This window comes from Polyangiaceae bacterium (assembly GCA_016715885.1).
GTDB lineage: Bacteria > Myxococcota_A > Polyangia > Polyangiales > Polyangiaceae > Polyangium.
Map to the genome: position 1 here is coordinate 865072 of JADJXL010000020.1, position 57671 is coordinate 922742.

Here is a 57671-nt window from a genome sequence, read left to right on the forward strand (position 1 = left end):
CGAGATCAATGCGGCGTTGCGCGCAGGCGAGCGAAGCTGGAGTCGCTATCCGTACTACAAATGGCGTTATGGTTCGCGTGGAGCAAGGTTTACGCGAAGCGACAGCGCGTGGCTCGTGACATTGGCAGGACACGCTCCCGCGGTGATGGCAAAACAAATCACATGGCTTGGTCAGGTTTTGTCTGCGCGCGGTATGCCTCAATGGTTGCTCGAACGTCACCTTGTCGTATTGCACGAGGAATTGGTGGCAGCGGTGCCAGACAATGCGAGCAATTACGATGGTTTACTACGAGCAGCGGAAATCCTTGGGACTGCGCGACGAACGCACGTGAACGACGAAGTCATGGCCGCGTGCGCGTCGACATTCGAGCAGCACGTGGGCGATGAATGGAGTCGAAAGATGCCGGAAGCAGGCAGTTTGCTCGCTGCGGCCGTAGCGGACGAAAAACTGGGTATCACGCTCGCCGTACCGAGCGTGGAGGCGTGGATGGTCGACAAAAACCGCTTTCCCGATCGCTGGATCGAGGCGGTTCACGCGACGATTCGTATGGCGCGGGAACGTGCGAGGTAGCCGCGTTACTTCCGCCGGTGCGTCGATTCCCTTGCGCCTCGCCCCTCACCTCTTGTACCGTCCCATCCATGCTTCACTCGAATCCAAAAGCTTCATTGCGTCGTCATACGCGCTTCGTGCTGCTCGGCACCCTCGGGCTTTTTTCAGCATGCGTGCCCGTGCTGGGAATCGACGAGCCCGAGCTCGCCTCCGACACGGCGTGTCGAAAATTCATCTGCGAAAATGAAAAGTGCGAATACCGAGCTGCTGCAGCAGGCACGTCGTGCGGAACCATGAATGTATGTGATGGCGCAGGCGAATGCAAAGTGAATACCGGTTTTCCATGCTCGAATGCGACGGATTGCATGTCGGGGATATGCGACACCACGTGCAAAGTGCCCACGCTCGGCGCTTGCCAGAACGATCAAGACTGCGCATCGGGCTTCTGCTTCGAACAATTCTGCAAGTTGATTACCGGTGACGCATGCATGGACGACGCCGAATGCTGGACGGATATCTGTCACGACATGACCTGTCGAGTATCGGATGGAAGCCCATGTGACGAATCGAATGAGTGCAAATCGGGCAAATGTGACATCGTCTGCCTGACGAGCGACGGGGCAACCTGCACAGACGACACGAAATGCGCGTCGGGCGTCTGCAACAATGGCACATGCAAGGTATCGCATGGGAACACCTGCGCTGCGGATATGGAGTGCGCTTCGGGGTTGTGTGCGGGTATGGCCTGCGTCGCCCAGAGCTGCATTGGACTCACATCCACATGCGGTCCCGGCGGTGACGAGTATTGCTGCGCATCGCCGGTCGTGACAGGAGGACAATACAATCGCAGCAATAACCCCGACGCACCCGCCACAGTAGATGATTTCCGGCTCGATCGATTCGAGGTGACCGTCGGGCGATTCCGCAAATTCGTCGACGCATATCCAGGCAGCCGGCCCGACCTGGACGCCGGGCAACATCCAACCATCGCTGGGAGCGCGTGGAACGCAGCTTGGGACACGTATTTGCCCGCAACGCAGGCCGCTCTGACGGATGCGCTGGCGAATTGCTCGTACCCCACTTGGTCGGCCAATGCAGGCGCCAATGACGAGCTCCCCATCAATTGCGTCGATTGGTATGTGGCATTCGCCTTCTGCGCGTGGGACGGGGGACGCCTACCGACCGAAGCCGAATGGAATTACGCGGCGGCGGGCGGCAATGAACAGCGCATCTATCCTTGGTCGGATCCGCCCTCGTCGAGCATGATCGACGCGTCTTATACCGTGTACGACTGCGCCGCCGACGGCAATCAAGCGGCCTGCGAAATCGGCGACATCGCATTCGTCGGCTGGACGTCCCCCAAAGGCGACGGGCGCTTTGGCCACGCAGATCTTGCAGGCAGCGTCATGGAATGGACACTCGATTGGTACAACACCCCTTATTCACCAAGCTGCTCGAACTGCGCGAACCTCAGTCCAAGCATGGATCGCGTCCTCCGGGGCGGCAGTTGGTTCAGGGGGCCCATCGAGCTACAAACGTTCGCTCGAGCCTACAGCACGCCGGACCTGAAGGATCCGAACGATTATCCCTCCGACGAAATTGGCTTTCGCTGCGCAAGGAACGTTCCTTGACCCAGCCACCATTACCAAGTCATTCGAACGCCCATCCCCGAAGGATTCACCCACAAGCTCGTGCTTTTCGATTTCGAGCTCGGCGAAAGCACCACGAGCGTCACGCCCGCGGCCGCAAAGATCCCGCCCGCAATCAATCCCACGGTCGCTCCATGACCGAGCGTTATCGCTTCGCGCCGATCATTGAATCCAATATCGTCACAAATATTGTCCGGCGTGCAATGACCATTGGCGCTCGAATTCCGAGAAATCGCCAACCCACCGAGCACGCCCCATGCCCCGAGCCCCAAGGCGCCAAGTCCCAATCCCACGAACCCTGCCGTACGCAGCCCCGTTGACGGTGGTGGCGGCGGGGGCGGTGCATCCGTTTTGGGAATTTCCCAACCCGGCGTAATCTCTACGGTTTTTGCGTTGCCCGTTTCGAGCTTGACCATCGTTTTCCACGAAGGTTTGTCCACGGCCGACGCTTCGACCTCGTATTCGCCAGGATCCAGTGGAACCTCGGTTCCCCAAGAAGCTGCGGGGAGCGGCGTGCCATTTCGAGTGATCGCGAACCCGGGAAGCTTCGACAACGCATCCGGTACACGAATGGTCAATTTTGGAACACGCTTGTTCAAATCGGCAATCAATCCGTCGATTTCGGCCATTTTGTCGTTGTCTCCGCGCGCTTTGGCCAAAGGCGCTACGCGTTCGAGCACCCCGAGCGCCGTCGCGGGACGACCGAATTTGTCCCAGCATTCGGCAAGCGTCAGCCCGGTACGAATGTGATCGGGCAGGATTTTGAATGCAGCCTCGAATTTTGGACAAGCCCGCGCATACGCGTCGACCTCCATGTCTTTCGCGCCGTCCTCGTACAGCTTCTGCGCTTCTGCTTTCGCCTGCGCGTCCGGCTGCTGAGCAAACGCCGATACGGGCAATAGCGTGGCGAAGAGCAAAACGAACGAATGAAACGGGCGCTTCATGGATCGGCCTGGTTCTCGCGGCGACGTGAATCGATTCAATCGTTGAACCCTTTGACTTTCTTGGTCTTGGTCGTCGACGACGCAGGCGCCGCACTCACCGTCGCTTTGACGACCGGCGTTTGCACCGCAGGCGTCGCCGTCGTCTTCGCGGGTATCGTCGGTGGTGCCGCGTCCGCCGATGCACTCGCCGCCGGCGGTGCAGACGCGACGGCGGACGGAATGGCCGAATCCGCCATGGCGGCGCTATTCAGCGTCGGCACTGGCGGCGTCGTCAATTCATTCGCCGCTGGTCGAGTCGCGACGAAGGCAATGCCGCCAAGCAGCACAGCGGCAGCCAGCGCCGATGCCGCTATCCACGTTCGATTGGAAAAACGCCCCGTTCTATTTCCGACGACATGCGAACCAGCCGCAAGCGTCTCTTGTCCCCACCCAACGGCACTCTGCGCCATGCTCGACGATCCGTCGCGAGCAGCCCCCGCACCTGCAACGTCCTTTTCGTTCACGAATGGCCGCAAGGCCGCCATGAATTCCTGCACCGTCTGAAATCGCGTATCGCGGTTCTTGTCCAGGCATCGACCCACGAGCACGTCGAACGCGGGAGACATTCCAGGACAAACCTGGCTCGGCGGCAGCGGCTGCGTCGAAAGCACCTTCGCGACGATTTCCGTCATGTTTTCCGCAATGAAAGGCAACTTGCCGGTCGCGAGCTCGTACAATATGACGCCGAGCGACCAGATATCGCTGCGCGTATCCGCGTCCTTGGCATCGAGCATTTGCTCGGGCGACATGTACAGCGGCGAGCCCATGATCGTGCCGGTTTTCGTGAGCTTCGGATTGATGGCGTCCCCGCCGAGCTCCTTGGAAATACCAAAATCGAGCACTTTGATACATGGCGTGCCATTCGGACGTCGAATCATAAACAAATTGGGCGGCTTCAAGTCACGGTGTACGATTCCCAGCGCATGCGCCTCCAATAGCGCCTCGCAAGCTTGGTACACATACGATGCTGCCTCACCGATTCCGAGCGCTCCGCGTGAGCTGATAACGTTATCTAGATCGGTTCCCTCCAGGTATTCCAAAACCATGTAGGGCGCGCCGGATTCGAGGGTTCCGACGTCGTGCACGCGGGCCACGTGTTCGCCTCGAAGACGCGCAGATGCCCGTGCTTCGCGTAAAAACCGCTCGAGCGCCTCGGGATGCTCGAGAACTTCGGGGAGCATTACTTTGATGGCAAACAGTTCGCCCAGTTGCTGGTGTCGAGCGGCGACGACCATGCCCATTCCGCCCTGTCCGAGCACTCGTTCGACGCGGTACTTGCCCAGCAGGACATCACCAGGCTGAAGTGTGGAATTCGTCGAGTCGCTCATCCGGATTTCGGGGCAAAGTGGGGCCAGGCGTGACATTGTACACGCGAATCGGGCAGCAGGACAAGATTCTTGTCATCGTGGCGCGAAAGGCATTTTCACGGGCGGCGAGTTCGAGTATCGCTTACGTATGTTGGGAATTTGCTCGCAGGTGCGGCCGTGAACACGCCGCAAACGCCTCATCCGGGCGATTGGCGTGGAGGATATCGCGCGGCTTTCGATCGAGTTCCTCCGGCGCCGCGTACCCCGACGCCGCTCGCGCGTGATCTGATTTTCGGCTACCAGGGCGGTCAAAACGCGTTACGCATCATCGGGGCCGTGTTTCTGGCGCTTGGGATTCCTTTCATTTTCATCTTCGGCGGCGGCATCCTGACCGACCTTACCATTACGGCTACCGGCCAAGCAGCGACGGGCACGGTCGTCGCTACGCGCGTCGTCACGAGCGTCGAAGTGAATGGCGCGCACCCTGTCGGGATCCAATATCGTTACGACGTATCTGGCGACAAGTATGAGGCCGAATCGTACACGCTCGATGCCAGCATCCTTTCGGTCGCGACGGCTGGAGCGACTGTACCAGTTGAAATCGTACCAATGGCACCATCGTGGTCACGCATGAAGGGCACGAAGAGCTCGAAGATGGGCTATGCCGCCCTATTTGCCTTTATCTTCCCCATCATTGGCGCCGCCATGCTCTTTTATGTCATTCGCGCGAATCGACGAGAAATTCGCGCATTCCGTGAAGGCGTCGCCATCAAGGGGCTCGTCGTCAAGCGAGGCGAGGACACGACGACCCAGATCAATGGCAAGCACCCCTATGAAATCATTTGGGAATTCTATGTCGACGGCAAAGCCTACAAGGGCAAACTGTCGAACATGAATCCCATGATCCTCCAGCGAGCATTGCCCGACGACGAAGTGACGGTGCTTTACGATCCGAAAAGTCCGGTCGTCAATACGGTGTGGATCGAATAGGTCGTTCGGTGAATCGTCGATTCCGACTACAAGTCGCTGCGCTCGTTGCGCTGGTCCTGTGTTACGTCGCGCATTTTCGGCTGCTCGATGCGCGTATTCAAGACGATGCCTACATTTCATTTCGATATGCGCGCCACCTGGCCCAAGGCAAGGGCCTCGTGTGGAACGTGGGCGAACGAGTCGAGGGGTATACGAATTTCTTGTGGACATTGCTGATGTCCGTGCCTCTCGCGATATCGGAACAACTCAATCCCATTGCATTCGCTCGTGCCGTTTCGAGTTTTGCGGGCTACGGGTCGATCGTCGTCACGTTTCTCCTCGTGCGTCATCTATCCCCAAAGTCACGCCTTTTGCCGCTCGCCGCGCCGGCGATGCTTGCGGGGAGCTTTCCCTTCGCAATCAACACGATGACCGGCCTCGAAACCATATTTTTCGCGTCACTCTTGACCATTGCCACGTTTTTGCTCGTGCTCGAACAAGATGATCGACGCTACCGTGGATCTTCCGTCGTCTACGCGCTCGCGGCTCTCACGCGGCCCGAAGCCATTGGTTTATTTCTCTTCACCTTCGGTATCGTCGCATGGAGTCAACGGCGCGAAGGAAAGTCGGCCAAGGATTATCTCCAACGGCTCGGACTGCCCTTTGCCGGAATCGTTGCGAGCCACGTGCTCTTTCGTCTTGCTTATTACGGCGAGATCGTGCCGAATACGTATTTTGCCAAGTTTGGCGTCGAGCTTCCGCAGGGAATGCCCACGCGCACGAGCTACCTTTGGGATTTCCTCGCCAAAGGGCTGGATCCCATTGGTCTCACGACCCTCTTCGTCGTGATTTTTGCGTTCATCAAATGGCGTGACGTGCGGGCTCGTATCGTCCTCGCCGGGGCATTGTATGGATTCTTCAACGTGGCCGTGAGTGGCGCGGACTTCATGATTGGGTTTCGCTACTTCGTCCCCTACCTGCCGCTCTTGTACGTCGCCGCGACGCTGGGTGCTGCTGCACTTTCCGAATGCGACAAAAAGGCCAAAGCTCAACGAACCATTGAAATGGGCACCCTTGCCCTGGCACTCGTCGCAGGTTTTTTCGGGTACAACTATTCATACGATAAACTGCGCCCATTCGAACAATTGCGGCACCGCGTCAACGCGGACTCGAATACGGCGCTCGGACACTGGCTGGCCGAATCGCTCCCGAAAGATGCCGTCGTCGTCGCCCGTGACATTGGCGAAATTGGGTATCTTTCGGATTTGCACATGATCGACATGACGGGATTGACGGATCGCGAAATAGCAAGAAAGCCAGGAAATTTATTGGATCGGCAATTGAATGTGGACGATATTTTTGGGCGAAATCCGACCGCATTCGTCTTCGTGTCGCGTGTCCCCGGACCCGTGCAGGGCCCGCGCAGATTCGCTGCGTATTCGTCGACTCATTCGACGGCTGCCATTCTCGATGATCCGCGCATGAAGGATCAATACACATTCGTCGCGCGATATCCATCGTATGAGCGACTGCGGAAAGCGGACGACGGAAGCTGGCAACCCGTCGCACGTGGAGCGGGTATTCCTACCGATACGATGAATACGTACTTCCTCGAAGTCTACGTGCGCAAAGACGTTGCCAGCCAATTGCGAAATTGACACGTGCACGGTGCTGCCGTGCTACACCGCGGCGCATGTTTTCCCCCGACGCCATCGTCATCGGTGCCGGTCCCAATGGGCTCGTCGCGGCCAATGTGCTCGCCGATGCCGGTTTTTCCGTGCTGGTTTTGGAAACCAATCGCCGGCCCGGTGGCGCGGTTTGGACAGAACCCCTGACAAACCCAGGATTCTTGCACGACGTCGGGGCCGCATTTTTTCCGTTTGGACAAACCAGCCCCGCTTTGCGGGCACTCGACCTGCAGGCGCACGGGCTGGTCTGGAAACACGCGCCCTTTGACAGCGCGCATCCCTCGATCGATGGCACGTGCTCTGCCATAGGCCGGGACCTCGAAGCGTCCAAACGCTGCCTCGGAGTTGACGGCGCGGCCTGGGAAAAATGGGCGACGTGGCATGCGCGCACGCGCGACGAGCTGCTCGGTGCACTGCTGTCCACGCTGCCCGCGGTAAAACCCATGCTCCGGTTTGGCATACCAAACCTCCTGCGCCTCGCAGCCGTCGCAGCTTCCTCGGGAAGGTCATTCTCCGCACGGCACTTCAAGACGGACGCGGCGCAACGCATCATGCCTGCTCTCGCTTTGCACACGGACGTTGGTCCGGACGATCCGTGTGGAGCCATCGTTGGCTTCATGCTCACGATGCTCGCTTCGAGCGGAGGGTTTGCCGTTCCGGAGGGAGGCGCCGCATCCATCACGAGAGCGCTGCTTGCGCGCCTCGAGTCGCGCGGTGGCCACGTGACGCTTGGTGCACGCGTTCGCCGCGTGATCGTGCGCGAGGGGCGCGCGAGCGCCGTCATCACGGAGGATGGCCAAGAGATCGCAGCGCAACGCGCCATCGTCGCAGATACATCGGCGCCCGCGCTCTACCTGAAGCTGCTCGACAGGGCCGTCGTGCCCGCTCCCATCGTCGACGCGATGCGCCGATTTTCTTACGGATTCGGAACATTCAAAATGGACTGGGCGCTCGATGGCCCCGTGCCTTGGCTCGCTGAAGAAGCGTCGAAGGCCGCTGTCGTGCACACGGGCGACAGCGTCGATGACCTTGCGAGGTTCACGGCGCAGGTTCGTCGGGGCGAACTGCCGGACGATCCGTACTTGGTCATCGGCCAACAATCGATTGCGGATCCGTCTCGCGCACCCGCAGGAAAGCACACGCTCTGGGCGTATTCGCGCGTGCCGTCGCGCATCGATGGAGGTTGGAAAGCGTGCGCGGAAAAGTTTGCCGATCGCGTCGACGATCGCATCGAACGGCTTGCGCCAGGCTTCAAGCAACGCGTGCTCGGGCGCTTCATCGTGACGCCTCCGGACCTCGAAGCGATGGATGAAAACCTGGTGGGTGGTGACTTGGGAGGAGGCTCGGCGCAGATCCAACACCAGCTCTTCTTTCGGCCGGTATTCCCGTATTTTCGCTATCGAACGCCGATTCGTGGCTTGTACTTGGGTTCGTCGTACACGCACCCGGGGGCAGGCGTGCACGGCGCATGCGGGTACAACGCAGCGCATGCGGTGATTGAAGATGCTTCTTGAGAGCGGGCCTGGGAGCCAAGCCTTACTTCCAATACGTCACCAAGTCGGCGAGCACCGTGGACGACGACTGTGCCAAGTGAGCGATGTGGTCGTCCTCCCGGTAGCCTCGGTAGCCGCGCACGTGAAAGTGACCCTTGTGAGCTTCGCTGCGCTGCTCGAGCCACCTTTCGGCGCTCATCACTGATCGTGCAAGCGGAAACGACGGACGTTCCGGCCAGTCGGTCGTGCGTGTTCGGTACGCACCTACGGCAGCCACGAGCGCGTTGGATGTCTCGGTCGTCGTCGCATAACGAAACTCGTTCACCTCCGAGTGCGTCATGACAAACAGTTTGCCTCCGGCCGCAGCGTCCCGAGCAAATCGAACGATCGGCGCGATGCGCTGCATGTCGACCGTGCGCGTATGTTCGTCGGAAAAGTTCGAGTGCAAAGCATCGGCCAAAAGAACGGCGGAAGCCCGATCGTAAACGTCGTCGCTGGCCAAGATGCGCAGCAGCGCTCCATATCCTGCGCTCCAAGCACCGAGCGCCAAGCGTCCCAAACGCGGGTTGACGAGCCCGCGAGACTTCGCGGCGAGAGCGACGCGGGCAAGCTCGTGTTGGAAGACGGCTGCTGTCACATAATGCGAATCATAGGCCGCGGAACCGATGCCGATGTTGACGACGAGCACGAGGGCATTGAGCTTCGCGGCGGCGACACTCTGGGCAACGAGCTCGGCGTTGCCATGAAAAAACACGAGCAAGTCGAAGACGCCGTCCTCGGAATGAAACGATGCTGGGACAAACAAGGCTCCAGCACCGACCAGCGTGTAGCCTGCGCGATCGAGCTTCGCGTCGGCACGGATCAATGTGGGTTTGGGCGGAGCTGCGGACGGCGATGCGACGACGCGAGGTGTGCCGAAACGCGGCAAGTGCGCGGCGTAAGGTGGCGCGGATGCGGGTGGGTTCGAGAAGGAAAAACCTGCGAGCGCGACAGCAGCCGTTGCGACGAGGAACGCGGCGCCCCGTGCGCACAAGCTCTGAAGGTCAGTTCGCGGCCTTCTTTTCACTGAGCGATCGAATGTACTCGGTCGCGGCGCGGACGCAGACGAGAACTGCGGTGATGTTGTCATGCCCGCCCTTGTCGTTGGCGAGCTTGATCATCGAGTCGATGGTGGCTTGAGGATCCTTCATGTCCACGAGGAGCTGCTGGAGCTCTTCGTCGTTCACCATTTTCGACAAGCCATCGGTGCAGAGCAGGTACACGTCGTTCGGGCGCGGGCGGCCCATGATGAGGTCGATTTCGACGCCGGGCGTCGTGCCGACTGCACGATGCAAGCGATGCGCGAAAGCGGCTCCTTTGAAGCCGAGCGCGGCCATCGTGTGGTCGGTGGTGATCTGTTCGAGCTTGCCGTCGCGCAAACGATAGCAGCGGCTGTCGCCGACATGGCCGAGGTACAGGCGCTGCTTGTTGAGCATGAAACGCGCTGCGATGACCGTCGTGCCCATGCCCTTCAAGAGCGGATCGGTTTGCGCTTTCTCGTAGATCGCCTTGTTCGCCGTTTGAATGGACCGAGCGACTTCGGCACCTCGACGCGGAACGTTGTTGTAGGTGGGCCCATCGAACTTCTGCGTCGTAAACGCTTGCTCGATGAGCTCGACCGTGAGCGCGCTGGCAACCTCGCCGCCGGCATAACCACCCATGCCATCGGCGACGATGTAGAGCCCCTGTTCGTCGAGCACGAGGAAGCTGTCTTCGTTGAACTTGCGTCGCTTGCCGCGATCGGTTTGTCCCGCCGCACTCACGAGGAAGTACGGGCTCGTGCGCGTAGGCTCGTCGTCGGCCGCGTTCTCGTCGACGACGATCGGCGTGGCGGCGATGGTCGATGCGACGACGTTGTCATCGTCGTCGTCATCGTCGCTTCCGATCTTGCCCAGGCTTGGCAGCGGCTTGTTTTTGTCCGCAGCGGGGCTGAGCGTGATCGTCGTGATGTCGTTTTCTTCTTCGGCAGCTTCTTCCGCGGTGCGAAGGCTCGGCAAGCCGCTCAAGTCCGCACGTGCCTTCTTGGCTGCTCCGCTCGATGCGGGTTTGCTCGAAGCACCCGACGCATTCGCGTCGCTTGCATCCGAGGTCGCGTCGTCGACAGCGGGCTTCGAGCCGCCCTTGCCGCGCAGGAGAATGAATCCAACGACGACGAGAACGACTCCAACGATGACGGCAATGACGATCGTATCCATGTACGAAATCCCCGGCCGAACGGTCGACGTCGAGCCCGTTCCTGCATGGCTTGTACTACGACCGCGCCACGACCCGTGAGAAAAAACCAGCAAGCCATTCGTCTTGGCTACGGCACCGACGCCGCGTCGACGGGTTCACTCGTCGAACCGATGCATCCATGACGCATCACGTCTCGTCGTTCGTCAGAGTGGCGAGGCGACGGAGAATGCGCTCTCGAAGGACATTGGGAATCTGGCCCGCAAGCGCAGCGGCTCGCTCGAAGTGGCGCCGAGCCGCGACCGTCCTGCCGCGTCGAGCTTCCGCCATGCCTCGCGCTTCGATCACTTCGATGCGCTCCTGCCCCACCGAATACCGCGCGCTCCTCGCCTCGAGCGCATCCCACGCAGCATCGTCGGCATCGCACGTTGCAAGCTCCACCATCGAGCACAAGACGTCGTCCGAGGGAGCCGTGAGCTGCGCGGCCCCTTCACCGCGTACGCGCTGAACGAGCGCCCGCGCATGGTCGATGTCGCCTCGATAAAGCGCAATGCGCGCTTCGAGGAGAATCGTCTCGGGGCGAAAGCCACCCGCAGCCCAGCGCTCGTTGATGCTGCGCGCACGCGCAACGTGTGGCGCTGCGTCATCGATACGATCCATCCAAAAAAGGAATTCGCCGAGGTTGTTGTGTCCAGAAAACTCGAGGAAGTACTGACCAAGCTCGCGCCCGAGCGCGATGACACGCTCGAAGTCGGCCGTCATGCCCATGGTGTCGCCTTGAAAGGCACGAAGAACTGCACGGCTGTTGATGGAGCTTCCCAGATGAAGCGCATCGCCGTGCGACTCGCATAGCGACACGGCTCGGTCGAGCACCCGTTCGGCGTTGGATAAGTTGGCGAGTCCCTGTTCGAGCCAGCCAAGCAGAAGCAGCGCGATCACCTGCGTCTCATACCCCTCCTCGCCCAATGCTGCGGCCTCGGCCGCAGCGCGCTCGAGCGCCACGACGGCTTCGTCGATGTTCGAGAACCGACAGCTCGAACGCCCGATCGCCAAATGCAAACGAGCCGAGAGCGCCGGCGTCGATCGTCCTTCTGCAAGTGCCTTGGCGGCGAGGACTTTGTCGCGGGAACGCACATGGTCGCCCATCCAATCGAGCGCCGTGGCTTCATCCAGCAAAATCTCCGCATGTTCGACGAAATCGTCCGAATCCGTTTGCTTGCGCGCCTCGGCGAAATCGAGCAGCGCGTCGTGATGACGACCGACGCGATACCGCATGAGCGCGCGACCGCGGTACGCGCTGCGTCGATGACCACGGTGAACGACTCCCGCCCCGGCCTGTTCGTCATCACGCGAGGCCATCGCGGAGCCGGGCGGCGCCGAACCCGGTTCGTCGCGTTGTGACGCGAGCGCCAACCGCGCGTCGGACTGTTCGACTGCAAGCGTGTAAAACCGTTCGGCATCGACGTACGCGTGACGAGCTCGAGCGGCTTCTGCGAGCCGAAAGTACGCATTCTCGGCGACGTCGAAGTGGCCCGCACGTGCGGCGTGATATGCGAGCTGCGGGAGGCGCAGTTCTTCGAAAGCGCCGTCCATGGTGTTGCGCACATCGCGATAATATTCGACGGCCGCGAGATGAATCTTGCGCCGCAGTTGTTCGGGAACACCGCGCACGATCGCTTCGCGCACCAACCCGTGGCGGAAACCCACGCGACCATGCCGCTGCTTTCGCAAAACGCCCGCCGCAAGCAGCCGATCGATGCCAATGCGCGCATCGAGAGGAAATTCGCCGGCATCACCCGAATTGTCCAACCTACGCAGAATCCCACGCAAAATGCCGGACACCTCTTCGGTGGTCACGTCTACACCCACGGTTGCAACGAGCCTCGCGTGCGCTCGTTCTGCGGGGGACAACGCGTCGATTTCACGGTGAGCGAGCCATTCGATGAGCGGAAGATCCGGCACTCGATCGATTTCGTCGGTTGCGAGGTAAAACCCTCGCGCGCCTTCGTAACGGCTGCGCACGATGTTCGCCTTCTTTAATCCGCGCACGAGCTCGACCATCAGGAGCGGAATGCCTTGCGTGCGTTCGACCAGCCGGCGCACGGCCGATTCCGGAACGTTTTCGGCAGGATGAAGCAGCGCTCGACACAGCGCCGCGGCGCTCGCAGCATCGAGCGGGTCGAGCTCTACGACCCCGCAATGTGCAGCGCGATCACCCCACGAAGGCCGCATTTCCCGAAAAGCCGGCCGCGCCATCGTGCACACGAACACCGGCGCTCGCGCCTCGGCAAGCGTTGCGTATTCGAGGATCGATAGGGTCGCGTCGTCGGCGTATTGCGCATCATCGAGAACCACGCAAAGCGGCGTGCGCTCGGCACGGCGCCGAAGCGCTTCACCACCAGCAACGGTTAGCGTCGCTCGGAGCGCGAACGGAGCGGCCTCGAGAGCCCTGAGCCCTGGAAACTCCGTCGTGTCTTCGGCGCGCGGCTCGATCCATCCAAGCGCCAATGCCAGCGCCGCTTCCGCTTCCGGACTGCTCGAAGCTCCCAGGCGATCACGCAACGTCGCACGACGCTGATCGAGTGGCACCATCGTCGGCAGCCCGAGCGCTCCGATCAGCAAATCTCGAACACAGTCACCACCACCCACGAGCGGCTCGCGCGCACGCAAATCGAGCACGACGACAGCAGGCACCAGCGAACGAAGGCGTTCGACGAGCAACCTGCGCAGGTGGCTCTTGCCATGGCCCGCTTCCCCGAACACGGCCATGATCGAGGGCGTCTGTTCACGCGTGGCACGAAACGCGCTCGCAGCGAGCGTTTCGAGCACGTCATCGCGCCCAACGAGCGGCGGACCGGCATACCCGAGCCGCGTCGTCGGGTCTTCCGTCATGGGAAAATCCTGTTCGGCAACGACCGGCGCGCCGTGCGGTTCCGACACGATGCGCAAGTCCGCTTCGCTGAGAACCGCCCGTGCCGCCGGCGAAAGAACGATCGGCGCATTTCCTGCAGGCAGCGGCGCACGATCCCCACGCACAAGTTGCGGGCTGAGCAAACGCTTGGACCCGTCTTGGCGCGTGGCGACCGACACCGTCGCCAAATCGACCCACACACGCTCGCAAATGCCCCGTTCAACCAAGTCTTGCGCTGCCCGCAACGAAAGCCGCGCTGGGTTTTCTGCGCCATCATGCCCAAAGGCGACGACATTCACGACGTTGCGCCCTCCAGCAGCACGCATCACGTAGCCCCCAATCGCCTCGATGCGCGAACGCAGCGCAATCGGATCGAGCGGCGAGGTGAAGTGCAAAAGGCTCACCGTGCGACGTTCGCTCGCAGCCGAAACGCCCGGTTTCGCAGCGCCAAGCGCGAGATCCGGCGATGGGTCCCGTGATTCCGCAGGCGGCTCGACAATCGCTGCACGCTCCGCATCGCCGCGTGCCGCCGTCACGACGTCGCGAGGTTCCTTCGCAGCCGACGCGGCAATCGCCGTGCCGATCGCCGCACGAAGAGCGTCCGCGGTCGCAAAGCGAGCCGGCGGGTCCTTTTCGAGGCACCGCAACACGACTTCTTCGAGCTCTACCGGGATCGGGAAAGTCGGACTTTTCGCCCCACCATCGACGCTCGACGCGCTCGCCCCGTAGCTCGCGTCGGCACTGGTCGACATACGCGCCGGCCGACGACTCAGATGCCCTTCCCGCACTGCAGCGGCAGGCCCCCAAAACGGCACGTGCCCCGTGAGCATCTCATATAGCATCACGCCGACGGCATAGATGTCGGCTCGAACATCGATGCCGCTTCGCCCTTCGCATTGCTCCGGAGACATGTATTCCAACGTGCCAGCCATCGTGGTTGGCGGGGTCGAACCGTAGTCTCGAATCGAGCTTGCGGACTGTCGCCGAGCGAGTCCCAAGTCGAGCACCGTCGCGTGGGCAAAGTTGTCCGAAAGCAGTACGTTTTCCGGCTTCATGTCACCGTGAACGTAACCCTTGGCGTGCACGGCCCCGAGAGATTCGAGCAGGACCGCAGCAATTCGGCACACGTTCGCCACGGAAAGCCGCGGTTTACGCGCCCCGAGGAGCTCGGCGAGAGGCGTGCCTTCGACGAGCTCCATCACGATGTACGGCGCCGACTGCGCCGATTCGCCAAATTCGATGACGGCTGGAACATGGGGCGGCCCAATGACCTCCAGGGTCCGCTGCTCGCGAACGAGCCGCCGCTGTGCGTCTAAGCTCGTCGCGTGAGCCACCTTGATGGCAACGCGCCGCTGCACCTTTCCGATGCTCGACGCCGCGTACACCGTTCCAAAACCACCACATCCGAGGACGCGATCGGTTCGGTAGCCTGAAAACTGCGGAAGAACATGACCATCGGGCTCGGGTGCCGCCGGAAATCCGGTCGATTCATCCAATGGCAGCTTGTGCGTGGGACACCCCTCCGAATCGATTCGCTGCCCGCATTGCGAACAGCGCGACACTTTCCGTCCCAAACGGTCTTCAGACATCGAGCAAGATTCCAGGCATCGTCAAGTTCATGTTAGTCGTGGAGATAGGTCGCCATGACGTACGTGGATTGTCCATTGGGCGAAAAGTTGTCGCCGGTCAAGCAGGCGGGGTAGATGCCGGCCGCAGACGAAGGGCTGCAGGCTTGGTTGCATGGGCCGACAATTTCGATCATCCCGCACCCGGACACTGTACCGTCATCTTCGAGATGCCCTGCTGCGCAATCGCGGAGCTGAGATCGGGAGTACACCACATTTTCAGGAACGTAGCAAGCGCGCAAATAGGGGTTCGGGCCGAATAGGTTGCCCCAGTAGGCGCCTTCTCGAACCTTGTAAACAGTGCCTTGACCGCTATTTGTCAACGACTGCGCGGAGCTTCCGCGCAAAGAGACATTCACGTGCTCGGCATACCAATTCGTCCGTGCTGCCAAACAAGCACTCACCATTTGCTGCTCGCGTACACTCAGCGCCGCTTCGCGCCAGTTCGGCGCAAATCCACCAATTCCTTTGTATTTTTCATTGCGCTCGACGCCGTGTGCGTCAATCCAGGTAAATTCGAATTGGTCCGCTTTGCCAAGCGCGCAACCGACGGCGTAGTACAAGAATTTGCGGAGCTGCGAGCCGTCGGGTCCAGTGAGCGTTTCCGCCGTCTTGGGCGACATGCCGACGATCGACAATGGGTACAGCCCGAGGTCGTTCGGCACGAGCGCCGCGGGGTCGAGTGAGTTCGGTATAACAACGGAGCCCGAGGAAGCGTCTGCCGTACCCCGGAATGAGGAATCGGGTGCCCGCACGGCCGACACGGATCCCGCTGAATGACCACCACCACATCCGACGATAGACAGGGCCGAAACCAACACGAACGGAAACGAAACGAGTTTGGACTTCTTGAACATGTTGCCCCCCCAGGCCGAAACTACGCAGATACGATAGCGCGAAATCAGGAGTAAGCACACGATCAGTCGTTCTTGGAGTACGGGCGTTGCACTTTCCACTCGTGATACATAACCGACGATAGAACGTGTCCAAGCCATCGTGACATCGGGGATTACCCGATCGTGCAATTCGGAACGGCCCCGACGCACAACCAGGAAGAAACCGAACGATTTTGAGAGCCTTGCCGTGAAAGTCTGGGGGTTCCATCCGCTTCTGAAGAAGATGAAAAATAGGTTGCTTTCTTAGCCAGTCTCGGACCATACCCACATGTGGGGATCGACATCGATCATCCCGCAGTGGTATCGACGGGTCATGGCCTTTCACGATGGGGGTAGTCAAGAAATGGAACGATTGGAGGAATCGAGCGGCAGTGGAGGACGCGACGAACACCTCGATGAGCCACGCGAGGACAAACCCTTGCCTCCAGACACCGTGATTGGTGGCTACGTCGTCGAGCGCCGCATCGCCCGCGGCGGCTGCGGGTCCGTCTATCTTGCTCGCCATGCCGAGAGCAACGAGCAGGTGGCGGTCAAAATTCTGCATCCGACGCTCGCCCCAATGCCAAAGATGATCAGCCGCTTCATACGCGAAGTGGAGCTCTTGCGACGCCTTCGTCATCCGCACATCGTCGAGATTCGCGAAGTGGGATCGCTCGAGGACGGCACGCCATTTTTTGCAATGGACTACCTCCCCGGCGTGACGCTCGATGCGCTGCTCGCCGCTCGAGGACGTTTGTCGCCAGAAGAAGCGCTCGCGATCATGGAGCCCATATGCGCAGCCCTCGGCGCTGCCCATGCCGCCGGCATCGTGCACCGCGACGTGAAAGCCAGCAATGTGATGGTCATGGACGGCCCGAGCGGTGACGTCAAGCTTCTCGATTTCGGAATCGCCAAGCTCGTCGAACCATCGTCGTCCGGCACGGGCCTCACGTCCGTCAATCGTCAAATCGGTACCCTCACGATCATGGCCCCCGAGCAGCTTTTGTGCGCACCGGTGGACGCTCGCACGGACGTGTATGCACTCGGCGCCCTTCTTTATCGCTTGCTGACTGGACGATTGCCATTCGAATCGTCCTGGCCGGGGGAGCTCGTGCGAAAACACTTGGAAGAACCCGCGCCGCGCCCGAGCGAAAGAGCGCCATTGTCCCGCGAGCTCGATGCGGTGGTATTGAAATGCCTCGAAAAACGCCCCGAACGTCGTTACGAGTCGGTGCATGCGCTCATGCGCGCCTTGCGCCACGCCATTTCCGCAGGAACGGGACGATCGCTCTTCGCTGAAACGCCTCGATTTGCCATTGGACTTTATGTGGAATTGCGCCTGCGGGCCGACGCCGAAGACGACGCCGACAATCTAGCCGCCGAAATCGAGCGAGTTCTCTCCATGGCCGAAGAACGGCTTCGCGACAATTCGTTTCTGCTTTGCACGAGCACGAGTGCCGAGGTGCTGGGAATTCGGCTACTATCGCGCGATCCATCGACATGGCCGGCCGGACGAAATGCTGCATTACGATTTGCACTGGATTTTCACGACGAGCTCGTGCACCGCCCGAATGGCGATCCGCGCGTGCACGTGAACGTTTCGATTCATGCTGGTGAAATTATGGTGCGCGATAGAATGGATGGCGAAGCAGAAATTTCCGGGGGACAATTGTCCCGCACCGGTGATTGGGCGGCAGCAGAAGAGGCGCCGGCATTATGCGCTACATGGGAAATCCTCGACGGTCTCGACGATTTCGAAGCTGCACCGGGACCCGACCCGCTCGTATTGGTCAGCCGACAGCATTGATGACCCGCATTTGACGCCGCACCTCCTGACCCCTCGAGCGCCAACTCGGGCGCAAATCAATACAAAGAATTCAACGCGAATCCGGTCGAGGCGACGCCTTCGGGCTCGTGAATGCGCGATACAATTCGATTTACACGACGCACCATTTTATGCTTTACAATGGTTTTTCATGCCAATAACATAATAATGGATTGTCGTGCCAACCTAATATGATGACGCGCCACAGGCCGGCTACGCGACGCGTCAAAAATCCGCCGAAATTTCGCCAAAATTCACGAAAATTCACCCCAAGACCCGAGGAGCACGATAACATCCGCGCCGGAGCTCCCAAACATGTCCGGATTCGGCTGGCTGCACCTCACCGACCTCCACGTCCGCTTCCACGGCACCCTGTGGCAACGCCCACGATTCCGCGAAGAACTCGAACGCGACATCACCCAAGTCATCGAAAAGACTGGTAGCATCGATGTCATCGTGATCACGGGCGACCTGGCCCTCCTCGGCCTCGAAGCCGAGTTTGAAATGGTCACCGAAGGACTCGGCTCGTTCTGCGACTTCATCGAAAAACTAGGGCAACGCCCCACCGTGCTCGCCGTCCCAGGAAACCACGACCTCGTCCGGACATCTCCAGCCGCAGCCGCGGACCCCGCATTGTGGGAAACCGACTCGAATGCCCGAAATGCGTTCTTTTCCGATGCCGCGCATCCCCTGCGCGCCACCGTCGCCACCGCATTCACTCCGTTTTCTCGCTGGCTCGCGAGATTCCGCGAAAGATACCCGCGCGGACCCAACGTGACCGTACATCCGGGCCTGCTTCCCGGTGATTTCGTTGCCACGCTGCAAAAAAACGATAGGCGCTATGCCATCGCTGGACTCAATACAGCGTTTCTCGAGCTTGCGGGACACCACGCTTTTGGGGCGCTCGACATCGACCCACGACAACTGGTCACATCCGCCGGAACGCTCGACGAATTCATAGGTGACCACGACGCGGCGCTGCTTCTGACGCATCATCCACCCAATGCGCTCTCGGCGGCAGCGCGCGAACGCTTGACGAAAACCATTGCGCCTCGAGGACGCTTTGCATTGCATTTGGCAGGAAGCCTGCGCGGGTCACCGCCGCCACTCGATGCCGCGCACGGAGCGCTTTTCGTGGGGCACCCCTTCTCGGGATCCATCGATGGCGACGCAAAGCGCGGATATGCCGCGGGACGCATTGAAATCAATGAAAGCGGAGAAGCCGTCCTCGTATCCATATGGCCTCGCGTTTTGTCATTCGCGCGGCGTGAACCTTGTTTCGGACCCGATATGTCGTGGCCCCTCGGCCCATTCGAATCCATGACGCGCACGATGCCGCTCGGTCACGCACGCAAAATCGTGGAAGGAGTCGGGCATTTTCCCGCCGCAGTCACTCCCAAAAGCCAATACCTGAGCTTGCTCGAAACCGTAGCCGCTGAAACGATACCGCCTCCACCTTCGATTCCCGACGAAGCAATTGGTGGTCCTCCAGGCGGCTTTTATCCATTCGAAAGTCCCGCCGAAAAAAAGGCCGAAGCTCGAAAACGTGCGGATGATTCGGACGATCCACCGACGGCGCCGGTCCCCACCGGATCCATCGATCCTCATTCGATTCATCGGCATCCGCTCCGCGTCCGAGTGGACGTTCGGGATGCCAAACCTCATGCATCTGCTACCCGAGCTGCAGCGGCGCCTGCGCCCGCCCCTTCGCCGCCGCAGCGCGCTGCCGCTCCCTCGGACGAACCCGTCATTGCGAAAACGCTTCCTTCGGGCGGCATGTCGCAACCTCCAGCGCAAGCGTCCGAGCCCGCGACGCTCCGATTTGCGCCCGGAATGTCGTTTGCCGGCGTGGTCCATACCGGCGTATTTCCAGCCAGGCGCGCCGTTTTTTCGCCTTCCGGCAACGTCCTCGTTTTCATGTACGCCGACGGTTTCCTCAATACGTGGAACGTCGATTCCAAGTCGCGCGAATGGTCGGCGAGCCTCGATCAACGAGATTGTTTCGATATCTGCTTTTCGCCCGATGGTGCCTTCATCGCCCTTCGCTCCCCGGACAAACTCTTTGTCGTCGATGCAAATGCGGGCACGCTTCTCCGCCAAACGTCGCTCGGAGGCCGAGATTCCGGGGGGCTCGCGTGGTCGCCCGGGGGAATCATCGCGACAGGTGAACCCGACGGCAAAATCCTATTTTTCGACGCTGACGACCTGGCGCCTGTCGGGCATCTCGATCACGGCTTTTGCCCCGATGGAATCTTCGCGCTCGAATTTTCGCCCGATGGCAATTGGCTCGTTTCCGGCGGTGGCGGCGAAGGATTCGTCGCAATCTCGACGGTGCCAGCCGGCGCATTGCCCGACCGCGGCTTTACGCAAGCAAGCCCCTATCATCGCGGCCCCGTGCTCGATTTTGCTTTCCGCCCCCATTTCGCTCAAGTCGCATCGGCATCGAACGACGGGACCATTGCCATTTGGAGCCTCGAAAATGGCGCTCTCGTCGCACGTCTCGAAGGCCACATCGCAGCCGTTTTGCACGTCGCATTTTCGTTCGACGGAAGGCTGCTCGTGTCGCGATCGCGCGATGGCACGGTGATTCTCTGGAGCGCCGATACGTGGGAGCTCGTCCTGCGCATTCACAACTTCCAAGCTCAAGCGCCCAATCCCATTTTTTCCCCGCGCGCCAATGTCCTCGTATTGCCGGGCGCCAATGGTATCGGCGTCGAGCTCATCCACCTCGACATCGACGAGCTGCTCGACAGGCCTCCGACCGAAAAAACCATGCACACGACGACTGCCAAAGTCGTTTTGCTTGGCGAGGGGCGCGCGGGAAAAAGCTGCCTCGCCATGCGCCTTGCCGAAGATCGTTATCTCGAACAACCCTCGACGCACGGAATGCGCTTTTGGACCATTTCGGGCGATCGCGTTTCTTCGGGGTCGGGCGCCGCAATCAGCCATCGTCGCGAGCTCGTCGTATGGGACCTCGGAGGCCAGGACGAATACCGCCTCGTGCATCCGCTCTTTTTGGCGGACACGCAATTGGCCGTTTTGGTATTCGAGCCGGGGCGCGGCAGTGCTGCGGAATCGGAAGTGGCTTCGTGGAACGACCACCTGCTCGACGATGACGATCGCTGCGAGCCTCCGCGTCGTATTCTCGTCGGAACCAAAGTCGACGACGAGCACGCGCCCGAGGATCTCGAGGCGATCGAGCGGCTTCGCGTGCGTACCGGCGCGCTCACGTACGTATCGACGAGCGCCCGGCAGGGTCACGGCATGGCGCAATTGCGACAAACCATCGTGGGCAGCATCGATTGGACCATCGTCGGGCCAACGAGCCGTCCCGTGGTATTCGAGCGAATTCGCGGATACATCGACCGAGCGCGAAAAAGCGGCCGCGTGATCTTGCCGCTCGCCGAAATCGAAACCGACATGCGTCTCGCAAACGACGACGACGTCGACGGCACGACGATCCTCGCCGTTGCTTCGCAACTTGCTCGCCAAGGACTCGTCGCATTGATACGTTTGTCGGATGGAACGCGAGCGCTCGTTCTGCACGTCGAGCAGATCGCGCGTTATGCGGGATCGCTGGTGCTTTTGGCTCGTCAGAGCCCTCACGGCGTCCCGGCGCTCGAAATCGCATCTCTGCTCGGCCCGACAGCGCGTTTTCCCCGCATCCCCGCGGGCGAACGATTGCGCAAGGATCAAGAGCTCGGCGTGCTCGATGGTGTCATGGCGTTGCTCATCGAACAAGGAATTTCGTTTTTGCACGAGGGATTGTTGGTATTTCCGGCGCTGTTTCCATCGGGGAAAGTGGTCGATGGGAACGACCGCGCGCTTTCGCCGGCCATTCGCTATGAAATGAGTCGTCCGGCCGCGATGGTGTACGCATCGGCGGTCGCAGCCATTGCATTGTCTCGACGATTCGGACCCGCCCGGCTCGGTGCGGGACGGGCGGATTTCGGTCGACCCGGTGAAGGATTGTGCCGGCTGTCCATTGAAACCGAACCCTCGGGCCGAGCGCGTGGGGCGCTGGCGCTTGCGTTTTCCATGGATACGCCCGACGACGTGCGGAGACTCTTTGCGGCATTTCTCGAAGATCATCTGCGTCAGCGCGGCGTTCAATTCTTCGAAAAAATGGCCATTCGCTGCGCATGTGGGCATGTCTTTTCGCCCGATGTCGTCGAACGGCGGCTCGTGGCGGGTCATTCCGACGTGGGCTGCCCCGAATGCGATACGCGCACGCCGCTCGTGCCCCGACAAACCTCGGAAGGAGCGCTCGATGCGCCCATTTTTGCTCTGCGTCGCGCCAGTGAACAGCGCCGAGATGCGAGCGTGCACGAGGTGCAGATGACGATGACGACGGCGCGCATATCGGAAAAGGCACCGCAATCGCCCATTCGTATTCTGCATCTATCGGATTTGCACGTCACGGCATCGTCCGATCCCGAAGTGCTTTTGCGGCCACTCTTGACGGATTTGCGTGATCGCCACGAAGGTTTGTCCCTCGAAAAACTGGACTTTCTGGTCGTTTCCGGAGACATCACGAATCGCGCGTCCCCCGACGAGCTCGAGAAAGCGCAGGCGCTCGTGTCCCAGCTCGCGCGTGAAATGGGTTTGTCCGTTGGGCGGTGTTTGATCGTTCCTGGCAATCACGACCTCGATTGGGAATGCCAGGTGTACGATTTCAAGAACAAGCGGCACGTGGACGAACGCAAGCTCGGCGCGGGAAGTTTCGTGCGTCAACCGAATGGTTTCCTCGTGCGCGACGACGCGAAGTATCCAGAACGATTTCGCAACTTTTCACATCACTTCTACCATCCATTGCTGCTCGCCGAATATCCCCTGGAGCCCGAAGCGCAAGGGATATCGACATTGTTTGCGGCGGAAAGGATTCAGTTTTTCCTGTTCAATTCGTCTTGGCAAGTCGACGAATACCATTCGGACAGGGCTGGCCTCTGTCCCGGCGCCGTTTCTCGGGCGCTCGATGCAGGTGATCGTCAAATTCGCGACGCCCGCGTGCGAGGTGACCTTCCGACGGATGCGCACGTATTGCGGCTGGCCGTTTTTCATCATCCCGTCACGGGCAACGAAAAAATCGTGGACGTTGCGTTTTTGGAGCAGTTCCGTCGCGCCGACGTGCGCGCGATTTTTCATGGCCACGTCCACGAAGAGCGAGTGGCCATCGAAGGGCACATATCGCCATTTCGGCATTTGCACGTCGTTGGAGCCGGCAGTTTCGGAGCACCAGGCTCGCACCGGCCCGAATCCGTACCGCGGCTGTACAACTTGATAAGCATATCGCGGGACATGCAGCAAATGCGTGTGGATACACGTTGTTTGCGCAAGCCGACCGGCGCATGGGAGGCGTTTGCCGTTTGGCCCGGGGACAAACCGGGAGAGAAACGATCGTATTATGAAGTGACACTAAAATGATTCGCTGGTTCGTTCCGTCCTTTCAACCCAACCGCACGAGGTAGGTCATGCACGCAATCGAGCTTCGCTGGTACGTCCCCATTTTCGCCATTTGCGCATTGTCCGTGTCGAGTTGCCGGCGTAGTCTACCGGCCGATGATTGCATCGAAAATCCTCCCACGGGTCCGGGGCAATCCGTATGCACCGTACCCGGCTTCGACGACCGCGATTTCATTTTGCATCTGCCCCAAAACTTCAATGGCACGACGCCGCTTCCGGTCATCTTCGCGCTCCACGGCGGCGGGGGTCGTAAAGAAGGATTCGGGCCAATGACGTGCGAAGAGGGCGACGAATCGAAGCCATCGTGTCTAGCGAACGTCGCAACCGAACGCGGCTTCGTCCTCGTCATGCCCGACGGCACCGAAAGCAAGCTGAATCTGCGCACGTGGGGCGGCACAGAAAAGTCGAGTGGATCCGTATGTGTACACGCGTGCGAAGAAAATGTCGACGACATCGCCTATTTCCGGACGCTCCTCGATCACGTCGCCAAAATCGTTCCGCTCGATACGAAACGCATTTTCTTCACGGGCTTTTCGAATGGCGGGGAAATGAGCCACCGCATTGCTTGCGAACTATCCGATCGCGTGGCCGCCATTGCCCCCGTGGGCGGAGCCAACATGATTGCCGTAACGGGGACGTGCACGCCGTCGCGTCCTGTTCCCGTGCTGCAAATCCATGGCAAATCGGATCCGTGCTGGCCGCTGGACGGCGGGATGGGAACTTGTCCCGGCCAGCCCGAAGGAGCTTATTCTTCGGTCACCGAATCGATCATTGGCACGACGGAAAAACCCGGTTGGGCGATTCGGAACGGGTGCTCGGTGGACATGCCCGCGATCACCATGCTTCCCGATTCTGCTTCGGATGGCACGACGGCTGAAAATCAGGTATTTGCCGGCTGCCAAGCCGACGTCCATTTCGTCACCGTCACGAATGGAGGTCACACGTGGCCGGGTGGCGACCAATACCTCGATGCCGACACGGTCGGGTTGGTATCTCGAGATTTCAGTGCGAGCGAGATGATAGCGGACTTTTTCGAGGCGCATCCGCTGCCGTGACGGTGAAAAGGGGCGCATTACGGCGCGCCCCGCGGGTCACTTCTCCACACATGCGCGCGTGGCAAACCAATCGAGAATGCTACGCATCGTGGGCTCGTAGCCGAAGTCCGGTGCCGACCGATCCGACGTTTGCGCCGCGCAGGCCGACCCCACGGCGGCTTGCGAACCAAGGCCCTGCAGGACGCTCAACTGGCGCAAGCCTGGCAAGGCGCGAGCTCGCACCTGAAGGGTTCGTCCCGAGCCGTCGGGATTTTCTGCGCAAAGCGGGTTGTCGTTGTTGGGGTCGACGCATTCGCAGTTTCCTTCCTTGCAATTGCGATGAAACTGCTCGGGCAGGTCGAAAATGCACGCGTATTGGAGGTCATCGGTGACGGTGTATTCATTGCCGTTGATGGAATTGCCGAGCGGCATCATCGGCGACGCGAGCGTGACGCCCGTAATGGGACTGGTCCCCCAACGTGGTTTGACCGATTCGTTCATCAGCGGATCCTTCGGCGCAACGAATGCCGCCGGATTGCCCGTGATGACCTCCCACACCGTGGCATAACCTCCGGCGGGCAACATCATTTCCTTCCAGTCCTTGTAACCTTTCTTGGCGTCTTTCGGGTCGCGGGCAATGTTTTGCCAGGGAACGCCGAGAATGCCTGCAACGAGCACCTGCGACGGCTCTCGCACCGTATTTTTGTCGTCGGACGGGTCGAGGTCCGTGAAAATGGGATTCGGCACGAGCTCCCCTGCGCGATTCGTGACCGTCGACTTCGTGAACGCTTGCGTGTATCGATCGACCGGATAAAGGAAATCGATACCGAATCGCCGTTTTTGGTCCCAGCACCGCAAATTGATCTTGTCTTCGGCTTCGTCGTACAGCGCGGGACCGGCAGGATCGCCGCACGAGGGGTCCGCGGGACAAGCACCGGGCGCTTGGCCGCACGATTTGCAGCACGGATCGGCGGGGTTCGTCGCGCATTCTTGCCGAGCGCGCGGCATGCGGAACGCAGTGCCGTTCGGGGCGCGCAGTTGATTGACCAGGAAAAACTGCCCATATTCCTTCGTGGAGCAATCGTTTTCGTCGCTCGTCATGAGCACGATGAGGTGCGAATCGGGGCGCAAGAAGTCTTTGCGCTGGCTGAGCAGCGCGGCGTCGACGCCTTGAGGAATCGCTTTGAAGTCGACAATCGCGATATTTTCATGAGGTTCCGGGTCGGCCAGGAATCGATACACGCTTTCGAGCTGTGATTCATACCCGCATCCGATGTCCCCCACGCCCTTGATCATTTCTTTCAATGTGGGAACGAGGCCCTTGCCCGCGCCGTCGTCGAGCGTCGCTTCGCCAGGCGGCGAGAGCGTTTGCTGCGGATCCCAGGCAAGAAATGATTTGTTGGCATACGTGGGAATGGTTTCCGTCGTGCACACGTTTTTTCGCGACAGAAGATGCCCGCGGTCGTTGTTCGACGTATTGATTGCACCGGGACACGATTGCATATCCATGTCGGGACACGAATCCGATCCGTGCCCTCCGAGGCTCGAGCTGACGACGCCGATGTGAATATCGGTCTGAGGCGGGAAAGCTCGCACCAAACCCGCGGGACATGCGCTGTCGGGATCGGCTGGTTGCGATGATGGCGCTACCCCGTTCGGGTCGATGCAAAGCGGATTGGTGAGACCTTGGAGCAAGCTTGGAATGGCTTCGGCGAGAAACGATTGCTTGTGCACCATGCCGCGCGAATTGTCGACGGCGATCACGAGATCGATACGCGAAGAATCGCAAGCGCCAGATCCACCCCCTGAACCGCCTCCGCCCCCTGCGCCCGTCGACGATGACCCGAAGACGAGGTCCGTGTCGGGTCCGCAACCCCCGATGCCAGGAAGGAAAAGCGAACAAAGTAGCCCAAAAGTAGCGTAGTGTCTCATGGTGCTATTGAGCCTGCGCGGCGGCGTGGCGTCAAGGGCCGAACGACCGCCAGGCGATGATGAGGTTGACGCACGAGCCTGCGCGCGGTATTGCGCTCGCGAGGCTCGCGCCATCGCGACGTCCCACGAGGTTCGGCGAACGCATGTTTCGAGTGACGGAAGAAGTTCGATTTTGTTACGGCCACAGGCTCATGGACTACGTAGGACCATGCGCACGAATCCATGGCCACAATGCCCGCGTGGAGATTGAAGTTTCGACGCCCGAGCTCGATGCGAAGGGATTCGTGGTCGACTTTTTCGACATCGAAAAAGCCGGCAAGGCGTGGATCCTGGCCGAGCTCGACCACCGATTGTTATTGCGACGCGACGATCCAGTCATTCCCTATCTCGACCAAGCGAACGAAACGTACGTGGCGCTCGACGTGAATCCGAGCGCGGAAAACCTTGCCAAGCTCATTTTCGACCGTTTGCGATCTCAGGGAATTCCTGTTACGGCTGTTCGGTTCTACGAAACCGAAACGGCGATAGCAACGTATGACGAACGGTAGCAGCCCGTGGAAGTATCGTCGCGCAGCAGGTGATTCCACAGGCTGCCAACCTGTCGGAGATGCACGATGAGCAAGTCGGTCCTCGTGACAGGTGGCGGCAAGCGCATTGGACGTGCCATTGCCATGGCGCTCGGCCAGGATGGGTGGAATGTCGCAATACATTATCACTCGTCACGCAAAGATGCGGAATCGACGGCGGAAGCCATTGCGGCTTTCGGCGGGCGAGCGGCCGTCGTCGGGGCTGATTTGATGCGCGAATCGGAGACCGAGACGCTGGTCGAACGAGCCGAAGAGCTCGTCGGGCCGCTCGAAGCGCTCGTCAACAACGCCGCGGTATTCGAACGCGATACCGTGGAAACGGTCACGCGCGAAAGCTGGGATTTGCACATCGAGACGAATCTGCGCGCGCCGTTCGTTTTGATGCAATCGTTCGCTCGGCGGCTGCCCGAGGGGGCGGAGGGCAGCATCGTGAATTTGCTCGATCAGCGCGTATGGAACATGGGGCCGACGTTCACGTCGTACACCGTGAGCAAAATGGGATTATGGGCCCTCACGCAATCGCTTGCAATCGCCCTCGCTCCTCGTATTCGTGTCAATGCGGTCGGCCCCGGGCCGACACTGCCGAGCAGTCGGCAAACGCCCGAGCAATTTGCGGCGCAATGCGATCGAGTTCCCCTACGTCATGGCGCAACGCCCGAGGACGTCGCTGATGCCGTACGTTATTTACTCGGTGCTCGCTCCGTCACGGGGCAGATGATCGCGGTCGACGGCGGCGAGCATTTGGGGCATACCCGACGCGCAGGTAGCGAACCACCACCAGAATAAGAACGTGCCTCGAAAGCGGGTGTAGGATTATGATGTTGCCCGACGTCCCGATAGTCCCCGGTGGAAATTGGTTGGGGCATGCTCACCTGCTGGAAGGCGACAATCGTATCCCGTTTCTGAAACGAGTCGCCGGCATGGGCGACATGATGCAAATCCGCGTCGGAATACGCTCGGGATGCGTGGTGAGCTCGCCTGCACTGATCCATGAAATCCTCGTCGAAAAAGGTCGTAAGTTCGAAAAATCGCCTGGTGCGCGTATATTGTTGAACGACTTGGCGGGTCAGGGCTTGTTCACGAGCGTGGGGGATTTGTGGCAGCGGCAAAGGCGTCTGCTTTCGCCATTGTTTCATCATGCCGAATTGGCGGGCTACGTCAAAGCGATGAACGAGGAGGCACTTGCCGCACGGCAGCGCATGAAAGACGGCGCGAGAATCGATTTGTCGCATGAAATGATGCGCATCACCATGGGGGTCGTCGGACGAACATTGTTTGGCACACAAAGCGTCGACGAAGCCGATCGCATTGGCGAAGCGCTCACCGTCATGCTCGGCTGGGCCAATCAGTTCATCGGCTCGCCCCTCTTGGGCTTGCAAATCGCCGCATTCGAACAGTTCGAATCGTTCAAAGGCAAAGTACCCGAAAGGCTCGAACCGTTTCGTCGGCGTGCGCAGGATGCGCTGCTCGAACCAGTTTTTCTTCCCAAACGTCGTTCGCCCGAGGTCGTCCGGGCAATGGATGTCATCGATACGTATACGAATAAGATGATCGACGAGCGCCGCGCCAGTCCCACCCAAAGAAAAGATCTTTTGACTCGGTTATTGCTCGCCCGAGACGGAGAGCTCGGGGGCGAGGGCATGAGTGACAAGCAGGTGCGTGACGAGGCCAATACGTTGTTCGTTGCCGGGCACGAAACGACCGCATCGGCGCTTTCGTGGGCATTTTATTTGTTGTCGAAATACCCGGAAGCTCGAGCACGCGTACAAGCCGAAGCTGATTCGTTTGGACCCGAAGGACCCACCAAGTACGACCCGGAAAAACTCAGCTATACGTCACGCGTATTCAAAGAAGCGCTGCGGATGTATCCACCGGTCATTACGATCGTTCGTCGGAGTCGCGAAGAAGTCGAAATTGGGGGACGCGTCATTCCACCCCATCACCTTTTTTTCATCAACATCGTGGGCGTGCATTACCGGCCGGACATTTACCCCGATCCCAATCGATTCGATCCGGATCGTTTCCTGCCGGAGGTCGAAGCCAAGCGTCCAAGATCCGCGTGGATTCCCTTCAGCATTGGGCCGAGGGTATGCATTGGAAACTTTTTTGCGCTCATGGAAGGCGCGGTCGTGCTCGCGACGCTCATGCGCGGGCTACGCTTCGACGTGGAGCCTCGCACGATCATGCCCGAATCGTTTTTGACACTGCGGCCCAAAGGCGGCGTTTGGGCGAAGGTGCATCGAGCGGAGGCCTAAAGCCTCAAACCGCAGCTGCAACCTCGGCTTTACGCCCGCGCGGCACATTCTTGGGCGCGCGACGATCGCGCAACGCAGTCATGGCCACTTCGGGACCGACGTTGTCGACGAACGCGCGCGCTGCGGCAAACACGGACCAATCCCGTTCACGCAACGTGATCGCGTACGGGCCTTTGTCGTCGATGTTGCCTTCGTCGTACGCCTGAAACGCTTCGACGATGCGACCGTCACCCGTTCGCGTGCACGCGAATCGAACCGGTTCGTTGCCTTGAGATATTCGGCCCGCGCAGAACGTGTCCGTCGCGAGCCACGCGCCTTCGAGCAGCGCCGCACACACGCGCGAAATCACTTCGAAACGTGGATCGACCGCGCGCGCTTCGTCTTGTGCAACGTCTGCGAACAGCGCATCGATTTCGACTTTGTTGATCTGGCCCCACCGCTTCGACGACTTATCTCGACCGCGGCGGGGCTTACGCTGCCCCTCGGTCGTACTACCTTCGCTTTGGGATCGCATCGTTTGGCCTGAATGCTCCACTCGACTGCCAGAAGGTCGCAGTTCGACCTCGACGCAAGTCGGTCGACCCTTTAGCGGGCTACCGGCCACTGCGCAAGTGTTCTTTTTCCGTCTCGATGGCGGGGACGTCAACTTGGCTCTTCCCATCGGGCGAAGGCCATGCAAAAAGGCCGCCCCTCGCATGCAAACGTCTTCTTTCGAATGGACCGCCGACGATGGAAAACGCATCGTCGTGCACGTCTTTAGCCCCGACAGCGACGGCGCGCCGCGCGCAGTCGTGCACGTGGTGCACGGCATGTCCGAACACGGTGCGCGTTATGCTCGCGTGGCCGAGGTTCTCACGGCAAGTGGGTTCGTCGTGGTCGCCCATGATCAACGTGGGCATGGCAAAACGGCGACGGACGACGAGCTCGGCTTCTTCGGCTCTCGCGACGGCTGGGGCCGCGCGTTGGCCGATATCCGTGGACTGCTCGCGCATACGAGAACCACGTACGCGGGCGCTCCGCAGGCCATCATCGGCCACTCGATGGGTTCCTTCTTGACCCAGCGCATCATGTCCGACGAAGGGCCAAACCTCGCGGCGGTCGTGTTGTCCGCGACAAACGGTCCTCCGAACGCGCTCGCGCGCAGCGGCGTTTTCGTGGCGCGTGCGGAACGTGCACGCCTTGGTGACCGAGGCAAGAGCAGGCTTTTGCAAGCGTTGTCGTTCGACGGATTCAACCGAGCGTTTCGCCCGAATCGCACGGCGTTCGACTGGCTCTCGCGCGACGATGCCGAAGTCGACAAGTACATCGCGGACGATCGGTGCGGGTTTGCTGCGAGCGCGTCGCTGTGGGTGCAACTGCTCGAAGCGCTGCCGGGGCTCTTGGCGCCGGATGTGCTTGCGCGCATCCCGAAGACGCTGCCCGTGTACGTGCTCGCAGGCGCGGAGGATCCCGTGCACGACAAGACGAAGAACCTGAAGGGGCTGCTTTCGGCGTATGCGCAGGCGGGTTTGTCCGACGTGACCTATCGCGCTTGGCCAGGCGCTCGGCACGAAGTGTTCAACGAGACGAACCGCGCGCAGGTCGTCGCCGAAATGCACGATTGGCTCGCGCAGAAGATCCCGGCGCGTCAATAATTCACTTGCACTTGCAGCCGCAAGAGCCGACCGCTTTCCTGTTGATATGGCGGCTCGGGAAACGTTCGTTCGGCGATCGCGTACGCAGCGGTCAATTCGACAGCGTCGATCGGGCGCCATTCGGTGCCGATTTCCAGCTCTCGCGTGCTGTAGCGAGGTGCATTCGTTTCGAACTTGCGTCCGCCTTCGTAAAGCACGCCACGCACGTACGGAAAAAAATCCCCAACTTTCGCAATGGCCATTGCGTAGCCACCATGGAGCGGGCGTTCTTCGACGCGATTGCCCACGAGCTCGGGGCCGCGACCGATGTTGTATTCGACTTGAAATCCAATCGGCTGGGGATAGAGCGTGAATGCCGCATGCGCTCGAAAGTCGCGTACTTCGTCGGGTGCCGTGACATCTTTGGCTGTTTTTACGACGAACTTGCCAGCATACCCGCCGCCACCAATTTCGACGATTTGTTTTCCAATTTGGAAAGGCCACGTGACGCGCGCGACCAAATGCGGCGTGGAATTTCTTTCTTTTTGATTGGCCGATTGACCATTGAAGGCTCCGAGCGCCACGACGCCATAGTCGCCGGATCCTTTGAGCCCCGAATCCACGAGCATTTTGAAGCGTTGCCGAATACGCTCGGGCGCCCAATAGAAGAACACACCGAGGTCTCGCTCGTCCTTGAGAGCGCTGTTGAGCGCGTCGGATCGATCGAACGGCGCGCGATTCTGGCTCGATTGCATGTTCTCGAAGCCGTACGGCACCTTGGATTGACCCACGCGAAAACGGAATTCTTTGCGTTTGTCGATGGAGATGTCGGCGTACCAATCGCGCAGCGTAGGCACGTGGTATTGATCGTTGACGACCGTGGCAAAGTCTGGCTGAAGGTAAACGAAGACGCGGTCGTGCACGTCGCCTTGCAAAACGAGACGCGCTCGGCGAATGAGAATGCCGCCATCTTTGCCGATGGACCTGTCACCTTGCCAGTTGACGAGACGTTCGTTCGTCACTCCGATTTGGTTGTACCTGACTTGCGTGTACCCGCGGAGTTTGACTTTTTCGTACCATTGCTTTTCTTTCGGCTTGGCGGCTTTCACCGCAGGCGGTGGGGCCGGCTTGGCCGGTGCCTTCAAAACCGCAGCAGGCGGCGAAACTTGAGCGGATGCTACGGATGCTGCGGCGGTAGTTACCGAACAAGCAAGCACGGCGGCGCGAGCAAAATGGCGTATCGAGCGCATGAAGGTTCGTCCGGAGTCCCGGCCTTTCGTCGTTGCGCAGGATTAAGCAACTCGTGTGACAGCTTCATGACGACTCGGGTGCGCATGTGTTACTGGAATGTAACGATTGTGTGACAGACCAGAAGGTCCTGACCTACACCCTCGCCACCATCGGAGGAAACTGTGCGTGCAATCCGCAATTCAATAAAAACTCGATTGCATCCAAATGCCGCCGCGCCTCAGCGACGTCCCTACCCCACGTGTACAGGCCATGCCCCGCAAGCAAATATCCATACACGTGATCGTCGCCGCCGATATTTGCGTCAATGAGCTCCGCCAAACGGGCCATGTTTTGATCGTTGGGGAAAATGGGTAGACTCACCGTCGAGTCGTGCGTATCGATACCGGCGAGAGCTTTGGCAATTTCGAACCCCTGCAATACGAGATGCCCCTCGTGCGCAAATGCGCGCGAAACGATGGTCGCTGCAACGGAATGCGTATGCACCACGCAATGAACGCTTGGCCGGCGACGATAGATCTGCGCATGCAATAAAGTTTCTGCTGACGGTATTCCCGGTTCGAGCGCGTTTCCGTCGATGTCTACCGCGAGCAAATGCTCGGCTCCAATCGACCCTTTGTCGAATCCGCTCTGCGTAATCGCAAAGCGATCTTCGGCAATACGTGCCGAAAAATTGCCACTCGTCGCCAGGGCCCATCCTCGAGCATGGCAATGGCGCGCCAATGCGAGCAATGCCACCTCGACCGGTTCGGACAAATGTCGCTGGACCACGTCCTCGCGACCCTAGCGCGTCAGGGGCGCCGTGCAACCTCTAGTCTCACATCCCGTCGTCATTTCGTTCATCGGAATTATCGGTTTTTCCGAGCGCAAAATCAAAACTCCAGATCGGGAGGCGGCGGTACCGGCGCCGTTGGCTGGGCTGGGATCGATACCGTCGTGGCAGCATTTCCCGCGAAGCTCTCTTTTTTGCGCGCCATTTCATCCCTTCGAACGGATGCGTCTTGCGCCATGGCCCCGACGAACGCCGAAAGAACCGCCAATTGCTGCATGAGCTTTTGCTGATGCGCCTGCATCACCGCCATTCGCTCTTCGCTCTGCCGCACCGCAGCGCGAAGCCGACCAAGCTCAGCCATGGTTGCGTCGTTCGACACGGATGACGAACAAGCCGAACAGCCGAGCGCAGCGAATCCACAGAAGGCGGCAAAGCATCGGCGAACGAGCGCGCTCACGAGCATCGAAATGGCCTCCAAGGCAGCAAGACTTCCAGTCTATCGCACGCCGAGCCAAAAGAAAACCAGCTCGTGACGAACAAGGGCCTTCTTTACTCGATCGCCGCTCTGCGGCATGCTACGGCCGGCCCGTGTTACTTTACCCGTCGTCGCTACCTGCACGTCTAGCTTCGCCTTTCCTGCTCGTGCTCACCACAGCGACGTGCTCGACGCCCTCGACTCACTCGGCGCCAAAACGAGCTCCCATCGAAGCAGCCAAAACGGAATCGCCAAAACGAGCGATCGCAGTAAGCTCCCCATCGGCTCGCTCCAATGATTCCTATGAGCCATCGATTCCGCAACCCGTCATTTCACTCCCTCCACCTTTTCATTCGGACGAAATATTCGATATCGCCATTCGTGGTGGATTCGTTCTCGACGGATCGGGATCGGGACGAAAACGCGCGGACGTGATCATTCGCGACGGGCGCATCGTGCACGTTGGCAGTGTCGATACGCGCGTCCAAGCAAAACGTGAAATCGATGCGTCGGGCGCGGTCGTGTCTCCAGGGTTCATCGACATGCACGCGCACGGCGGTCCGCTTGGAGACGTCGAATATGCGCTCGCGCAAGGCATTACGACGCTCGTATTGGGTCAGGATGGCCAAAGCCCGTCGGACCACATTGGTTCTTGGCTCGCAAAGATCGATGCAGCGCGTCCGCGCGTGAACATTGCAACGCTCGTCGGACACGCGACCGTGCGATTTCAATCTGGAGCGGGGGCACGCAAGGCGCCGAATGCCAAGCAAATTGAAAAAATGCGAACGCTCGTGGGGCAAGCCATGAATGAAGGCGCATTCGGTTTGTCGATGGGTTTGGAATACGATCCGGGTCGATCGGCGGAAATGAACGAGCTCGTCGCGGTTGCCGAGCCGGTCGGCGCTCGAGGCGGCGTGGTCATGAGTCATTTGCGCAGCGAAGACGACGATCGCATCGATGCATCGCTGGACGAGCTTTTGGAGCAATGCAGTCGGGCCAAAGCGCGGGCGCATGTGGCGCACCTGAAGATTGTGCTCGGGCATGGAGCGGATCGAGCCGAAAAGCTTTTGACTCGCATGGTGGATGCGCGGGCTCGGGGGTTATCCATCACGGCGGATCTTTATCCGTACACCGCGAGCTACACGTCACTTTCCATTCTCTTTCCCGATTTTGCACGGCCCCCCGCGTCTTATGCGCAAGCCAAGCGCACTCGCCGCACGGAGCTCGAAGCGTTCGTCCGCGCGCGCGTGGACAAACGCAATGGACCAGATGCCACGGTATTCGGCACGGGACCGCATGCAGGGAAAACGCTCGCTGCCGTGGCGAAGCAGCATGGCGTACCCTTCGAACGGGTTTTGGTCGACCTTGGGCCGAATGGTGCCGAAGCGGCGTACTTCGTGATGGATGAAGCGGTGGTGGAGCGACTCTACGTCGATCCGTTCGTCATGGTTGGCACCGACGGTGGTGGAGGCGGGCGGCATCCGCGTGGATTTGGCGCGTTTGCTCGAATCCTCGACGAATACGTGGGCAAACGCCAATTGGTGTCGCTCGAAGAAGCCGTACGAAAAATGACGTCTTTACCGGCGCAAACGCTGGGTTTGTCCGGGGATCGCGGGTGTCTCGATGCTGGTTGCGCGGCCGATGTGCTCGTCTTCGATCCTGAAAAAGTGCGCGCTCGCTCGGAGTTCAGCGCGCCGCATCGACTTGCGACGGGGATGCGGTTCGTCATCGTGAACGGCGTGGTCGAGCGCGAGGGCGAACGTGCGACGCAAGCGCGTGCGGGAAAAGCGTTGCGGTTTTCTCGCTGATTGGAACTGTCCCGGCTCGAAACGCGCATTCGTGCTACGTCTCCGTGCATGCGGCTGAAGGCGGCCCTGGTCTTCGCGGTCCTTGGCATGTGTTCGGCTGGTGCGTTCGCCCGAGCGCCAACGCCGCCCGTAGCACCTGCAAAACCAACATCGGAAGGCCAAACCGCTGGCGGCATGATCACCCTGCGTACGCCTGGTCCCGATGCGATCCTGCTTCGCGCAGGCTTGTTCACGATGGGTGCATCCAGTGACGACATGGCTTTTGCTCGAGCGCTCTGCGCGGCCGAACCGATGGGCAAGCCATGTGGCGACGGGCGGTTTTCCGAGGAGTATCCGCCGCACGAAGTGTACTTGTCGGACGTTTGGATCGACCGCACCGAAGTGACGGTTGCCCAATATCGACGCTGCGTCGCCGCTGGCCAGTGCCTCGAACCACCCTACGCATCGGGTGCCGCGCGCTTCGATCAACCGGACTTTCCCGTCGTCATGGTGAGCTGGTTCGACGCGACAAACTACTGCGCGTGGGCCGGCGGGCGACTCCCGACGGAAGCCGAGTGGGAGCGCGCAGCGAAGGGGACACGCGGTCGTCGCTTTCCCTGGGGTAACGTCTACAACGGCTCGCTCGCGAATCACGGCAAGGTGTTTGGCGAGCTCGTGCACGAGGCGCTGCCGTGGTTCGTCGTGAATGCTTCGGAGACCCACGACGACAGCGACGGATTCACGGAGCTTGCGCCTGTCGGCTCGTTTCGCGACGGCCGAACACCCGACGGAATTTACGACCTCGCCGGCAATGTCGACGAATGGATTCACGACTACTTCAAGCCGGAATACCCGCAAGGAAGCCTCGTCAATCCACGCGGTCCCGACCAGGGAGAGCTTCGCGTCGTGCGCGGCGGCAGCTACATCCATGGCCGTCACCAGCTCCGCACGACGGCGCGACAATACGATCGACCTACCAGACGCTGGCCTTGGCGTGGATTTCGTTGCGCGCGTGATCCGTGACTGCCTGTCACCGAAGCGCGCATGAACGCGTCTGCGCACATCGGTCGGCGCGAGCAGCTCGTTTGGCAACGGGCCTCGCGCGGCGCATAGTGCACCACCGTGAAGATTGCTCACCTGTCGGATCTGCACCTGCTCGCGCTCGAAGGCGCCGTGCCCATGCGTTTGTTCAACAAGCGCATCACGGGCTACATGAACCTGCGATTTCACCGAAAGTCGGTGCACAAACCTTTTGCGGTCGAAGCATCGCTGCGTGAAATCCGCAAGCTGGGCGTCGATCACGTGGTCGTCACGGGAGACGTATCGAACCTGGCGCTCGAGCGGGAATTCGAGCTTGCGCGCACGGTGCTCGATCGCGAGCTCGGCATGTCGCCCGACCAAGTGAGCATGGTGCCGGGCAATCACGACACGTACACGCAGGGCTCGTTTCGCACCAAGCGTTTCGTCCGCTCGTTCGACGCGTGCATGACGAGCGACCTGGCACTTGCGGACGCGCCCTTTCCCTACGTGAGGCTTCGCGGACCGGTGGCGCTCATCGGTTTGTCCACGGCCGTTCCCCGCTTGCCGCTCGTCGCGGCGGGCGAATTTGGTCGCCGGCAGCTCGACGCGCTTGCACGAATTCTGGCGCACCCCGAAGTCCGGTCGCGCACGCCCGTCCTGCTACAGCATCATCCTTGGCACAACCCGCCCGAGAAGATGCGCCGGTTGCTCGAAGGTTTGTACGACGCCGACTTGGAAGCGGAGCTTTTGCAAAACGTCGAGCGCGGGCTGCTGTTGCACGGGCACTTGCACAGGCGCGTGCATCGCACGCTCCGTACCAGCGCGGGCCACATCGACGCCATTGGCGCGACGAGCGCATCGCTGTTGCATGCAAACGCCGAGCGAATGGCGGGGTTCAATCTGTACGAGATCGACTCGACCGGTGCGATTTGCGACATCTCGTCGCGTAGATTCGATCCTGACCGAGGGGTTTTTGAAAGCGTCTCGATTCCGAGGGAGTGACGCTCACCAGGTGGTTCGTGCGAGGCCCGGATTCAAACTGTGCTCGCGTCGACGCGAACGACGTTGACGGCCTGCAAGCCCTTCGGGCCTTCCTTGATTTCGAACTGGACTTCCTCGTCTTCGACCAGGCGCCGACGTCCGTCGCCGCTAATCTGCGAATAGTGGACGAAGACGTCGGGGCCTTGAATTTGCTTGATGAATCCCCAGCCCTTCTCGTCGTTGAACCACTTTACTTTGCCTACGGCCATGACTCCTCCACATTGACGCTCACCGGCATGGCTACGCGGCGCTTCCGTTGCATTTCATCCACGCGACGTCCCTGCGAGCGGCGCCAAGGTAGACGTGCGCTCACGTGACCGTCAAGCGCACTGCCAGAACGCAGTCGCGTAATGCTTCTTGCCGCCTCATGCATTGCTCGGACTGCGAAGATCAACACGCGGCCCTGAGAACACATCTGTGTATCTAGCTACGCGTCTGACACGAAAATGACGTTCAAATCGGCCGGATTTGGGGATGGCCCGGCTCGGCACGCGTATCGCAAGAGGGACCATCATGGCGATTCATTTTCCTGATCCCGAGGCTCGCAACGAAGGTTCGGACGCTGCGTCATCGATTCGACCTTACGCGCACGCATCGCGTGATCCGCGAGCCTTGAGGATCCTCGCGAAAACGATCTATCGCGAGATGCGTGCCGGGGGGCTCGCCGAAGAGGATCTGATGTCCGTCGCCAGTGAGCTACTCAGCCTCGTCGCCGGCGACATGAAAGACCGCCGCAACGCCAGCGAAATGCCCAAGGCTCCCCCACAAACGACGTCACGCTGACCTTCTCTGCTCTGCTTTCTTCGCTTCCTTATCCCCGCTTACTTCCTCGCATGCCTCTCGTCCGTTCAGGGCGCAAGACTCTCGACCTCGACGTTGACACGAGGGTCGGGCCTTGCTCGTATTGCCCTTGAGTCACGATTGCTGGCCATGGCGACAGGCGCGGTCCGAGCGGAATGATTTTTTCGGTCATCATCAGTGAGAAGGGCGGCGCCGAACGTCGCGAATCCTTCGAACGCACGGAGGTCAACGTCGGCCGCGTTCAGGGCAACGACCTGATGTTGCCGAAGGGTAACGTGTCGAAGCGGCACGCGCGGCTCTTGTACCGCGATGGCCGCTTCATCGTCACCGACCTGAAAAGTACGAACGGTACGTACGTCAACGGTCGCAAGATCACGCAAGCGACGATCGTCCGCGAAGGCGACAAGATCTACGTCGGCGACTTCGTGCTGCGCATCGAAGCGAGCACCAACAAGACGAATCCCGAGCTGGCGAAGCCCACGTCGCCCGATGTGGAAGGCGCGGGTGGGCCGCCATCGTCCCCGGACGAACCCAAATCCCTTCCCGATCGCAAGGGTGAGGACGACGAGCCCAGCGAACGAGATGCCGACGATGTTGCTGCGGCGGGCGCGGTCGTCCCCGGTCCTCCGCGCCTTCCGAGCACCACGGTAAAACCCGGTTCGATCTTGTCTGGACCTGCGACGATTTCGCCGGTTCCCGTCACGACACCGACGCCTCCGGTTCACGTTGCAGCGGCCGCTCGCGGGAACTCCAGCGTTCCTCCGCAGACAAACCTCACGCCGACGCCGCCTCCACCTCGTGGCGTGAGGATTTCGTCGAATCCGCCCGATGCGCGAGACTCGAGCCCCGCTTTACGCAGCTATCGCACGATGATCGCATCGCTCATCGAGCGAGCTTCCGAATCGTTCGACTTCGACCAACTCTCCGCGGACGAACCCCTCGATGCGGGCGTATCGGCGCGCATTGCGAGCGTGATTCAAGAGCTCGCGACGCAGCTGAAAGCATCGGGGCAACTTCCGGACGCGATGACCATCGAACAAGTCGTTGCCGATGCACGTAACGAAGTGGTCGAGCTCGGGCCGCTCGGGCCGCTCGGACCGCTGCTCGTCGACGAAGATGTCACGGAAATCCACATCGAAAACGCAGAGCGTGTGCTTGCATTTCGCAAGAGTCGGCGAACGCCGACGGTCATCCTGCGAGCGACCGAAAAGACGATTGCGCGTGCGATCGCTCGGTTGACGAAGGGCGGGGCGTCGACCGTGTTGGCGCAGCCGAGTCTCGAGCGCCGCATTGCGAGCGGCTTGCACATCATCGTGGCGTCGCCGGCGCACAGCGCGAAGGGCAGCGTGGTCGTGCTCCGCAAGGCGCAACGAGGCGAAAGCGCCACGCTCGATGATCTCGTGCGAAGTGGAATGATGTCACGGGCGATGTCGACGCTGCTGTCGCATGCCGTCATTGGGCGCGCGAACTTGCTCGTGGCAGGCCCCGCTGGGTCGGGACATGCAGCGCTCATGTCGGCGATCGTGAATGCGGCTGGCGTCGATGAACGAGCGATCGTGCTGCAAGACGATGACGAGATCATGTTTCAGCACCCGAACACGTTGTCGATGCCACTTCCGGCCGATGCAAACGAGGCCATCGTGGTGGCTCGGTCGGCTGCGCGCATGCGCCCGGATCGGCTGGTTTTTGGCTCGTTGGCGGGCCTTGCAGCCGGTGTCGTGACGGCATCCGGCGAGGGAGCGGGCAGCGTGGTTGCGGCGCTACGTGCACCAACGTTGCGCCAAGCGCTCGTGCGCCTACCGGCCGACATCGTGCTTGCGCGACCGGGAATCAGCACCGAAGCAGCTCGTGAATGCGTGGGCAGCATGTTCGACCTTGCGCTCGAAGTCGCACGGCTGCGCGATGGTCGTGCGCGCGTGCTGCGTATTGCCGAGCTGCGTATGGAGGCCGGATCGCTCGTTGCGCGCGACGTATTTGGGTTCAACATGGATCGCGCGGCAGCCACGGGTGCGGTCGAAGGCAACCATCATCCAACGGGTATCGTGCCCGCTCTCGTGGAAGATCTCGCCTCGCGCGGCGTCGCCCTCGATGCCCAGATCTTCCGCCGAAATGCTGGAAAATGAGCTTGCGACATTCGCTCGATGAAGCTCGGCAAAACACGAATGTTACGCTAAGTTAGGTTTCGATAGGGCGAGTCACCCCCTACCCTCCCACGCGACGACAACGAACATGGCGATCCGTACCATCCTGCATTATCCGGACCCCCGTCTGCGCCAGAAGGCGCAGCCCGTGACCCATGTCACGCCCGAGATCCAGAAGCTCATCGACGACATGGCCGAGACGATGTACGCGGCCCCGGGCGTAGGCCTGGCGGCGACGCAAATCGGCGAAGCGCATCGCGTTTTCATCGTCGACATCGCGGCCGAGGACGAGCCCAGCAATCTGATGGTGTTCATCAACCCGGAGATTGTCGTAACCGAGGGATCTCAGACGGGTTCCGAAGGGTGTTTGTCGTTCCCCGGAGTGACCGAGGACATCAAGCGAGCTGAAAACGTGTCTGTCCGGGCGCAAGACCGCGACGGCAAACCGTTTGAGCTCAAAGCAGATGGCCTGCTGTCCGTGGCGATTCAGCACGAGCTGGATCACCTGGACGGCGTGCTGATGATCGATCGCGTTGGCGTGCTGAAGAAGCGCATCATTCAGCGCAAGATGCAAAAGCGCGCCGAAGCTTAGCGAAACCGGGCCAGGACTTGGACGCTCGCTTCGCGCGCGTGGGACGCACCAGGAGGCGAGCCTGGCCCCATGGGGAACCTCGCGGCGCGCGCCCCACGCCCCCGAAGCTAGCCCTTCCTACCCCCGAAAATAACCCTTCCTACCTAGGCGGGAACGATAGCGGGCCGCTGACGTATGCGTCGCGGCCGCACAGGACCCACGCTGGGTCGACGATACGCGGTGCCTCGCTCGGTGTGTCGGGGCCAGCCCAATCGACTGCACCCGGACGACCTCGAGGCCCAAGCAAGATGGGCGCAATGAACGCGTGCAGTTCGTCCGCAAGGCGCGACGCGAGCAGGCTACCCGCAAGCTCGGCTCCTCCCTCGACGAGGATCGACACCAGGCCCTGTTCGGCAAGCACGCGCAACGCAGCACCCACGTCGACGCGTCCTTCCGCCGAGTTCGGCACACGTAGCACCACGCACCCAGCATCCGCGAGCGCCTGTTCCTGCGCTTGACCGGCACTTTCGCCAGCAAGCACCCACGTTGGAACCTGATTCGCCGTCTGCACCAAGCGGCTGTGAGGCGGCAGGCGCAAGCGCGTATCGAAGACGATGCGCGTCGGACAACGTCCCTGGTCGGCAAAGTTTTGAGCTCGTACGGTCAGCCTCGGATCATCGGCGAGCGCCGTTCCAATGCCCACTGCAACCGCATCATGCTGCGCTCGCAGCTCCTGAACCTTCGCGCGAGCTTCCGGGCCCGTCACCCACTTCGACGCACCGCTTCGCGTTGCAATGCGCCCATCGAGGGACAAGGCGAGCTTCAGCGACACGTAGGGCAAACCCAACGTGATGAACTTCGTCCACGGAGCGATCAGTGCACGCGCCTCGGCTTCCGCCACGCCCACGTCAACGACGAGCCCCGCTTTTTGCATCGTGGCGATACCGCCACCTTCGACGTTCGGGTTTGGATCGACGCACCCGACCACCACGCGCCGGACGCCCGAACGCTGAATCGTCTCGACGCACGGAGGCGTTCGTCCGTGATGGTTGCACGGCTCGAGCGTCACGTAGAGCGTGCCTCCACGAGCTGCATCACCCGCACGGCGCAACGACGCCACCTCGGCATGATCTTCACCCGCTCGCGCATGGTGAGCAGCGACGATGACCTCGCCGTTTTCCGCAACGACGACCGCTCCAACCGGCGGGTTCGGAGAAGGCAGCGCCTTTCGCGCCTCCTCGAGAGCAAGGCGCATCATGGCGACGTCGAAGTCAGGATCGGCAACAGTCATATCGTCTGCCCGGATCTACTAGGGGCCCTTTGCCTTCACAAGCTTGCCAAGCTCACGCATGAACTCGTCTACGTCCCGGAATGATCGGTAGACGCTTGCAAATCGGACATAGGCAACCTCGTCGAGCTCGCGAAGATGCCGCATGACGCGATCGCCCAGCTCCGCCGCTGTAACCTCGCGCCGCTCGGAATCTTGCGCTTCGCTTTCGATTGCGTCCACGACGGCGTGCAGCCGCTCGACGGAAACCGGTCGCTTGTTGGTGGCAATCGTGAGCCCTCGCAAGAGCTTGGTGCGATCAAAAGGTTCACGACGCCCGTCCTTTTTGACGACCGTCGGCAATACCTCCTCGATACGCTCGTAGGTCGTGAATCGCCGGGCGCAATCCGCGCACTCGCGACGACGGCGCACCACGTCCCCGGCACCAACCGACCGGGACTCGATCACCTTGTCTTCCATGTGCCCGCAAAAAGGGCACTTCATGTGTTCATCCTTCGAACCGTGAAAACACGAGTGTCGCGTTCGTACCACCAAACCCGAACGAATTCGACAAGGCGTGACGAATCGAGCGCTCACGCGCAACCATCGGCACGCAGTCGAACGGAACCTCCGGATCGAGATGCTCGAGGTTTGCCGTCGGAGGAACGCGGCCTTGCTGCACGGCCAATGCACAGAACGCTCCCTCGACGGCTCCTGCTGCTCCCAACATGTGGCCGGTCACGGACTTCGTCGAGCTGACCCAAAGCTCGGGGCTCTTCGCATGCTCGCCGAACACTTTCATGATCGCTCGAGCTTCCTCGATGTCGCCCTGTTGCGTCGAGGTCGCATGCGCGTTGATGTAATCGATGCTTTGAGGTGCAAGCTTTGCATCGGCAAGAGCCATCCGCATCGCACGTTGCGCCCCTTCGCCCTCGGGAGCAGGTTTGGTCAAGTGATACGCGTCGCACGTCGCGCCATAACCCGTGATCTCCGCGTAGATCTTCGCCCCGCGCTGCTTCGCATGCGTGAGTGACTCGAGCATCAAGCTCGCAGCACCTTCGCCCACGACAAACCCGTCTCGGTCCCGATCCCACGGACGACTCGCACGACTCGGATCGTCGTTGCGTTTCGAAAGGGCAAACATGGCGCTGAACCCCGCCATGCAGAGCCCCGTGATCGTCGATTCGGCGCCGCCCGCGAGCATGATGTGCGTGCGCCCGCGACGAATCCACTCGAACGCTTCGCCCAGCGCATGAGCGCTCGATGCACAAGCGCTCGTGTTGCAGTAGCTCGGTCCGCGTAGGTCGAACGCCATCGCAACTTGCCCCGCAGCAAGGTTCGCGATGACGGACGGAATGAAGTAGGGGCTTATGCGCGACGGCCCTTTTTCATGCAGCGTGACCGATGCATGAAAAAGGTTGTCGAGTCCGCCGAGGCCTACGCCGATGAACGTACCGCACGCTTCGCGATCCTCATCGGTGAACGTGATGCCCGCGTCGTCGATGCAGTGCTTGGACGCCGCGATGGCAAGATGCGAAAAGCGGCCCATCTCGCGGAGTTTCTTCTTGGGCACGTACTGCTCGGCGACGAACCCTTTGACCTCGCCCGCAAAACGCGCGGCATATTGAGACGCGTCGAACAGCGTGATCGGAGCAATGCCCGACTCACCACCGAGCACCGAACGCCAAGTTTCGGTCGTACCGATGCCGTTTGGAGTAACGAGACCGATTCCAGTGATGACGACTCGTTCCATAATGCCGATGAGTGGATGGGATCACGTTGGTCGACGACTACCGCGGAGCATGGAGCCGCCCTTACGAAAAGCCGAATCGCGGCTCATGCCGCCGATGACGAGGCCGGACGGGTCACTTCTTCGCGTGCGACTCGATGTAATTCACCGCGTCCTGCACGGTGCGGATCTTCTCCGTGTCTTCGTCCGGAATGTCGATCTCGAACGCCTCTTCGAAGGCGAGCACGAGCTCGACCAAGCCGAGCGAATCTGCGCCGAGGTCGTCGATGAACGTCGCTTCCGGCTTGATGTCCTTCTCTTCGACGTCGAGCTGTTCCTTGATGATCCGCTTTACTTCCGCGGTGATGTCGCGACCTTCCGCCATGGTGTGTCCTCCCAGAAAAAGCGGGTCCCTCCTACTTCATCAGAACTGACTTTGCACGAGCTAGTTACTCGATGTCTTGCTTTTCGTGCGCGTCGTTCTTTTCGCAGTGATGAAGTCGTCGAGAGTCTCGCTACATGTACATGCCGCCGTTGACCCGAAGCGTCTCACCCGTGATGTACGACGCCTCATCAGAACAGAGAAATGCAATCGCCGCCGCAATATCTTCGGGTTTGCCCGTGCGCCCAAGAGGAATGGTCGAAAGCATGCCTTTGCGCGCTTCTTCATTCATCGACGACGTCATGTCCGTCTCGATGAAGCCCGGCGTGACGACATTCACCGTCACGTTCCGCGATGCGTATTCGCGCGCAAGCGTCTTCGTCAGACCAATGAGCGCCGCCTTCGACGCCGAGTAAACGGCCTGCCCCGCATTGCCCATCTCGCCCACGATGCTCGACAAGAACACGATGCGCCCCGTGCGCGCTCGCATCATCGTCTTCAACGCGCCGCGAGCACACGCGATCGCTCCCTTCACGTTCACCGACAACGTCCGGTCGATCTCGTCTTCCTTCACGCGCACCACGAGCCCGTCAATCGCAATGCCCGCGTTGGCAACGAGGATGTCGAGTCGCCCAAGACGCTTTGCAAGCGCAACGATCGCCTCCTCCGCTGCCTGCATGTCCGATACGTCGAACCCAAGCGCTTCGGCCTTGCCGCCTTGTTCTTCGATTTCACGCACGACCTTGCGCGCTTCTTCTTCGCCACGCACGTAGTTCACCACCACATGCGCGCCTTGCTTCGCCAACGCGACAGCCGTCGCTCGACCAATGCCCCTCGACCCGCCCGTCACGAGCGCGACCTTCCCTGTCAGCTCGAACATCGTCATCCCTCCAAGAAAGAACTTACAGCACCGAGCCCCACGGCATCGGACACGCTGAGCACCTTGATCGACTTCGCAATTCGCTTGCCGAGCCCCGCGAGCACCTTCCCCGGCCCCAACTCGAGCGCGTGCGTGACGCCCTCGGCAGCCATCCTTTCGATGGTCGCCGTCCACAAGACCGCGCCATCGATCTGCCGCAAGAGCAGCTCTTTCACGCGCGCCGGATCGGCATTCGGCTCGGCGTCCACGTTCGCAATCACAGGAAACGCGAGTGGTCGAACAGGGATACGTTCGACCTCGGGTGCGAGGCGTTCACGCGCAGGGCGCATGAGCGCACAATGAAACGGCGCACTCACCTTCAGCGGAATCGCCTTCCCTTGACGCTTGCCCACGACTGCGGACACGCGCGCCACGGCTGCGGCATGACCCGCGATCACCACCTGCCCAGGCGCATTGTAGTTCGCGAGTGAAACAATTTCGTCGTGCGCCTCTTCAGCACAGATCTGCGCGACGACCGGACCATCGAGACCCATCACGGCAGCCATCGCGCCTTCACCTGGAGGCACCGACGCTTGCATCGCAGCACCGCGCAGCCGGCAAATCCGCACGGCATCTTCGAGCTCGAGAGCACCTGCCGCAGCAAGCGCGCTGTATTCGCCAAGCGAGTGCCCCGCGGCAAACATGGGCAGCGCGAGATCGGGCATTCGTTCGCGAAGTGCCGCGACGATCGCCATGCTGACCGTGACGATCGCGGGCTGCGTATTCGCCGTGAGCGTCAGCTCCTCCATCGGACCATCGAAGCAAAGCTTCGTCAGCGGCTCACCCAGCGCAGCATCGGCACGTTCGAACACGCGCCGCGCTGCATCCGATGTCTCCGCCAAATCCCTGCCCATCCCGACCACTTGCGAACCCTGGCCAGGAAACAACCACGCCACCTTCGTACTTCGCTGCATCGACACGGACCTTCAACGTCGAGTTCGTTTACATTCGTACGAGCGCTGCGCCCCACGAAATACCGGCGCCGAGCGCGCACATGAGCACGGTTTGTCCGGGCTTGATGCGACCGTCTCGTACTGCCTCGTCGAGCGCAATCGGAATGGATGCACTCGACGTGTTGCCATATTCCTGGATGTTGATGATGAACCGCTCCATCGGCACATCCACGCGATCGGAGACCTGATGCAAGATGCGCAGGTTTGCCTGATGCGCGACGACCCAGTCGACGTCGGCCCCACGCAGACCTGCCTCTTCCAAGACACCGCTCGATGCGCTCACGAGATTCTTCACGGCCGTACGAAAAACCTCTTGCCCCTGCATGTGCACCTTGTTGCGCTTGTTTGCGATGCGCTCTTCGTTCAGAGGTTCGGCCGAACCTCCGCCCGGTATTTGCAGCGCCGAAGCAAGCGATCCATCGGTGAAAATACGCGAAGCAAGCACGCCACGACCATCACCATCGGACGTACCGAGCACGACCGCTCCTGCGCCGTCGCCGAAAAGCACACACGTCGTGCGATCTTCCCAGTTGAGCAGCCTCGATAGAAGCTCGACGCCGATGATCAGCACGCGACGCGCAGCGCCCGTGGTGATGAATTGATCGGCGATCCTGAGGCCGAAGATGAACCCAGCACACGCCGCGGACAGGTCGAACGCGGGGATGTTTGGAGCACCAATCTTCTGCTGGACGTGCACGGCACACGCGGGCATCGGGCTGTCGCCGCTGATCGTGCCGACGATGATCATGTCGATGTCGTCCGGCGTGAGCCCCGCAGCGGCGATGGCGCTACGACCGGCCTTCGCAGCCATGTCGCTCGTTACTTCATCATCCGCGGCAACGTGACGGCGCTTGATTCCCGTCCGCTCGGTGATCCATGTGTCCGACGTTTCGACGATCTTTTCGAGGTCGAAGTTGCTGAGGACCTTCTCGGGCACATAATGGCCGGTGCCGAGAATCCTGCTCTTGGGCAAACGTTGCGCGCTCATGACGTGACTCGACCTCGACGGTACACGACTGCCGCTCCGTCGAGCGCGACGGTTGCGTAACGATTGTGTGAAGACAGGCCAAGACAAACTCGACGCAGCAGCATTGCTCGAGGCAACGCTGCTACGCAACAATCCGCTAGCGACCTACGACATCAAGCCGAGTCGCCCTTCGTTTGCTTGGCTTTGCGGCCCTTGTAGTGACCACATGCGCCGCACGCACGATGGGGTAGCGTGGCTTCGCCGCAGTTCGCGCAAGCAATGAGCTGCACCGGCGTAACCTTGTCGTGATTTGCGCGCCGCATGTCGCGCTTGCTTGGGGTGGTTTTCCTCTTCGGGACGGCCACGGACTACTCCTTACTTCGTCTTTTTTCGCTTGGGTACATCGGCGCTCCGAGGCCGAGCCCCGGAATCATCGGTCGACTCGCTAGGCCCAGCTTTCGACTGGGCAAGCACGGCGCGCAAAGCACCGAGCGGCGCGAGCCTCGGGTCGACGCGAGGCTCCTCGCCTTCGCCAACCACTTCAGAGGACGCGGGACGGATACCCGGACAGTCCTCCGAGCACAAGGGAAAGATGGGCATCTCGAGCAAAATCGCTTCGCGTACGAAGTCGTCGAGCACCACCGTCTCCCCATCGTACGTGTCGACGTCAGCTTCTTCCGACGCAAACTCGTACTCGGGCAAATCCTTTTCCTTCGGCGTTCGCTTGTCCTTCCCAGAACTGGATGCTTTCGCACCAGCAGTCGCGCCCGCTGCACGCCCCTTGCCCGCCGCCGGTTCAGGCGGCGGCGTACGCGCAGGCTGAAGGAGAAGTGACAAATCGCCCTCGATGTCCAGCTTCGCCGGCGCCAAACACCGGCCACATGGAGCTTCGAGCGACACGCGCGTCTTACCCCGCACAACGATTTCGTTGCCCGATCGAGACAGCCGCATCGACAAATGACCCGGCCCCGTAGCCTTCGCGTCGGTCTCCGCCAACTCCCTGTCGATCCACTCGACAGGCAAGTCCGCGTCGATCGAACGCCCAGCGGCGTCGATATCAACTGCGGGAATGGCGAAGAGCGACATGAATTCGGACCTCTTGGACGCGGACGAACACCTGGGTGGGCAAGCCGCGGGCGAGCAACTAGCGCACACGCGCGACCCCCGCAAGCACAGTCGTGCGAAGGCGAGCAGCCGAGATGCCTCCGCGCGCCGTGATACGGTGCGCGCCGCAGATGCCGTCCGTACCACTCGATCCGCAAGACACCAGACAACGACGGTGGACCATCGCCGCGGTCATCTACGTGCTGGTCACGATCGCCTGTTTCGCCACGACGTCACCCGCGCGCCTTGCAGGACACACGCCATACAACCACTTCGCCCTACTCGCGGACGCATGGCTGCACGGACGACTCGACTTGGGCGGTCCACCTCCCCCCTACACGGGCAACAACGACTTCGCAGTTTGGCAAGGCAAGTATTTTGTTAGTTTTCCGCCGCTACCAGCGGTGCTCATCCTTCCAGTGGTCAAGCTCGCGGGAGGCGCCGAACACGTCCGCGATGGACGCTTCTTCGCCTGCTTCACGGGTCTCGCACCAGCGTTCGTGTACCTGTTCCTAGACAAACTCACGCGGTTGTCACGAAGCATTCGCACCGAACGCGAAAACATCTTGCTCGCGCTCCTCTTCGCCTTTGGCACGGTGTACTGGTTCTCCGCGGTGCAAGGCACCGTGTGGTTCGCCGCGCACGTCATCGGCGCTGCTCTCGCAGCCCTCTACCTGTTTGCCTCGACGAACGCGTCACACCCCATCATCGCCGGACTCGCCCTCGGCCTCGGATTCGCTACACGTACGCCGCTCGGTTTCGCCTTCCCGCTCTTCCTTTGGGAAGCCCTGCGCGCGAGCCGCAACAACCCCTCGGATCACTTCTCGCTGGCCGACGTCGACACCCGCGCGCTTGCCAAACGTCTCGCGCTTTTTGCGCTCCCCGCCGCCGCAGTGCTCGCCCTGCTCTTCTGGCACAACCACGCCCGCTTCGGCGATCCCTTCGAGTTCGGACATCACCTGCTTGCCATCGGATGGCGCACGCGCATCGAACGCTGGGGCTTGTTTTCCTATCACTATCTCGCGAAAAACCTCGCCATCGTCCTCACGTCGATGCCGTTTGTCGGCGGAACCAACGCCGCACCCTTTCAGATCAACGCGCACGGACTCGCGCTTTGGATCACCACGCCCATCTATGCTTGGGCCCTCTGGCCCAAGCGCACGTCTCCCTATTTCTGGGCCCTCGCAGCAACCGCCGCGTTCGTCGCCTTGCCGAGTTTGCTCTATCAAAACAGCGGCTGGATTCAGTTCGGCTACCGCTTTTCCAACGACTTCGCCGTCTTCTTGTTCGCCATGATCGCGACGGGAAAGCGACGTTTCGGCACCAGCTTTTGGGCCCTTGCACTCGTCGGTGTCGTGGTCAATGCCTTCGGGGCACTCACGTTCCAACGGGCGGGCCATGAACGTTTCTATTTCGTCGATCCCACGCAAAAGATCGTGCATCAACCGGACTAGTCGACCTCGACTCATGCATTGCGGCGACGCCGCTCGGGCCTTGTGCTAGCTCGTCGCGCCATGTCCGAAGTCCTGCTCGATCCCGTCGCGATTGCTCGAGGTTTGCGGCGAGTTGCCGGCGAAATCGCAGAACACGGCGGCGTGCGCGACCTAGCGCTCATCGGCATTCGCCGCGGCGGAGAACCCATCGCGCCGCGCCTTGCAGCGCTCCTCGGTGAGCTCGAAGGCGAAGTGCCTCCCGTCGGTTCCGTCGACATCACGCTCTATCGCGACGACGCGGCCACGGCGCTGCCCAATCCCAAGATCGGCCCGAGCCACATTCCCTTCTCGGTCGACGGAAAACGCATCGTGCTCGTCGACGATGTGATTTCGACAGGACGAACCATTCGCGCAGCCGTTGACGCCGTTCTCGACTACGGCAGACCTCGGCGCATCGAACTTTGCGTGCTCGTCGATCGCGGTGGTCGCGAGCTTCCCATTCATCCGGATTACACGGTGCGTCGCGTCGATGTTGCACCCGATGCGAGCATCGACGTCACGCTCACGAACGACGAGCTCTGGGCGAGGGTCGTCGGCGCGTCCGACACGGAGACTTCGCAATGACCGAACGATCACGATTTGGCCGAAGGCACCTATTGGGCATCGAAAATCTCGAATCGTCCGAAATCGTATCGATTCTCGACGCTGCAGAGAGCTTCTTCGACGTCTCGCGACGCAGCGTCCGCAAGGTCCCCACGCTTCGTGGCAAGACGATCATCAATCTGTTTTACGAACCATCCACGCGCACGCGCACATCGTTCGAGCTTGCGGGCAAGCGTCTGAGCGCGGACGTCATCAACATCAGCGTGTCCACGTCGAGCGCCGTGAAGGGCGAGACGCTGCTCGACACCGTGAAGAACCTCGAAGCGATGCGACCCGACGTCATCGTCATTCGGCATCAAGCATCCGGCGCGCCGCACTACATCGCTCCGCGTACGGATGCTGCAGTGGTCAATGCGGGCGACGGAACGCACGAGCACCCGACGCAAGCGCTTCTCGATGCGTTCACCATTCGTCGCGAGAAAAAGCGCATTGAAGGGCTCACCGTTGCCATTTGTGGCGACGTATTGCACAGCCGCGTGGCGCGATCGAATGCGTTGCTCTTGCAGAAAATGGGTGCGACGGTGCGATTTGCCGGTCCACGAACGCTGATGCCGCCGTCCGCGGAAGCACTGGGCGCACAAGTATTCGATAGGCTCGAACCGGCGCTCGAAGGAGCGGATGTCGTGATGATGTTGCGTGTGCAGCGCGAGCGTATTGCGGGCACGTTTTTGCCGAGCAGCCGTGAATACAGTCGAGCGTTTGGCTTGAACAACGCGCGATTGTCATTGGCGAAAAGCGATGCAATCGTCATGCATCCGGGGCCGATGAATCGAGGTGTCGAGATTGATCCAACGGTCGCGGATGGATCGCGCAGTGTAATATTGGATCAGGTCGAATCTGGGGTAGCGGTACGAATGGCGGTGTTATGGATGCTCGCATTGGCGCGCGACGCGGAAAAGCCGCAGGCGTTCGATAGGAAGAACGCGGAGCGAGCGGCGACGGGGTGAATGAGGGTTTACGACGCGGTTGGCAACAGACGGTCGAGCTGACTCACGAAGAGAGCCAAGCTCGGGTTCTTCGGAACGCACGACCGAAACTGCTTTGGTTTGCGGTACTCGCGCGACAGTTTTCGATATGTCTTCGGGTCCTTCGCCCCGTCGGCACTTGAAAGAGGTTTTTCGTTCCGCACCTTCATCAATTCGTGATCGATCGCTTTCAAACAGTGCTCGATTTTCGTCGCTTTGTTGTCATTGAAAACGAGCGGCAAGAGCCAGCATTCGGTCGAATGAACGGCGATCGCAAAAATGAATCGATTGGCGTGCGCCTCGTACGTGTCCTTCCCAATGAGATCGACGAGTTTTGTCACGACGTTTTGCACGAGCGTTTCGATGGGTAGAGGCCCATTGCTGTCGTTCCAAGGCACGTCGAAGCCGACATCTTGCGACACGTCGGTGTCGACCTGGATGACGAGGTAATCGAGCGTCTGCAAGTCTTTACGGTACTCACCTCGATTGAGGTAATGAAAAACGAGCGTCCAGCCGCCATGCGGAGAATTGAAAGGTGGCTGAAGTTGCGTGATCGCAGGCTCGTCCAGCTCGTGGACATTGGCAAATCCGAACAGGACGTTTTCGATGATGATTTGGTCGGTGATGCCCTCACCAATGAGCCCAAAGGTCGTCACGGAAGCCTCGTTCTCGGTCAGAAGTTCTTGGGCAAACCACCCAAAGCGCCACGCAAGAATGCCTCGGAAAGCTTCACCGGCAAGTCGTTATCGAGCGGCTTTGGAGGCGCCACGCGTCGCGCTTTCGTATGCCCATCTTGATTGCGAGAAATGACGAACAAACGCTGCTCGTCGTCGTGCAAATCAAGGCCATCGAGCACCGCGGGGTTGTGCGTCGTGAAAATGACTTGCTTGTCGTGCTTTTTTGCTAGCGCTATGAGCTGCTTCATGAGCTCGGCGCAAAGTTTGGGATTGAGCGATGCGTCGACGTTGTCGATGGCGAAGATTTTGGGCGTCCCAGGACCAATGAACAACGTGAAGTAGAAGAGCAAAAACAAAAATCCTTCGTTGGCGCTGCGTTGATCGAAACGACTACCTTCGGTGAGATGACGGTCGACAATGGCAATGGATCGCTCGAAGGGAGCAAGATCGGTGGGAACGTCGAAGCGCTCGAACCAATCGATGAGCGAAAGGTGTTGCGTAATCTCGTCTTGAACATGACGATGCGCTGATGAACCAAGGTTTTTCAGATATGCGAAAAGCCCCTCCCCGCGAATGCCAAGGGGAAGGATTTGGCCCTCCGCTTGGAAGGTTCGTAGTGCAGAGTTTTCGGGCGAGAAGATATAGAAATCGAATTTTTCCCATGGAAAAGCCAAGAGCCTTTCCAACACGTCTTTGAGAACGGGAAGCTGCTGATCGGTAGCTTCGAGCTGTCGAAGAATGTAGTCAATTTGCTGTGCACGGTCAACCTGCAGCCCCGAATCAATCCATTGTGGCTGTGAAGGATCTTCATAGTTAGTAGCCCCAATTTGGCAATTCGTTGTCGCACCATCAACATGTGCAACATTTACTACAATGCTGCTTATGGTCACATCCGTCTCACCAAATGCCGCAAACATGAACTGCGGATCCGTCACACGAATCCCCCGAGCGGCCAGATATTCATTGCCCAGTTTGTCCTGCGAAGACGCCGCCGCAAAAGCAATCGCTTCCAAAATATTGCTCTTGCCGCACCCGTTCTCGCCGATGAGCACGTTCACGCGGCCAAGCTCCATCTCGAGCTTAGGGATCGACTTGAAATTTTCGATTCGCAATTTTCGGATCATGGTGTGCTTGCCAGCGGGGATGAGCCTCGGACGCTAGTCCCTTCGTAGATCCCCGTCAAGCAACCAGCGGCCCTTCACCACCTGCTTCATCCCGTACGTCCACGCGGGTTCGCGAGTGCAGCGAAGCGTGTCCCGGCGGCCCCGGCGACCGTGATCCCATCGAAAAATGGCGTCCCGGCGGCCCCGGCACCGCGCTCCCATCGAAAAATGGCATCTCGGCGGTCCCGACGACCGTGATTCCATCGAAAAATGGCGTCTCGGCTGCCCCGGAGGCCGTGGTTCCGTCTGAAAATGGCGTCTCGACTGCCCCGGCACCGCGCTCCCATCGAAAAATGGCGTCTCGACGGTTACGACGACCGTGATCCCATCGAAAAATGGCGTCTCGGCTTTCCCGGAGGTCGTGATCCCATCTGAAAATGGCGTCCCGGCCGCCCCGGAGGCCGTGTTCCAAACTGAAACAGGCGTCCCGGCGGCCGAGGCGACGCGCCGCAAGCGGCCGCAAACTGATTCGTGCAGCACCTTCCTCTCGATTCAAGAACGTGCTATCTCCACAGGCATCGAGATGGCAACCATGGTCCACGAACGAACAGCGATGCACAAGTTTGATCGTGGAAGCTACAGCCCGCGAGTCGAGGTGACGTTGAAATGGACCGATCCATCCAGGTATTCCGCAGTTTCGAGGAAGCGGACGAAGCTGATGTGGCGTATTATGCGGGCCTGACACCTCAGGAGCGACTCGATATTCTCTTGAACCTCATCGCCAATTACCAGGAGTCACTCGGTGAAGCTGCAACGAGATTTGAGCGAATTTATCAAGTTGTTGAACTCGAACAAAGTTGATTTCATCGTAGTCGGCGGCCATGCCGTAGCGTTTCATGGTCACCCACGCTTTACCGGAGATATCGACTTTCTTCTCCGGCCAACGCGAGACAATGCCGAGCGCGTCATCGAAACCCTCAAGGCATTCGGATTTGGTGACCTTGCATTATGTGCTGATGATTTTCAGCGACCTGGAAGCGTCGTGCAACTCGGACGATCACCCAATCGAATTGATCTACTGACAACTATTTCTGGCGTTGATTTTGACGAGGCATGGAACACCCGTGTCGGCGCCGAGCTGGATGGCATTTCGGTATCGTTTCTCGGTCTACAAGCGCTGCTCGCGAACAAGAAGGCTTCCGGCCGAGACAAGGATCTTGCCGACGTGAAACAGCTCCAAGCCATTGCAACGAAGGCGGCTCAACATCGATCGGGTTGATCAGCAAATCAGTGAGAATCCGCTCGGTCACCCAAGCGCTACCGGCCGCGCCATTGCGTGCGCAAGATCGATGCCTTCGCAATCCGCATTCGCGCCTCCGCTGTTTTGCTCGGAATGCGCAATTGCGCCGCGACCGCCTTCACCGATTGCCCCTCCACCGCAACCCGCACGAATACCTCGCGCACCTTACCACTGAATCGCCGCATCACGCGCGCAAAGCCCCGATACGCGTCGATCATCCCTTCCGGATCGACCTCCAGCCTTGCAAGATCCGGCGGATCGCCCGCAAAGCATACCTTTCTGCAGCGACACAGTCGCCGGTAATTCCGGGCGCGATTGATGGCCACCGTATACAGCCACGGGCGCAAGTCCAACTCCCCTACGAGCTGCTCCATATGCCGCCAAGCAAATGCAAATACCTCCTGCACCTCGTCGTCCACATCCCGCGCGGGCACGCCGAAACGCAAGAGCACCGACCGGACAAACGGCCTGTCACGCGCGTATATCCGCGTGAAACGCTTGGCCGATGAGGAATGTTTGGGGGAAAATTTGGCGGACCCTGGACGAGGGTGTACCCTTTCCATAGCGGATGACCTCAGTTGCGATGGGGTTGTTCGTCAGGCGCCGGCCAGTTGTGCTAGAACTGGTTGGCGCCGCTTTTGTTTGTATCGTGGGAAAAGGGGGAAAGCAAGATGAAAATGCGCGAATGGTGCGCCATGTAAAACCCTTGGATCCAAGCGACAAACGCCACGCAATGCCCAAGTGACGCGGCGGATCCCGAAGCCCCCTCAGATGCCCCGTTGCCCTCCCGTTTTTCCAGGCTTGACTACCTCCCCTCCACAACGCAGAACACACTCCTGTTCATCCGTTCACCTCACGGGTCAGGCCGATGTCGACAACCACCACGCGCAAGAGCCACGCATCCAAGCGCGTCCCGAACTTCACGGTCACCGGGCCGCAGCTTCCGCAGTACCCGCCACCGCCGCCGACGGTCCCGGTGCAAGCCGTGGATCCCGCGACGAAAGCCGTGCGTTACGCGGTCACGGACGCGACGGGGTCACTCGAATCGGTGACGCAATGCCGCGTGTTTGCGCGTCTATATGCGGATCACCGTGAATTCGTCCGGCGCACGGTCGAACGTCATGGCGTTCCCATGCGCGATTCCGAGGACGTCACGCAAGAGGTCTTCACGACGGCGCTATCGCGCATTCACGATTTCGATGCGGCGAAGGCTGCGCGACCGTGGTTGTTCGTCCTCGCGATTCATCGAGCGGCCAATTATCGGCGCTTGGCACGCAATCGAGTCGAGCCCATCACGTCCGCACCGCCGCCAGAACCCGTCGCCGACGATGGTGACGCAGAATCGGCCGTGCTTGCATCCGAAGAGCGCACGCTCGTGCGGGAGATCATTGGCCGATTGAGTCCCAAGCTTCGCACGATGCTCATCATGCACGACCTCGATGAGCGTCCCATGGCGGACATCGTTGCCGAACTGAAAATCCCGCTCAAGACAGCGCAAGCGCGTCTCAAGCTAGCTCGCGAGGAAGCGCTTCGGCGAGGTCAATCGCTCGCCCTCTCGATAACCGCGACACCGCTTCGGAATCGGGACTTGCTCCGCGTGCGCGAAGTCTTGCTCGACTATGTCAAATTGGAAAAGGCCACACCGCCAGAGCGTCGAGCGCCCGCTGCGCCGCTTACCTACTTCGTCTTCGCCTAACCGTTATTGTAAGAGGGTGAAGCTCGGATTTTTCCGGCGTGTGCGGTGGGGCCCCACTGTTTGAGCCCGCGAAGCGGGCGAGTTTGGGGGGCACCGCGCGCGCCGGAAAAATTCGAGGTTCGCCCGGGGTTTCACTCGAGGTCGAACGGACAGACCTCGACGCCTGCAAGCCGCGGAATCGCATCCGTAATGGTCTTCCCAATATCGGCATGCGTCCCGACCACCGCAATGATCATGTCATCCTCGGACAAACGGTTTCTCAACGCCGCGTTCGCCTCGTCCAGCGTCACAGCCTCAATCAACTCGTTCTGCCGTTCGTAGTACCCGTCCGGCAAATCGAACAGCACAGCATCCAGTTTTCGATGCGCACGCTTTCGCGCCGTATCCACCTCGAATGCATGCGACCGGATCAAGTACTTCTTCACGAACGATAGCTCGTCCGCCGTAATGCCCCCATCGCGCACGCCATGCAATAGGTCGAGCATCAGCGACAAACACAATGCTCCATCGGTCGCCTTCGGCGCTGCCCACATCATGAACGAATCCCTTTGACGGTCGACGCCGAGACGCGACGACGTCCCATACGAGAGCCCTCGCTTCGCGCGGATCTCCTGCATCAGTCGCGACGTGAACGTCCCGCCGAAGGCCGTATTCGCAACGAGCAGCGGGATGTGGTCTTCATCCGTCGGGTGCGTCCCGAGTCCCCCTACGACCATCTGCATTTGTGTACGTTCGGGTTTGTCCACAAAGATGAGCCTCCGGCCCGTCGGAGGCTTCGGCGGCGGCACGGGATCCTCGATTCGGTCCCCTACCGGAAGCCGTTCGAGCAATTTCTCTGCAATCGCATTGCCTTCTTCGACATCCACGTCCCCTGAAACGACGACGTGCGCATTCGATTGCGTGTAGTGCGTCTTGTAAAACTTGACGATGTCGTCCCGCTGCATCTCCTTCAGCGTCGCGATTTGCCCCGATATACGCCGACCATACGGATGCCCCGCAAAAATCGTCCGCCGAAACGCTCGCGCACAAAGCAGCCCGTCACTGTCTCGCGATTCGACGATTTCCGCAATCGCCTCGCGCTTCAGCCGTTCGAGCTCGCCCACGTCGAACACCGGTCGCGAAAGCACCGTCGCCACGATGTCCAAAAACGGTTCCAGCGACCGCTTGATAACCTCGAAATGCACCAGCGTCGCGCTCGGAGACACGTCGACACCGAGCTCGCCACCCAGCAAATCGATTGTTTCTTCAATCGCTTCGGACGTCCACCCCTCGGCACCCCGACGCAACATTCGCCCCGTCAATCGCGCAAGCCCCTCGCGCCCCGCCGGATCGTGCGCAGAGCCCGATCGAAATGCAACGATGACGCTCACCAAAGGCAGCGCCTGACTCGGTTCGACGATGACACCCATCACGACGCTACCTCTTCTTCCTCACCATCGTCTACGCCGTCTGCCATTTCTTCGTCCGACGTACCGTCCGGAAAAACCTCGATCACCGTCCGAGCCGTGCGCACCAAATACCGCCGAGCTACCCGCAAGAGGTCACTCGACGTCACGCGCCGATACACCGCAATGCGATCGAATATCGCTCCCGGATCTCCCAGTACCGTTTGGTAAAACCCAATTTGCTCGGCTTTTCCGCTCACGGTCTCGAGCCCCTGCAAAAGCGCAAATTCCACGCGCCCTTT

General features: G+C 60.4%; 51 protein-coding genes (2 of these 51 only partly in view). 25 read left to right on the forward strand and 26 right to left on the reverse strand.

Annotation, left to right across the window (positions count from 1 at the left end):
- A protein-coding gene (locus IPM54_28895) for a biliverdin-producing heme oxygenase (GenBank protein ID MBK9263808.1) crosses the window boundary here: on the forward strand, positions 1 to 571 show its final stretch. 680 nt of this gene lie to the left of the window's left edge; 571 of the gene's 1251 nt are visible here — the last part of the coding sequence; the start codon falls outside the window, past its left edge; its stop codon occupies positions 569 to 571.
- Between the two features lie 467 nt (positions 572 to 1038).
- Positions 1039 to 2181, forward strand: coding sequence for an SUMF1/EgtB/PvdO family nonheme iron enzyme (locus IPM54_28900; protein ID MBK9263809.1), 1143 nt, complete (start codon positions 1039 to 1041; stop codon positions 2179 to 2181).
- A gap of 11 nt (positions 2182 to 2192) precedes the next feature.
- On the opposite strand, the gene IPM54_28905 is transcribed toward IPM54_28900, so the two are convergent.
- Both IPM54_28905 and IPM54_28910 read right to left on the reverse strand, forming a co-directional pair.
- The gene (locus IPM54_28905; GenBank protein ID MBK9263810.1) at positions 2193 to 3143 is read right to left on the reverse strand and encodes a hypothetical protein; all 951 of its coding nucleotides are present in this window, start codon (positions 3141 to 3143) and stop codon (positions 2193 to 2195) included.
- A 35-nt stretch (positions 3144 to 3178) separates the two neighbouring features.
- Positions 3179 to 4510 carry a serine/threonine protein kinase gene (locus IPM54_28910; protein MBK9263811.1) on the reverse strand — a complete coding sequence of 444 codons (1332 nt, stop codon included), beginning with the start codon at positions 4508 to 4510 and terminating at the stop codon, positions 3179 to 3181.
- A gap of 156 nt (positions 4511 to 4666) precedes the next feature.
- Between IPM54_28910 and IPM54_28915 the strand changes: the two genes are divergently transcribed.
- Genes IPM54_28915 through IPM54_28925 form a run of 3 tightly spaced genes read left to right on the forward strand, consistent with a single transcriptional unit; the run spans position 4667 to position 8660 of the window.
- Positions 4667 to 5479, forward strand: a complete 813-nt coding sequence (locus IPM54_28915; protein MBK9263812.1) for a DUF3592 domain-containing protein — start codon at positions 4667 to 4669, stop codon at positions 5477 to 5479.
- A gap of 8 nt (positions 5480 to 5487) precedes the next feature.
- Positions 5488 to 7116, forward strand: coding sequence for a hypothetical protein (locus IPM54_28920; GenBank protein MBK9263813.1), 1629 nt, complete (start codon positions 5488 to 5490; stop codon positions 7114 to 7116).
- A 35-nt stretch (positions 7117 to 7151) separates the two neighbouring features.
- Complete coding sequence (locus IPM54_28925) at positions 7152 to 8660, forward strand: NAD(P)/FAD-dependent oxidoreductase (GenBank protein MBK9263814.1); 1509 nt, start codon at positions 7152 to 7154, stop codon at positions 8658 to 8660.
- 22 nt (positions 8661 to 8682) lie between these two features.
- Here IPM54_28925 and IPM54_28930 read toward each other — a convergent pair whose 3' ends face one another.
- From IPM54_28930 to IPM54_28945, 4 genes are all read right to left on the reverse strand, one after another.
- Positions 8683 to 9705, reverse strand: a complete 1023-nt coding sequence (locus IPM54_28930) for a hypothetical protein (protein ID MBK9263815.1) — start codon at positions 9703 to 9705, stop codon at positions 8683 to 8685.
- Positions 9683 to 10873 (reverse strand): serine/threonine-protein phosphatase, encoded by a 1191-nt coding sequence (locus IPM54_28935; GenBank protein ID MBK9263816.1) that lies wholly within the window; start codon positions 10871 to 10873, stop codon positions 9683 to 9685. The genes IPM54_28930 and IPM54_28935 overlap by 23 nt, the downstream gene beginning before the upstream one ends.
- Positions 10874 to 11039: 166 nt before the next feature.
- Positions 11040 to 15350, reverse strand: a complete 4311-nt coding sequence (locus tag IPM54_28940; GenBank protein MBK9263817.1) for a protein kinase — start codon at positions 15348 to 15350, stop codon at positions 11040 to 11042.
- A gap of 32 nt (positions 15351 to 15382) precedes the next feature.
- Positions 15383 to 16243: a hypothetical protein gene (locus IPM54_28945; protein MBK9263818.1), complete on the reverse strand. Its 861-nt coding sequence runs from the start codon at positions 16241 to 16243 to the stop codon at positions 15383 to 15385.
- 382 nt (positions 16244 to 16625) lie between these two features.
- Here IPM54_28945 and IPM54_28950 point away from each other — a divergent pair, with 382 nt between their 5' ends.
- From IPM54_28950 to IPM54_28960, 3 genes are all read left to right on the forward strand, one after another.
- Positions 16626 to 18068, forward strand: coding sequence for a serine/threonine protein kinase (locus IPM54_28950; GenBank protein ID MBK9263819.1), 1443 nt, complete (start codon positions 16626 to 16628; stop codon positions 18066 to 18068).
- A gap of 333 nt (positions 18069 to 18401) precedes the next feature.
- A complete protein-coding gene (locus tag IPM54_28955; GenBank protein MBK9263820.1) occupies positions 18402 to 23510 on the forward strand; it encodes a metallophosphoesterase in 5109 nt (1702 codons plus the stop codon).
- 47 nt (positions 23511 to 23557) lie between these two features.
- Positions 23558 to 24604 (forward strand): hypothetical protein, encoded by a 1047-nt coding sequence (locus tag IPM54_28960; GenBank protein ID MBK9263821.1) that lies wholly within the window; start codon positions 23558 to 23560, stop codon positions 24602 to 24604.
- Between the two features lie 36 nt (positions 24605 to 24640).
- On the opposite strand, the gene IPM54_28965 is transcribed toward IPM54_28960, so the two are convergent.
- A complete protein-coding gene (locus IPM54_28965) occupies positions 24641 to 26515 on the reverse strand; it encodes a hypothetical protein (GenBank protein ID MBK9263822.1) in 1875 nt (624 codons plus the stop codon).
- 56 nt (positions 26516 to 26571) lie between these two features.
- On the opposite strand from IPM54_28965, the gene IPM54_28970 reads away from it, so the two are divergent.
- From IPM54_28970 to IPM54_28980, 3 genes are all read left to right on the forward strand, one after another.
- Positions 26572 to 27063 carry a 6-carboxytetrahydropterin synthase gene (locus IPM54_28970; protein MBK9263823.1) on the forward strand — a complete coding sequence of 164 codons (492 nt, stop codon included), beginning with the start codon at positions 26572 to 26574 and terminating at the stop codon, positions 27061 to 27063.
- 66 nt (positions 27064 to 27129) lie between these two features.
- Positions 27130 to 27888, forward strand: a complete 759-nt coding sequence (locus IPM54_28975; GenBank protein ID MBK9263824.1) for an SDR family oxidoreductase — start codon at positions 27130 to 27132, stop codon at positions 27886 to 27888.
- Positions 27889 to 27959: 71 nt separating this feature from the next.
- The gene (locus IPM54_28980; protein ID MBK9263825.1) at positions 27960 to 29357 is read left to right on the forward strand and encodes a cytochrome P450; all 1398 of its coding nucleotides are present in this window, start codon (positions 27960 to 27962) and stop codon (positions 29355 to 29357) included.
- A 4-nt stretch (positions 29358 to 29361) separates the two neighbouring features.
- On the opposite strand, the gene IPM54_28985 is transcribed toward IPM54_28980, so the two are convergent.
- On the reverse strand, positions 29362 to 29871 hold the full coding sequence (locus IPM54_28985) for a hypothetical protein (protein MBK9263826.1): 510 nt from the start codon (positions 29869 to 29871) through the stop codon (positions 29362 to 29364).
- A 181-nt stretch (positions 29872 to 30052) separates the two neighbouring features.
- On the opposite strand from IPM54_28985, the gene IPM54_28990 reads away from it, so the two are divergent.
- A complete protein-coding gene (locus tag IPM54_28990; GenBank protein MBK9263827.1) occupies positions 30053 to 30991 on the forward strand; it encodes an alpha/beta hydrolase in 939 nt (312 codons plus the stop codon).
- Here the strand turns inward: IPM54_28990 and IPM54_28995 are convergent.
- From IPM54_28995 to IPM54_29005, 3 genes are all read right to left on the reverse strand, one after another.
- A complete protein-coding gene (locus IPM54_28995; GenBank protein MBK9263828.1) occupies positions 30985 to 32220 on the reverse strand; it encodes a porin in 1236 nt (411 codons plus the stop codon). The two genes, IPM54_28990 and IPM54_28995, sit on opposite strands and share 7 nt — an antisense overlap.
- A gap of 133 nt (positions 32221 to 32353) precedes the next feature.
- On the reverse strand, positions 32354 to 32989 hold the full coding sequence (locus IPM54_29000; protein MBK9263829.1) for a methylthioribulose 1-phosphate dehydratase: 636 nt from the start codon (positions 32987 to 32989) through the stop codon (positions 32354 to 32356).
- A 101-nt stretch (positions 32990 to 33090) separates the two neighbouring features.
- Positions 33091 to 33351 carry a hypothetical protein gene (locus IPM54_29005; GenBank protein ID MBK9263830.1) on the reverse strand — a complete coding sequence of 87 codons (261 nt, stop codon included), beginning with the start codon at positions 33349 to 33351 and terminating at the stop codon, positions 33091 to 33093.
- Here IPM54_29005 and IPM54_29010 point away from each other — a divergent pair.
- The 4 genes from IPM54_29010 to IPM54_29025 all read left to right on the forward strand — a co-directional run bounded on the left by IPM54_29010 (position 33350) and on the right by IPM54_29025 (position 37274).
- Positions 33350 to 33523 carry a hypothetical protein gene (locus IPM54_29010; GenBank protein ID MBK9263831.1) on the forward strand — a complete coding sequence of 58 codons (174 nt, stop codon included), beginning with the start codon at positions 33350 to 33352 and terminating at the stop codon, positions 33521 to 33523. The genes IPM54_29005 and IPM54_29010 overlap by 2 nt on opposite strands.
- 55 nt (positions 33524 to 33578) lie before the next feature.
- Complete coding sequence (locus IPM54_29015) at positions 33579 to 35273, forward strand: amidohydrolase family protein (GenBank protein MBK9263832.1); 1695 nt, start codon at positions 33579 to 33581, stop codon at positions 35271 to 35273.
- Positions 35274 to 35321: 48 nt separating this feature from the next.
- Positions 35322 to 36275 carry an SUMF1/EgtB/PvdO family nonheme iron enzyme gene (locus IPM54_29020; protein MBK9263833.1) on the forward strand — a complete coding sequence of 318 codons (954 nt, stop codon included), beginning with the start codon at positions 35322 to 35324 and terminating at the stop codon, positions 36273 to 36275.
- A 99-nt stretch (positions 36276 to 36374) separates the two neighbouring features.
- Positions 36375 to 37274 carry a metallophosphoesterase gene (locus IPM54_29025; protein ID MBK9263834.1) on the forward strand — a complete coding sequence of 300 codons (900 nt, stop codon included), beginning with the start codon at positions 36375 to 36377 and terminating at the stop codon, positions 37272 to 37274.
- Positions 37275 to 37306: 32 nt separating this feature from the next.
- Here IPM54_29025 and IPM54_29030 read toward each other — a convergent pair whose 3' ends face one another.
- Positions 37307 to 37522, reverse strand: coding sequence for a cold-shock protein (locus tag IPM54_29030; protein ID MBK9263835.1), 216 nt, complete (start codon positions 37520 to 37522; stop codon positions 37307 to 37309).
- Positions 37523 to 37826: 304 nt separating this feature from the next.
- Here IPM54_29030 and IPM54_29035 point away from each other — a divergent pair, with 304 nt between their 5' ends.
- The 3 genes from IPM54_29035 to def all read left to right on the forward strand — a co-directional run bounded on the left by IPM54_29035 (position 37827) and on the right by def (position 40847).
- Complete coding sequence (locus IPM54_29035; protein ID MBK9263836.1) at positions 37827 to 38096, forward strand: hypothetical protein; 270 nt, start codon at positions 37827 to 37829, stop codon at positions 38094 to 38096.
- 173 nt (positions 38097 to 38269) lie between these two features.
- A complete protein-coding gene (tadA, locus tag IPM54_29040; GenBank protein MBK9263837.1) occupies positions 38270 to 40237 on the forward strand; it encodes a Flp pilus assembly complex ATPase component TadA in 1968 nt (655 codons plus the stop codon).
- 106 nt (positions 40238 to 40343) lie between these two features.
- The gene (def, locus tag IPM54_29045; GenBank protein MBK9263838.1) at positions 40344 to 40847 is read left to right on the forward strand and encodes a peptide deformylase; all 504 of its coding nucleotides are present in this window, start codon (positions 40344 to 40346) and stop codon (positions 40845 to 40847) included.
- Between the two features lie 139 nt (positions 40848 to 40986).
- Here def and ribD read toward each other — a convergent pair whose 3' ends face one another.
- From ribD to IPM54_29090, 9 genes are all read right to left on the reverse strand, one after another.
- Positions 40987 to 42117: a bifunctional diaminohydroxyphosphoribosylaminopyrimidine deaminase/5-amino-6-(5-phosphoribosylamino)uracil reductase RibD gene (ribD, locus tag IPM54_29050; protein ID MBK9263839.1), complete on the reverse strand. Its 1131-nt coding sequence runs from the start codon at positions 42115 to 42117 to the stop codon at positions 40987 to 40989.
- Positions 42118 to 42135: 18 nt separating this feature from the next.
- Positions 42136 to 42597: a transcriptional repressor NrdR gene (gene nrdR / locus IPM54_29055; GenBank protein MBK9263840.1), complete on the reverse strand. Its 462-nt coding sequence runs from the start codon at positions 42595 to 42597 to the stop codon at positions 42136 to 42138.
- A 4-nt stretch (positions 42598 to 42601) separates the two neighbouring features.
- Positions 42602 to 43846, reverse strand: coding sequence for a beta-ketoacyl-ACP synthase II (fabF, locus tag IPM54_29060; GenBank protein MBK9263841.1), 1245 nt, complete (start codon positions 43844 to 43846; stop codon positions 42602 to 42604).
- 112 nt (positions 43847 to 43958) lie between these two features.
- Positions 43959 to 44207, reverse strand: a complete 249-nt coding sequence (acpP, locus tag IPM54_29065) for an acyl carrier protein (GenBank protein MBK9263842.1) — start codon at positions 44205 to 44207, stop codon at positions 43959 to 43961.
- A 130-nt stretch (positions 44208 to 44337) separates the two neighbouring features.
- Positions 44338 to 45084: a 3-oxoacyl-[acyl-carrier-protein] reductase gene (fabG, locus tag IPM54_29070; GenBank protein ID MBK9263843.1), complete on the reverse strand. Its 747-nt coding sequence runs from the start codon at positions 45082 to 45084 to the stop codon at positions 44338 to 44340.
- A 2-nt stretch (positions 45085 to 45086) separates the two neighbouring features.
- Positions 45087 to 46037: an ACP S-malonyltransferase gene (fabD, locus tag IPM54_29075; GenBank protein MBK9263844.1), complete on the reverse strand. Its 951-nt coding sequence runs from the start codon at positions 46035 to 46037 to the stop codon at positions 45087 to 45089.
- Between the two features lie 28 nt (positions 46038 to 46065).
- A complete protein-coding gene (locus IPM54_29080; GenBank protein ID MBK9263845.1) occupies positions 46066 to 47064 on the reverse strand; it encodes a ketoacyl-ACP synthase III in 999 nt (332 codons plus the stop codon).
- A 152-nt stretch (positions 47065 to 47216) separates the two neighbouring features.
- Entirely contained in the window at positions 47217 to 47408 is a 192-nt protein-coding gene (gene rpmF, locus IPM54_29085) for a 50S ribosomal protein L32 (GenBank protein ID MBK9263846.1), read from the reverse strand.
- 10 nt (positions 47409 to 47418) lie between these two features.
- A complete protein-coding gene (locus IPM54_29090) occupies positions 47419 to 48129 on the reverse strand; it encodes a DUF177 domain-containing protein (GenBank protein MBK9263847.1) in 711 nt (236 codons plus the stop codon).
- A gap of 149 nt (positions 48130 to 48278) precedes the next feature.
- Between IPM54_29090 and IPM54_29095 the strand changes: the two genes are divergently transcribed.
- Genes IPM54_29095 through IPM54_29105 form a run of 3 tightly spaced genes read left to right on the forward strand, consistent with a single transcriptional unit; the run spans position 48279 to position 51190 of the window.
- A complete protein-coding gene (locus IPM54_29095) occupies positions 48279 to 49601 on the forward strand; it encodes a hypothetical protein (protein ID MBK9263848.1) in 1323 nt (440 codons plus the stop codon).
- Between the two features lie 60 nt (positions 49602 to 49661).
- Complete coding sequence (gene pyrR / locus IPM54_29100) at positions 49662 to 50204, forward strand: bifunctional pyr operon transcriptional regulator/uracil phosphoribosyltransferase PyrR (GenBank protein MBK9263849.1); 543 nt, start codon at positions 49662 to 49664, stop codon at positions 50202 to 50204.
- Positions 50201 to 51190: an aspartate carbamoyltransferase catalytic subunit gene (locus tag IPM54_29105; GenBank protein ID MBK9263850.1), complete on the forward strand. Its 990-nt coding sequence runs from the start codon at positions 50201 to 50203 to the stop codon at positions 51188 to 51190. Before pyrR ends, IPM54_29105 begins: the two co-directional genes overlap by 4 nt.
- A gap of 8 nt (positions 51191 to 51198) precedes the next feature.
- Here IPM54_29105 and IPM54_29110 read toward each other — a convergent pair whose 3' ends face one another.
- Together IPM54_29110 and IPM54_29115 are read right to left on the reverse strand one after the other, a co-directional pair.
- Positions 51199 to 51864, reverse strand: a complete 666-nt coding sequence (locus tag IPM54_29110) for a phage tail protein (GenBank protein ID MBK9263851.1) — start codon at positions 51862 to 51864, stop codon at positions 51199 to 51201.
- 17 nt (positions 51865 to 51881) lie between these two features.
- Positions 51882 to 53009, reverse strand: coding sequence for an AAA family ATPase (locus IPM54_29115; protein ID MBK9263852.1), 1128 nt, complete (start codon positions 53007 to 53009; stop codon positions 51882 to 51884).
- A gap of 645 nt (positions 53010 to 53654) precedes the next feature.
- Between IPM54_29115 and IPM54_29120 the strand changes: the two genes are divergently transcribed.
- Both IPM54_29120 and IPM54_29125 read left to right on the forward strand, forming a co-directional pair.
- Positions 53655 to 53849: a hypothetical protein gene (locus tag IPM54_29120; protein MBK9263853.1), complete on the forward strand. Its 195-nt coding sequence runs from the start codon at positions 53655 to 53657 to the stop codon at positions 53847 to 53849.
- Positions 53791 to 54267 (forward strand): nucleotidyltransferase, encoded by a 477-nt coding sequence (locus IPM54_29125; protein ID MBK9263854.1) that lies wholly within the window; start codon positions 53791 to 53793, stop codon positions 54265 to 54267. The genes IPM54_29120 and IPM54_29125 overlap by 59 nt, the downstream gene beginning before the upstream one ends.
- Before the next feature lie 38 nt (positions 54268 to 54305).
- On the opposite strand, the gene IPM54_29130 is transcribed toward IPM54_29125, so the two are convergent.
- The gene (locus tag IPM54_29130; protein ID MBK9263855.1) at positions 54306 to 54740 is read right to left on the reverse strand and encodes a sigma-70 family RNA polymerase sigma factor; all 435 of its coding nucleotides are present in this window, start codon (positions 54738 to 54740) and stop codon (positions 54306 to 54308) included.
- A 416-nt stretch (positions 54741 to 55156) separates the two neighbouring features.
- On the opposite strand from IPM54_29130, the gene IPM54_29135 reads away from it, so the two are divergent.
- The gene (locus tag IPM54_29135) at positions 55157 to 55984 is read left to right on the forward strand and encodes a sigma-70 family RNA polymerase sigma factor (GenBank protein MBK9263856.1); all 828 of its coding nucleotides are present in this window, start codon (positions 55157 to 55159) and stop codon (positions 55982 to 55984) included.
- A 131-nt stretch (positions 55985 to 56115) separates the two neighbouring features.
- On the opposite strand, the gene IPM54_29140 is transcribed toward IPM54_29135, so the two are convergent.
- A complete protein-coding gene (locus IPM54_29140; GenBank protein ID MBK9263857.1) occupies positions 56116 to 57393 on the reverse strand; it encodes an insulinase family protein in 1278 nt (425 codons plus the stop codon).
- Positions 57393 to 57671, reverse strand: the 3' portion of a protein-coding gene (locus IPM54_29145) for an insulinase family protein (GenBank protein ID MBK9263858.1). The gene runs 1161 nt beyond the window's last position; the window shows 279 of its 1440 coding nt (coding positions 1162–1440); its start codon lies beyond the right edge, outside the window; it ends in the stop codon at positions 57393 to 57395. The genes IPM54_29140 and IPM54_29145 overlap by 1 nt, the downstream gene beginning before the upstream one ends.

Excerpts from the sequence above, each read along its gene's own strand:
- fabF (MBK9263841.1), bottom strand. The coding sequence starts at position 43,846 with ATGGAACGAGTCGTCATCACTGGAATCGGTCTCGTTACTCCAAACGGC.
- IPM54_28955 (MBK9263820.1), top strand. The coding sequence starts at position 18,402 with ATGTCCGGATTCGGCTGGCTGCACCTCACCGACCTCCACGTCCGCTTC.
- IPM54_29010 (MBK9263831.1), top strand. The coding sequence starts at position 33,350 with ATGGTTGCGTCGTTCGACACGGATGACGAACAAGCCGAACAGCCGAGC.
- IPM54_29020 (MBK9263833.1), top strand. The coding sequence starts at position 35,322 with ATGCGGCTGAAGGCGGCCCTGGTCTTCGCGGTCCTTGGCATGTGTTCG.
- IPM54_28900 (MBK9263809.1), top strand. The coding sequence starts at position 1,039 with ATGGACGACGCCGAATGCTGGACGGATATCTGTCACGACATGACCTGT.
- IPM54_28940 (MBK9263817.1), bottom strand. The coding sequence starts at position 15,350 with ATGTCTGAAGACCGTTTGGGACGGAAAGTGTCGCGCTGTTCGCAATGC.
- IPM54_28995 (MBK9263828.1), bottom strand. The coding sequence starts at position 32,220 with ATGCGCTCGATACGCCATTTTGCTCGCGCCGCCGTGCTTGCTTGTTCG.
- IPM54_28950 (MBK9263819.1), top strand. The coding sequence starts at position 16,626 with ATGGAACGATTGGAGGAATCGAGCGGCAGTGGAGGACGCGACGAACAC.
- acpP (MBK9263842.1), bottom strand. The coding sequence starts at position 44,207 with ATGGCGGAAGGTCGCGACATCACCGCGGAAGTAAAGCGGATCATCAAG.
- IPM54_28910 (MBK9263811.1), bottom strand. The coding sequence starts at position 4,510 with ATGAGCGACTCGACGAATTCCACACTTCAGCCTGGTGATGTCCTGCTG.
- IPM54_28975 (MBK9263824.1), top strand. The coding sequence starts at position 27,130 with ATGAGCAAGTCGGTCCTCGTGACAGGTGGCGGCAAGCGCATTGGACGT.
- IPM54_29080 (MBK9263845.1), bottom strand. The coding sequence starts at position 47,064 with ATGAGCGCGCAACGTTTGCCCAAGAGCAGGATTCTCGGCACCGGCCAT.
- IPM54_29035 (MBK9263836.1), top strand. The coding sequence starts at position 37,827 with ATGGCGATTCATTTTCCTGATCCCGAGGCTCGCAACGAAGGTTCGGAC.
- IPM54_29115 (MBK9263852.1), bottom strand. The coding sequence starts at position 53,009 with ATGATCCGAAAATTGCGAATCGAAAATTTCAAGTCGATCCCTAAGCTC.
- IPM54_29105 (MBK9263850.1), top strand. The coding sequence starts at position 50,201 with ATGACCGAACGATCACGATTTGGCCGAAGGCACCTATTGGGCATCGAA.
- IPM54_29005 (MBK9263830.1), bottom strand. The coding sequence starts at position 33,351 with ATGGCTGAGCTTGGTCGGCTTCGCGCTGCGGTGCGGCAGAGCGAAGAG.
- fabG (MBK9263843.1), bottom strand. The coding sequence starts at position 45,084 with ATGTTCGAGCTGACAGGGAAGGTCGCGCTCGTGACGGGCGGGTCGAGG.
- IPM54_28945 (MBK9263818.1), bottom strand. The coding sequence starts at position 16,243 with ATGTTCAAGAAGTCCAAACTCGTTTCGTTTCCGTTCGTGTTGGTTTCG.
- ribD (MBK9263839.1), bottom strand. The coding sequence starts at position 42,117 with ATGACTGTTGCCGATCCTGACTTCGACGTCGCCATGATGCGCCTTGCT.
- IPM54_29135 (MBK9263856.1), top strand. The coding sequence starts at position 55,157 with ATGTCGACAACCACCACGCGCAAGAGCCACGCATCCAAGCGCGTCCCG.
- IPM54_29095 (MBK9263848.1), top strand. The coding sequence starts at position 48,279 with ATGCCGTCCGTACCACTCGATCCGCAAGACACCAGACAACGACGGTGG.
- IPM54_29140 (MBK9263857.1), bottom strand. The coding sequence starts at position 57,393 with ATGGGTGTCATCGTCGAACCGAGTCAGGCGCTGCCTTTGGTGAGCGTC.
- IPM54_28965 (MBK9263822.1), bottom strand. The coding sequence starts at position 26,515 with ATGAGACACTACGCTACTTTTGGGCTACTTTGTTCGCTTTTCCTTCCT.
- nrdR (MBK9263840.1), bottom strand. The coding sequence starts at position 42,597 with ATGAAGTGCCCTTTTTGCGGGCACATGGAAGACAAGGTGATCGAGTCC.
- IPM54_28925 (MBK9263814.1), top strand. The coding sequence starts at position 7,152 with ATGTTTTCCCCCGACGCCATCGTCATCGGTGCCGGTCCCAATGGGCTC.
- IPM54_28970 (MBK9263823.1), top strand. The coding sequence starts at position 26,572 with ATGATGAGGTTGACGCACGAGCCTGCGCGCGGTATTGCGCTCGCGAGG.
- IPM54_28905 (MBK9263810.1), bottom strand. The coding sequence starts at position 3,143 with ATGAAGCGCCCGTTTCATTCGTTCGTTTTGCTCTTCGCCACGCTATTG.
- def (MBK9263838.1), top strand. The coding sequence starts at position 40,344 with ATGGCGATCCGTACCATCCTGCATTATCCGGACCCCCGTCTGCGCCAG.
- IPM54_29090 (MBK9263847.1), bottom strand. The coding sequence starts at position 48,129 with ATGTCGCTCTTCGCCATTCCCGCAGTTGATATCGACGCCGCTGGGCGT.
- IPM54_28960 (MBK9263821.1), top strand. The coding sequence starts at position 23,558 with ATGCACGCAATCGAGCTTCGCTGGTACGTCCCCATTTTCGCCATTTGC.
- IPM54_29120 (MBK9263853.1), top strand. The coding sequence starts at position 53,655 with ATGGACCGATCCATCCAGGTATTCCGCAGTTTCGAGGAAGCGGACGAA.
- IPM54_28990 (MBK9263827.1), top strand. The coding sequence starts at position 30,053 with ATGCAAACGTCTTCTTTCGAATGGACCGCCGACGATGGAAAACGCATC.
- IPM54_28935 (MBK9263816.1), bottom strand. The coding sequence starts at position 10,873 with ATGGATACGATCGTCATTGCCGTCATCGTTGGAGTCGTTCTCGTCGTC.
- IPM54_29030 (MBK9263835.1), bottom strand. The coding sequence starts at position 37,522 with ATGGCCGTAGGCAAAGTAAAGTGGTTCAACGACGAGAAGGGCTGGGGA.
- tadA (MBK9263837.1), top strand. The coding sequence starts at position 38,270 with ATGATTTTTTCGGTCATCATCAGTGAGAAGGGCGGCGCCGAACGTCGC.
- pyrR (MBK9263849.1), top strand. The coding sequence starts at position 49,662 with ATGTCCGAAGTCCTGCTCGATCCCGTCGCGATTGCTCGAGGTTTGCGG.
- fabD (MBK9263844.1), bottom strand. The coding sequence starts at position 46,037 with ATGCAGCGAAGTACGAAGGTGGCGTGGTTGTTTCCTGGCCAGGGTTCG.
- IPM54_28985 (MBK9263826.1), bottom strand. The coding sequence starts at position 29,871 with ATGCGATCCCAAAGCGAAGGTAGTACGACCGAGGGGCAGCGTAAGCCC.